The organism is Guptibacillus hwajinpoensis, from assembly GCF_020171785.1.
Taxonomy (GTDB): domain Bacteria; phylum Bacillota; class Bacilli; order Bacillales; family Guptibacillaceae; genus Guptibacillus; species Guptibacillus sedimenti.
In genome coordinates, this window is record NZ_JAIVAE010000004.1 from 169,521 (window position 1) to 227,191 (window position 57,671).

General features: G+C 41.4%; 40 protein-coding genes, 1 pseudogene and 1 riboswitch (2 of these 42 cut by a window edge). Of the genes and pseudogenes, 37 read left to right on the top strand and 4 right to left on the bottom strand.

Annotated features, from left to right (window positions below; genetic code table 11):
- From nuoL to spoIID, 7 genes are all read left to right on the top strand, one after another.
- Positions 1-1,659, top strand: the 3' portion of a protein-coding gene (nuoL, locus tag LCL91_RS08110; RefSeq protein WP_224881536.1) for an NADH-quinone oxidoreductase subunit L. The gene continues 186 nt to the left of window position 1, outside the view; 1,659 of the gene's 1,845 nt are visible here — the last part of the coding sequence; its start codon lies beyond the left edge, outside the window; it ends in the stop codon at positions 1,657-1,659.
- The gene (locus LCL91_RS08115; RefSeq protein WP_224881539.1) at positions 1,659-3,149 is read left to right on the top strand and encodes a complex I subunit 4 family protein; all 1,491 of its coding nucleotides are present in this window, start codon (positions 1,659-1,661) and stop codon (positions 3,147-3,149) included. Before nuoL ends, LCL91_RS08115 begins: the two co-directional genes overlap by 1 nt.
- A gap of 3 nt (positions 3,150-3,152) precedes the next feature.
- Positions 3,153-4,679: an NADH-quinone oxidoreductase subunit NuoN gene (gene nuoN, locus LCL91_RS08120; protein ID WP_224881542.1), complete on the top strand. Its 1,527-nt coding sequence runs from the start codon at positions 3,153-3,155 to the stop codon at positions 4,677-4,679.
- A gap of 206 nt (positions 4,680-4,885) precedes the next feature.
- Complete coding sequence (locus LCL91_RS08125; RefSeq protein ID WP_098445370.1) at positions 4,886-5,119, top strand: DUF1146 family protein; 234 nt, start codon at positions 4,886-4,888, stop codon at positions 5,117-5,119.
- 309 nt (positions 5,120-5,428) lie between these two features.
- On the top strand, positions 5,429-6,175 hold the full coding sequence (locus LCL91_RS08130; RefSeq protein WP_224881544.1) for a YwmB family TATA-box binding protein: 747 nt from the start codon (positions 5,429-5,431) through the stop codon (positions 6,173-6,175).
- A 29-nt stretch (positions 6,176-6,204) separates the two neighbouring features.
- A complete protein-coding gene (gene murA, locus LCL91_RS08135) occupies positions 6,205-7,530 on the top strand; it encodes a UDP-N-acetylglucosamine 1-carboxyvinyltransferase (protein WP_224881546.1) in 1,326 nt (441 codons plus the stop codon).
- A gap of 177 nt (positions 7,531-7,707) precedes the next feature.
- Complete coding sequence (spoIID, locus tag LCL91_RS08140) at positions 7,708-8,709, top strand: stage II sporulation protein D (protein ID WP_224881548.1); 1,002 nt, start codon at positions 7,708-7,710, stop codon at positions 8,707-8,709.
- A gap of 48 nt (positions 8,710-8,757) precedes the next feature.
- Here the strand turns inward: spoIID and LCL91_RS08145 are convergent, their stop codons facing one another.
- Positions 8,758-10,245, bottom strand: a complete 1,488-nt coding sequence (locus tag LCL91_RS08145) for a glycosyltransferase (RefSeq protein ID WP_224881550.1) — start codon at positions 10,243-10,245, stop codon at positions 8,758-8,760.
- Between the two features lie 324 nt (positions 10,246-10,569).
- Between LCL91_RS08145 and LCL91_RS08150 the strand changes: the two genes are divergently transcribed.
- The 8 genes from LCL91_RS08150 (at position 10,570) to LCL91_RS08185 (ending at position 16,806) form a co-directional block, all read left to right on the top strand.
- The gene (locus tag LCL91_RS08150; RefSeq protein ID WP_224881552.1) at positions 10,570-11,472 is read left to right on the top strand and encodes a M23 family metallopeptidase; all 903 of its coding nucleotides are present in this window, start codon (positions 10,570-10,572) and stop codon (positions 11,470-11,472) included.
- Between the two features lie 450 nt (positions 11,473-11,922).
- On the top strand, positions 11,923-12,222 hold the full coding sequence (locus LCL91_RS08155) for a DUF4212 domain-containing protein (protein WP_098445364.1): 300 nt from the start codon (positions 11,923-11,925) through the stop codon (positions 12,220-12,222).
- 12 nt (positions 12,223-12,234) lie between these two features.
- Positions 12,235-13,896, top strand: a complete 1,662-nt coding sequence (locus tag LCL91_RS08160) for a sodium:solute symporter family protein (protein WP_098445363.1) — start codon at positions 12,235-12,237, stop codon at positions 13,894-13,896.
- Positions 13,897-14,225: 329 nt separating this feature from the next.
- Positions 14,226-14,498, top strand: coding sequence for a sporulation transcriptional regulator SpoIIID (gene spoIIID, locus LCL91_RS08165; RefSeq protein ID WP_048311390.1), 273 nt, complete (start codon positions 14,226-14,228; stop codon positions 14,496-14,498).
- Between the two features lie 139 nt (positions 14,499-14,637).
- Positions 14,638-15,639, top strand: coding sequence for a rod shape-determining protein (locus tag LCL91_RS08170; protein ID WP_098445362.1), 1,002 nt, complete (start codon positions 14,638-14,640; stop codon positions 15,637-15,639).
- 36 nt (positions 15,640-15,675) lie between these two features.
- Entirely contained in the window at positions 15,676-15,960 is a 285-nt protein-coding gene (locus LCL91_RS08175; RefSeq protein WP_224881554.1) for a DNA-directed RNA polymerase subunit beta, read from the top strand.
- Positions 15,961-15,978: 18 nt separating this feature from the next.
- The gene (gene fabZ, locus LCL91_RS08180) at positions 15,979-16,401 is read left to right on the top strand and encodes a 3-hydroxyacyl-ACP dehydratase FabZ (RefSeq protein ID WP_224881556.1); all 423 of its coding nucleotides are present in this window, start codon (positions 15,979-15,981) and stop codon (positions 16,399-16,401) included.
- Between the two features lie 231 nt (positions 16,402-16,632).
- The gene (locus LCL91_RS08185) at positions 16,633-16,806 is read left to right on the top strand and encodes a hypothetical protein (RefSeq protein WP_165998598.1); all 174 of its coding nucleotides are present in this window, start codon (positions 16,633-16,635) and stop codon (positions 16,804-16,806) included.
- A 35-nt stretch (positions 16,807-16,841) separates the two neighbouring features.
- Here the strand turns inward: LCL91_RS08185 and LCL91_RS08190 are convergent, their stop codons facing one another.
- On the bottom strand, positions 16,842-17,183 hold the full coding sequence (locus LCL91_RS08190; protein ID WP_224881558.1) for a helix-turn-helix domain-containing protein: 342 nt from the start codon (positions 17,181-17,183) through the stop codon (positions 16,842-16,844).
- A gap of 309 nt (positions 17,184-17,492) precedes the next feature.
- Here LCL91_RS08190 and LCL91_RS08195 point away from each other — a divergent pair, with 309 nt between their 5' ends.
- Together LCL91_RS08195 and LCL91_RS08200 are read left to right on the top strand one after the other, a co-directional pair.
- The gene (locus LCL91_RS08195; protein WP_098445358.1) at positions 17,493-17,615 is read left to right on the top strand and encodes an anti-repressor SinI family protein; all 123 of its coding nucleotides are present in this window, start codon (positions 17,493-17,495) and stop codon (positions 17,613-17,615) included.
- Between the two features lie 12 nt (positions 17,616-17,627).
- Positions 17,628-17,891, top strand: coding sequence for a hypothetical protein (locus tag LCL91_RS08200; RefSeq protein ID WP_224881560.1), 264 nt, complete (start codon positions 17,628-17,630; stop codon positions 17,889-17,891).
- Between the two features lie 123 nt (positions 17,892-18,014).
- On the opposite strand, the gene LCL91_RS08205 is transcribed toward LCL91_RS08200, so the two are convergent.
- Both LCL91_RS08205 and LCL91_RS08210 read right to left on the bottom strand, forming a co-directional pair.
- The gene (locus LCL91_RS08205) at positions 18,015-18,350 is read right to left on the bottom strand and encodes a helix-turn-helix domain-containing protein (RefSeq protein WP_159786228.1); all 336 of its coding nucleotides are present in this window, start codon (positions 18,348-18,350) and stop codon (positions 18,015-18,017) included.
- A gap of 112 nt (positions 18,351-18,462) precedes the next feature.
- The gene (locus LCL91_RS08210; protein ID WP_098445355.1) at positions 18,463-18,582 is read right to left on the bottom strand and encodes an anti-repressor SinI family protein; all 120 of its coding nucleotides are present in this window, start codon (positions 18,580-18,582) and stop codon (positions 18,463-18,465) included.
- Positions 18,583-18,604: 22 nt separating this feature from the next.
- Positions 18,605-18,702: riboswitch (cyclic di-GMP riboswitch) on the bottom strand.
- A 226-nt stretch (positions 18,703-18,928) separates the two neighbouring features.
- Here LCL91_RS08210 and LCL91_RS08215 point away from each other — a divergent pair.
- The 20 genes and pseudogenes from LCL91_RS08215 to LCL91_RS08315 form a co-directional block, all read left to right on the top strand.
- Entirely contained in the window at positions 18,929-19,222 is a 294-nt protein-coding gene (locus tag LCL91_RS08215; protein WP_224881562.1) for a hypothetical protein, read from the top strand.
- A gap of 87 nt (positions 19,223-19,309) precedes the next feature.
- Entirely contained in the window at positions 19,310-20,077 is a 768-nt protein-coding gene (locus LCL91_RS08220; RefSeq protein WP_425589668.1) for an SDR family oxidoreductase, read from the top strand.
- 75 nt (positions 20,078-20,152) lie between these two features.
- A complete protein-coding gene (gene gloA2, locus LCL91_RS08225) occupies positions 20,153-20,539 on the top strand; it encodes an SMU1112c/YaeR family gloxylase I-like metalloprotein (RefSeq protein WP_224881567.1) in 387 nt (128 codons plus the stop codon).
- Positions 20,540-20,705: 166 nt separating this feature from the next.
- Entirely contained in the window at positions 20,706-26,225 is a 5,520-nt protein-coding gene (locus tag LCL91_RS08230; protein WP_224881569.1) for an alpha amylase N-terminal ig-like domain-containing protein, read from the top strand.
- 385 nt (positions 26,226-26,610) lie between these two features.
- Positions 26,611-27,864 carry a sugar ABC transporter substrate-binding protein gene (locus tag LCL91_RS08235; RefSeq protein WP_224881572.1) on the top strand — a complete coding sequence of 418 codons (1,254 nt, stop codon included), beginning with the start codon at positions 26,611-26,613 and terminating at the stop codon, positions 27,862-27,864.
- Positions 27,865-27,926: 62 nt separating this feature from the next.
- Positions 27,927-28,826, top strand: coding sequence for a carbohydrate ABC transporter permease (locus tag LCL91_RS08240; protein ID WP_224881574.1), 900 nt, complete (start codon positions 27,927-27,929; stop codon positions 28,824-28,826).
- A 22-nt stretch (positions 28,827-28,848) separates the two neighbouring features.
- Complete coding sequence (locus tag LCL91_RS08245; RefSeq protein ID WP_224881745.1) at positions 28,849-29,691, top strand: carbohydrate ABC transporter permease; 843 nt, start codon at positions 28,849-28,851, stop codon at positions 29,689-29,691.
- A 41-nt stretch (positions 29,692-29,732) separates the two neighbouring features.
- Positions 29,733-31,073: a glycoside hydrolase family 30 protein gene (locus LCL91_RS08250; protein WP_224881576.1), complete on the top strand. Its 1,341-nt coding sequence runs from the start codon at positions 29,733-29,735 to the stop codon at positions 31,071-31,073.
- Positions 31,074-31,372: 299 nt separating this feature from the next.
- Positions 31,373-32,341: a LacI family DNA-binding transcriptional regulator gene (locus LCL91_RS08255; RefSeq protein WP_224881578.1), complete on the top strand. Its 969-nt coding sequence runs from the start codon at positions 31,373-31,375 to the stop codon at positions 32,339-32,341.
- Positions 32,342-32,444: 103 nt separating this feature from the next.
- Positions 32,445-36,698: a cell wall-binding repeat-containing protein gene (locus tag LCL91_RS08260; protein ID WP_224881581.1), complete on the top strand. Its 4,254-nt coding sequence runs from the start codon at positions 32,445-32,447 to the stop codon at positions 36,696-36,698.
- A gap of 354 nt (positions 36,699-37,052) precedes the next feature.
- A complete protein-coding gene (locus LCL91_RS08265) occupies positions 37,053-37,673 on the top strand; it encodes a transposase (protein ID WP_224881584.1) in 621 nt (206 codons plus the stop codon).
- Positions 37,674-37,715: 42 nt separating this feature from the next.
- Positions 37,716-38,573 (top strand): annotated as a pseudogene (locus tag LCL91_RS08270) (DNA-processing protein DprA).
- Between the two features lie 536 nt (positions 38,574-39,109).
- Positions 39,110-43,090 carry a cell wall-binding repeat-containing protein gene (locus LCL91_RS08275; protein ID WP_224881586.1) on the top strand — a complete coding sequence of 1,327 codons (3,981 nt, stop codon included), beginning with the start codon at positions 39,110-39,112 and terminating at the stop codon, positions 43,088-43,090.
- A gap of 105 nt (positions 43,091-43,195) precedes the next feature.
- Entirely contained in the window at positions 43,196-45,658 is a 2,463-nt protein-coding gene (locus tag LCL91_RS08280; protein WP_224881588.1) for a cell wall-binding repeat-containing protein, read from the top strand.
- A 193-nt stretch (positions 45,659-45,851) separates the two neighbouring features.
- A complete protein-coding gene (locus LCL91_RS08285) occupies positions 45,852-47,600 on the top strand; it encodes a cell wall-binding repeat-containing protein (RefSeq protein ID WP_224881590.1) in 1,749 nt (582 codons plus the stop codon).
- Between the two features lie 138 nt (positions 47,601-47,738).
- Positions 47,739-50,483: a cell wall-binding repeat-containing protein gene (locus tag LCL91_RS08290; RefSeq protein WP_224881592.1), complete on the top strand. Its 2,745-nt coding sequence runs from the start codon at positions 47,739-47,741 to the stop codon at positions 50,481-50,483.
- Positions 50,484-50,722: 239 nt separating this feature from the next.
- Positions 50,723-52,366, top strand: coding sequence for a peptidoglycan-binding protein (locus LCL91_RS08295; RefSeq protein WP_305077959.1), 1,644 nt, complete (start codon positions 50,723-50,725; stop codon positions 52,364-52,366).
- A 350-nt stretch (positions 52,367-52,716) separates the two neighbouring features.
- Positions 52,717-54,081, top strand: coding sequence for a cell wall-binding repeat-containing protein (locus tag LCL91_RS08305; protein WP_224881594.1), 1,365 nt, complete (start codon positions 52,717-52,719; stop codon positions 54,079-54,081).
- 211 nt (positions 54,082-54,292) lie between these two features.
- Entirely contained in the window at positions 54,293-56,155 is a 1,863-nt protein-coding gene (locus LCL91_RS08310; protein WP_224881596.1) for an LTA synthase family protein, read from the top strand.
- Positions 56,156-56,317: 162 nt separating this feature from the next.
- Positions 56,318-57,671, top strand: the 5' portion of a protein-coding gene (locus LCL91_RS08315) for a cell wall-binding repeat-containing protein (RefSeq protein WP_224881598.1). It continues 77 nt past the right edge of the window; the window shows 1,354 of its 1,431 coding nt (coding positions 1-1,354); its start codon is at positions 56,318-56,320; the stop codon falls past the right edge of the window.

The following is a 57,671-nucleotide window of genomic DNA, read 5'->3' on the forward strand; positions in this document are numbered from 1 at the left end:
TGGCTATCGATCGATACCGTAATGATTACGGTGGGATTTGAAGTAAATCCATTAAATACGTTAATGCTTGTGATCGTGACGCTTGTCAGTTTTCTCGTACATATGTATTCCATCACTTATATGGCGAATGACGAGCGCATTGCCACATTTTTTGGGTACCTCGGTCTCTTTACGTTTGCAATGACGGGGCTAGTTCTTTCACCAAACCTTCTGCAGCTCTACATTTTTTGGGAGCTTGTAGGGGTTTGCTCCTTCCTTCTTGTTGGGTTTTATTTCTACAAACCTGAAGCAAAGGCAGCCGCTAAAAAGGCTTTTATCGTAACGAGAATAGGCGATATCGGTTTGCTCGTTGCGATTTTCTTATTGTTTTGGCAAACGGGTAGCTTTGAGCTCGATGTTATTTTTGCAGCTGTGCAAGCAGGTGACATCGCGCCATCGATGATTACACTTATCGCTATTCTAATTTTTGTTGGAGCGGTTGGAAAGTCAGGACAGTTCCCGCTTCATACGTGGCTTCCGGATGCAATGGAAGGCCCGACGCCAGTCTCAGCATTGATCCATGCGGCTACGATGGTAGCAGCTGGTGTCTATCTTGTTGCCGTGATGTATCCGCTCTTCTCAAGCTCTGAAACGGCAATGACGACTGTAGCCATCACTGGAGGATTTACGGCGATTTTTGCAGCCACAATCGCTCTCGTGCAGCGAGACATTAAACGGATTCTCGCTTATTCGACGATTAGCCAGCTCGGTTATATGATGCTTGCATTAGGTGCAGCAGGTTACACAGCAGGTATTTTTCACTTAACGACGCACGCTTTTTTTAAAGCGCTTCTGTTTCTTGCGGCAGGAAGTGTCATTCATGCCGTTCATGAGCAGAACATTTTTAAAATGGGTGGGCTTAGAAAGCAGCTTCCGATGACAGCAGCATTATTCTTAATCGGCTGCTTGTCGATTTCAGGATTTCCGCTTTTCGCAGGTTTTTTTAGTAAAGATGAAATTCTCGTTTCAACCTTTGCCGACGGCCGATACGTTTTATTTTCGATTGCGCTATTAACGGCTTTTCTCACTGCATTTTACATGTTCCGTCTGTACTTTCTCGTCTTTTCTGGTGACCGTTCGAGTGAAGCGAAGGAGTCTTCAAGAGTGATGTTGCTTCCAATGCTCGTACTCGGGGTGCTTTCGATCGTTGCAGGTTATATGCAGACAGCCTGGTTCGGTTCGTTTCTTGGCGACTGGTTAGAAACGAGTCCATATCCAGTGGCAGTCGTTCATCACGCTGCGCCAATGTGGATTCCAATCAGTGCAATTCTTTTCTCTCTAGCGGGCATTGGTCTTGCCTGGAAAACGTATGCGAAAAAGCGACCGCATGCAGAAGAGGGTTCAAGTGCCTTACACCGCCTTTTATCAAAAGGATACTTTGTCGATGAGGTTTATGATAAAACCGTGGTAAAAGGAACGCGTGTGTTCGGTTACTTCTGGATATACTTCGACAGGTTTATCATCGAAGGAGGTGCACAGGCGCTCACAGTGCTTGTAAAACGAATCGGAAAAGCGGGATCAGGCGTACAATCCGGTCAGGTGCAAACGTATGGAACGGTAGCCTTCTCAGGTCTTGTCGTTGTCATGCTGTTAATTGCCATATTAGGGGGGTATTTCTAATGGGCTTGCTAACGATCTTAATTCTCTCCCCGCTGCTCGGCGTAATCGTGCTAAGCCTTATGCCATCAAAGAATGAATCGATAAAAATGGTAGGTATTCTTGGAACAGTGCTACCGCTAATGGTAACGATTGTTGTTTTCAGCTTTTATGATCGGACACTTGCAGGCATTCAATTTGCCGAAAGTTATCAGTGGTTTGAATTGATGACGGCAATTAGTCCAAATGAGCCATATCCGGTCACATACGACCTTGGGGTAACCGGTCTGTCGCTATTGTTTTTAATGCTATCAGCGCTGATCACCTTTCTCGCTTCACTCGCTGCCGTTCGGATCAAGGAGGGTGTGAAAGGGTTCTATATTCTCTTTTTACTACTGGAACTCGGGATTCTTGGTGTCTTTTCTAGTGAAAATTTATTTTTGTTTTTCTTATTTTTTGAAGTGACACTTGTGGCCATGTTTTTCCTCGTTGGAAAGTGGGGAGGATTTGAGCGGGAAAAGGCTGCTTTTTCTTTCCTTGTTTATAACGGCATCGGTTCAATTTTGCTTTTAATTGTCATCATTGTGCTATTCGTTGAGATGCGAACGATGAATATTAGTGAACTAACCTTTCTTTTGCAAGAAGCTGATTCTTATGAATTTCTTTCAGGGAATACGCGAATGTGGCTCTTCGTCCTTCTTCTAGTCGCGTTTGGTACAAAGCTTCCGATTGTGCCACTTCATACGTGGATGGTTCGAGTGCATGTCGAAGCTCCGATCGCAGTAGTAATGATTCATGCGGGTGTTTTACTGAAGATTGGTGCTTATGGGCTTATTCGTTTCGGAGCAGGTTTTTTCCCTGATCAGCTAAAAGAAACGGCCGTGATTCTGGCGATTCTTGGCGTTGTTAATTTACTCTATGGAGCTTTTATCGCTCTTGTACAAACGGAGCTGCGCGCCTTACTTGCCTACTCATCGGTTTCCCATATGGGCATTGTGCTCATTGGAGTGGCATCCTTTAACACAGCTGGTCTACAAGGGGCGATCTTTCAAACAATTTCACATGGTTTGATCGCAGCGTTGCTGTTCCTCCTTGTTGGCGTTATCATTGACCGCTTTCACACAACAGAGCTTGCGAATTTAGGAGGAGTAGCAAGTCAGACGCCGCTTTTCGCAGGATTCTTTCTTGCTGCAGGTCTCGCTTCACTCGGGTTACCAGGAATGAGTGGGTTTATTAGTGAATTTCTCGCGTTTCTCGGTTTATTCGAAACGATGCCTGTCATTGGCAGTATCGGTGTAATCGGTCTGATTTTAACCGCGGTTTATATGCTCCGGGCAGTGCTGGCCGTGACGTTCGGAGAAAGAAAACCGATTTTTGATAAACAAAAGGATTTATCAGCGATGGAACTAGTTCCGTCCGCCGTTCTTCTCAGTCTCATTATCTGGATTGGTGTTTACCCTGCAGTATTGTCCAACACACTTCAAATAGCGCGTACGCTCGGGATTGGGGGTTAAGATATGGAGATCAATGAGTTACTAAACTACCAATGGAGCAGCATGATGCCAGAGTTTACAATACTGCTGACGGCTGTGACGCTATCACTACTTGATTTGTTTATGCCAAAGAACAGGGATAGAGCGATTCTCGTCTGGTTTGCCCTCGCAGGCATTGCGTTGGCCATCGTCTTTCTCATTTTTCAGCTTGATGATGGCGTTGTGACGATAATAAACCAAACGTATCGACTCGACTCTTTCGCAAAAGCATTTAAGCTTCTTATGCTCATAGGGACGGGTCTCGTTCTACTGCTAGGGATAAATGCAAATGACCTTGATGAGGTAAAAGGAGAATATCCCTACCTCTTGCTAACAGGTTTACTTGGCGGGATGATGATGGCTTCAAGTGCAGATTTAATTACGCTTTTCGTCGGGTTAGAGCTTCTTAGTCTTTCATCCTACATTCTTGTTGCCATTCGTAAAAAGAACCAGTTAGCGAATGAAGCTGCTTTTAAATACATCGTTAATGGCGGAATTGCGACAGCCATCACACTGTTTGGAATGAGTTACTTATTTGGCCTTACAGGGGAAACAAACATTTATGAAATCCAAGCTTTAATGGGTAGCGACATCGTGACAGAGAATCGGTACATCGCTGTGTTTGCTTTTCTGATGATTTTTGTTGGTCTCAGCTTTAAAATAACAGCCGCTCCATTTCATATGTGGGCGCCGGACGTATACCAGGGGGCTGTAACGCCGATCACTGCCTATCTTAGTATCGTTTCAAAAATTGCAGGGTTTGCGATTATGCTCAGACTCCTCATGGTTCCATTTGTGTTTGCACCTGGAACTGGAAAAGTGATTACACCAGATGGGGTAAGCTACGAGACGCTACTTGTCTCGGTTCGTCCTTATCTTGTATTACTTGCTGTTCTTACAATTCTGATTGGAAATGTCATTGCGCTAAGGCAGTTGAATGCGAAAAGGCTGTTCGCCTATTCGAGTATTGCGCACGCCGGCTACCTTCTCGTTCCGTTAGCTGCTTTATCTGAGCTCGTCTTTGATGCCGTCTGGTTTTATCTTGCCGCTTATTTGTTAATGAATCTTGGGGCGTTTGCCGTGATTCATGCCCTAGGTGATGAAACGAAAGAGGTAACAGTCAATTCTTTTGCCGGTTTATTTAAACGTTCTCCTTATGTCACGATTGCGATGACGATCTACCTTTTATCGCTCGCTGGCATCCCGTTAACGGCAGGCTTCATCGGCAAGTTTGAAATTTTCATGAGCGCACTAGGCACCGAACCAAAGCGATTCGTTCTGGCGCTCGCCATGTTAACCGGAACAATCCTCTCCTATGTTTATTATTTTGGTTTATTCATTCAAATGTATTTCCGTCCATCAGTAACGAAAAAGCCAGTCGCTGCCTCAAATGGGCTTGTCGCTGTACTCGCAATCACCGCAGCAGGAACCGTTATACTTGGCGTCTTTCCTTCCGTTGCATTAACCTTTATTCACGATCACTTTCAATTCCTTGAAATCTTTAATCCCTAAAAACAGCAGAGGAATCTGCTGTTTTTCCATGTATCAAACGAAGAAAAAGCAAAATGTGGCGAAAACGCCTTATTTGTGTGAGAAAAAACCGCTGATTAGGGGTAAAGTAGGATATTCATTTGTATTGAAATCTCTTATAATAGGCTATTAGATGGAAAAATATACGTTTGTCGAATGGTGCACTTGCAGATAGGGGGGTAGATAAGATGACAGAAGCACTGGCGCAACAATCGATTTTAACGATTGTGATTAACCTGGTTTTCATTATGATTACCTGGTGGGCGTTACAAACCGTTCGGTTCGATGTCTTTTTCAAAAAACCGAACAGTCCACAGGCGAAAGTCCTCATGATCTTGCTAACCCTAAGCATCGGTTCCCTCGCAAGCAGTTTCTTCCTAGATTACTACAACTGGTCACTCCGTCTACAATATTTCTTTTAAAAAATGAAAAGCGTAAACCCCCGTTTAGTCCCGACAAGCGCTGGAGCCTTCCGGAATGAACACGGTCTTTGTGTTCAATCTGGAAGGTGAAGCGATCGAGGGACTGGGGGTTGAAGCTAGACAACGAAAAGCGAATGCGCCCGTTTAAACCCGAGGGTTTAAGCGGGCCAGCTAGAAAAATTCAAAAACAGTTCATATACAGAAGCTTCGTACGGAATTTGTCGGGATCTGACTACAACTTCCATGTATGCCTTCCCCTCCCATGGTCAAACTGAAAGATAAGAAGACCAGAGCGGGGAGAGGGTTAAGATGAGGCTTCTAATCGGATTACTGTCCATTTTACTTCTAGCGAGCTTTTCGAATGGTACATCAGTCTCAATTGAAGATGAAACGGAAGTAAAGACTGCCGAGATGGCGAATGTTCTACTAACCCATCATTATTCTATTCAAAAGTGGTCTCTTTACACACGAGAAAAAGTTAGTTTCATTCCAAAGTCGTTAGGGTACAAAGGTATTATGTCCGAGATTTCCAAAAGAGCACCAGGTTTTCAATGGGGTGATTTGGAAAAAAAAGACGGTAATGTAAAAGTAAGCGGGACAAGAATCGATTCAGAATTGGGTACAAAAGAAACACTGACACTTGTGTCTTACCCAGAAGAAAATCGCATTAGCTCTTATCTTATTTATAACATGGAAATTAAAGGGTTTTATCAGGAGGAATGGCGAACAACGTACGAACGATTTAAGGCGCAAAAGTCACAACTAGTAACGCAAGAAGCCCCAGTTTTCTCTTGTTTTGTAGGTGAGAAAAATGATACAATGGACATTGTTTTGTACAATGAAGCAGACAAGCTGTTAGGAGCTTTTTCCGCTTCAAAAGTAGAAGAAATCAATGAAGAGACGTTTGTATCTCTTTCCGCATACCATGAAGAGTGGGAAGCAGATCTCGTAACGAACAACCAGAGAATGAACATACAAATAGCATTACGGAATACAGGAATAGGCGGCGGAATAACCGCTACAATTGGCACACCAATAATTACGACTGAATATTAATATACAAATAGGACGCGGAGGGGAATACGTTGGAAAAAATCATCGTCCGAGGTGGCAGGAGATTGTCAGGCTCTGTGAAAGTAGAAGGAGCTAAAAATGCAGTCTTGCCCGTCATCACAGCATCTATTTTAGCAGGTGAAGGCACGAGCACGTTAAATGATGTGCCTGCCCTTTCAGATGTACACACGATTAGTGAGGTATTAAGCTATCTTAATGTTGAGACGCAAATAGAAGGTAACACAATTAAAGTAGACGCAACAAAACCTTTGGAAACAGAGGCACCATTTGAAGCAGTTCGTAAAATGCGAGCTTCGTTTCTTGTGATGGGACCACTTTTGGCCCGCGTGGGTCATGCCCGTATTGCATTACCTGGAGGTTGCGCAATTGGCTCAAGACCGATTGATCAGCATCTTAAAGGCTTTGAAGCAATGGGTGCAGAAGTGACAATCGGAAATGGCTTTATTGAAGCTGGTATTAAAGGAAGACTACAAGGGGCAAAGATTTATCTTGATTTCCCAAGTGTAGGCGCCACTGAAAATATTATGATGGCAGCTGTACTTGCAGAAGGTACAACGGTAATGGAGAACGTTGCTCAAGAACCTGAAATCGTTTGTCTTGCGAACTATCTTAATGCAATGGGTGCAAAAGTACGCGGCGCAGGTACTGGTACGATTCGTATTGAAGGTGTGGAAAAGCTCGTAGGAGCAGAGCACGCTGTAATCCCAGACCGTATTGAAGCAGGAACATTCATGGTAGCTGCTGCAATTACAGGTGGTAACGTATTAATTGAAAATGCTGTTTCGGAACACCTTCGTCCATTGATTGCGAAGATGGAAGAAATGGGCGTTCAAATCACGGAAGAAGGTCAAGGTCTTCGCATTATTGGACCTGAAACGCTAAAGCCAGTTGACTTGAAAACAATGCCTCACCCTGGGTTCCCTACGGATATGCAATCCCAGATGATGGCGCTATTACTTCAAGCTAAGGGTACAAGTGTGATTACGGAAACAGTCTTTGAAAATCGCTTCATGCACGTGGAAGAATTCCGTCGCATGAACGGAAACATCAAGATTGAAGGACGCGCAGCGATCATTGAAGGACCTTCTACACTTCAAGGTGCAGAAGTGTCTGCTACTGATTTACGCGCTGGAGCTGCTTTAATTCTTGCTGGACTTGTCGCTGATGGCTACACTCGCGTTGATGAGCTGAAGCACCTTGACCGTGGTTACGTCAACTTCTCTGGGAAGCTTGCAAGCCTTGGAGCTGATGTTGAACGTGTAACAGTTGATGAGAAAGCAAAGCCTGCAACAGAAGAGTCTGAGGAAGCTGTTAATGTGAAACCTAAATTCGCATAATTGGAATAAAAGAGGAGGCCATGGCCTCCTCTTTTTTATGTACAAAAAGTGGCTGGGCGATCAATTGTTTACATATATATGGTAAAAAAACTCCGTATCGACTTGCCGTTTCTGTTCTAAATGGTTGTCCATCTCCATACGATGATAGGGGTAAGCAATCGAGAAGGAGGCATGTGAATGAAGCGAATTGTTGGCTCACTAATTCTGTTTGCGGCGATTCTAATCCTTCTCCCATCTATTCTGGTTTTACCTTTTGGAGCAACGGAGACGAAACCACAGACTAGTGAAGGGAATCAGATGAAGAAGGAGAAAATAACAGAAGTGGTGAAAGTAGACGTACCGGTCTTTCGATCAGAACAGAAGGAAACGATGAGTATACCGATCGAAGACTATGTGAAAGGCGTGGTCGCTGCTGAAATGCCTTCAGACTTTAATATGGAGGCGTTGAAAGCTCAGGCGCTTACCGCAAGAACGTTTGTCGTAACGAAGCTTAAAAACCCTTCTGCCAATCTTCCTGATCAAGCTGTCGTCACAGATACGATCCAGGATCAGGTATATAAGGATCAAGCACAGTTGAAAAAAGCGTGGGGAGACGAATTTGACGAAAAGTATGCGAGAATTGAAGAAGCGGTTCAAGCAACGACTGGTCAAATTTTAACCTATGAAGGCAATCCAATCTACGCTTCTTTTTTCTCTACAAGTAATGGCTATACAGAGAATTCAGAAGACTATTGGGAAAATAAAGCACCTTATTTAAGGAGTGTTGAAAGTCCGTGGGATGTTGATTCGCCAAAATACGAAGATAAAGCAACGTTCACAGTGGCTGAATTTGAACAGAAACTTGGGGTAGACCTTTCGAACAATTCCATTGGCTCCATTGAAAATTTGACTGAAGGCAAAAGAGTAGCGGAAGTTTCAGTAGGTGGAAAAACATTTACTGGTAGAGAAATAAGAGATCTTCTCGGACTGAGGTCTTCTGACTTTACGTGGGAACGAGTGGGAGACGCAATTAACGTGGTAACAAAAGGGTACGGCCATGGAGTTGGCATGAGCCAATATGGAGCAAATGGAATGGCGGAAGATGGTAAGGCGTATTCTGATATTGTGAAACATTATTATCAAGGTGTCGCGATTAGTGAGATGGAGAACTACGTGACAGATTATACGGCGCAAAGGTAAAAGAAAGACCGCTACTGTGGACAATAGCGGTCTTTTTCTGGAGAGACTTTAGTTAAAGAAGGGAAGCTTAAATTTTTTCTGTTGTTTACCTAGAAGAGCACTCCAATTTGATACAAAGGCTTCTTCTCGGAATTCTTTCTCGACGTCAATTGTTCCAAAATCCATATCCTTTACTTGTACCATTGCTTCTGATAGTGCTTCAATGTTGTTTTTCTCAACGATAAGCCCATTTTCATGATCCTTCACTAAATCTCTCGGACCATATTTAATATCGTAAGCCACAACAGGACACCCGTTATTCAGACTTTCCATAATCACGAGGCCGAATCCTTCATACTGACTCGGGAGGAAAGAAGCTTTTGCTGAAGCAAAAACACCTTCTGGATCATCGGTTAATCCTTTTAACGTTACGTGGTTTTCAAGCTTATATTCTTTAATCTGCTCTTCAAGCTTTTCTTTTACCGGTCCTTCTCCATAAATATCAAGCGTAAAGTCAGATAGCTGTTCTCTCGCCATTTGATACGCTTCAATTAAATGATCAGGTTGTTTCACATCGGTTAACCTGCCGATAAAAACAAATTTATTTTGCTTCTGAACACTTTTGTTTTTAGTGGAAGGAGCAATGGAATGTGGAATAATGCTGATCTTTTCATTGTTAAAGATATGATGAGAGAGATCTTTTTTCTGTTCATGAGTTAACGCAACAATATGGTCGACGTCATCCGCATGCTCGATCAAATACTGATAAGAGGATTTGACGTCATGAATGTCTTCGCTTTGTAGATGTGTATTGTGAAGGATGGCGATTTTCGTTACGTCATTTCCCTTCATCTCACACATTGGTTTATCAAGAAGACGAGCATCATTAATAATGGTAGAACCATCTTCTATCATGTGCTCAAGACAATAGCGGAAGAAGTCTTTTTCTGTTTTAAATTCTAGAATGTCTTGTCCACTAAAGAGATGCAAGCGAATCAACTTACTTTCATTTGAACCATCAAACGTTTTATTTACATAAGCATTGCCAGCATCATCATAATAGATTTCTTCAAGCTTATTTGTCGTTCCTTGCTTGTAGTTAATCTTTCTATGGCATTTCCCAAGGCGATTAAATTCTTTTCTACAGGCCCGTTTACGGTTGTAAGGATCCATAAAGTCGATAAATTTCAAAGAGCCGTCCTCGGTATCATAGTTTTTATATAGAACGTACTCTCCGTTTTCAAAAAAGCGATAGGCTTTATTTTTCTTTACTTCACGATACGTAAGGCCTTCTTCCTCAATTGGTTGCTCTACTTTATCACCTGAATAAGAACGATTGGCCAGATGATCGTAAATATTAATCATTTTTACCGAGCGCGGAACTTTGTTCTGGCTATAGTACTGCTCGTAGACCTCTCCGTAGTATGGATTGTAGTTTGTTGTAATAATTGTATATGACATGTCAGCTTGCTCAACTAGTTTCTTCGTGCGGTCAAGGAGGGACTTTGTTCTGCCTCCGTATTGCTCAGGCAGTGTTGACGTAATTACGTAATTCATTAATGGTTAATCCCCTTTATGATCATTTTGATATTATCAAAATAGATTTTGTTGTCAAAAGCGTATAAAGGTTATATACCCTATTGCCTAAGGAATCATTCTTACAAATAGATAACAAAATAGATACAAGAAACACTTGCATATTGAGTAAAGAACTGGGTAATTAAATCAGTAATATCATGGGTTCATCTATTAAGGGAAACAAAGAAATTTCAAATCCATGCATAAAAGAACCCCCTTTGTCGAAAAATAAATAGAACTTTTTTTCATAAGAGGTATATAAATCTCGCAACCTGACCACAATGTTGCTGAGGTGATGAACAAATGGGAGACGAAAAACAACGATCTCATCCTGTTGAAAAAAGCGCTTCTAAATGGCAGAAGCTAGCAAGAAAACGTTGGATTTATCCAGCAGTCTATCTTGGTTTTGCAGCAATTGTTCTTGCAACTGTATTATGGATGCAAGGCGGGCAAGACAATGCAAAAGATTTAAGTGGAATTGATGAAGAAAGAAGTGCCTTTGACACAAATGACGAGTCTGTTCCAGTTCTTGGTGATTCAGAAGTCTTTAAAGTACCTGCATCCGAAGATAGTGGCGTATTTGTGCAGAAACAATTCTATGACACATCAGCTAGCACGGAAGAACAACAAGCAGCCCTTGTTTTCTATAATAATACCTACTACCAGAACGCAGGAATCGACTATGGTAAAGAAGATGGCGCTAGTTTTGATGTCAAAGCCGCGATGAGTGGTAAGGTTGTGAAAGCAACGAACGACCAGTTACTTGGAAATGTTGTTCATTTAGAACATAACGATGGTGTTGTAACTGTTTATGAATCGCTTGAAGCTCTTGAAATTGAACAAGGCGATACTGTAAAGCAAGGCGAAAAGCTTGGTACAGCTGGAACAAACACGTTTGATACAGACGCAGGTGTTCACGTACACTTTGAAGTACGTAAAGATGATGTGCCGGTTAACCCACTTGATGTGTTAAACCAGCCTTCTTCAGCAGTTGAAGCGCCAGACGCTGGTGACGAAGTTTCAAACCCATCAGCCTCAGAAGGTACTGACGTTGAAAATCAGGACAACAGTACAGAATCCGAAATGGATGCTGAGAAAGACGCCGAAGAAGATGCAAACAGTGCTGACGAGGATCAATCCGACGAGCAAAAAAGCAACGAGCAGAAATCGGACGATCAAAAATCAGATACAAAGGATTCAGAATAACCGAAGTCCCCGAGTGATCGGGGGCTTTTTGTTTGCAATGAAATCGGACACCATTCGACCTTTCCTGGGAAATAGCGCTACCATTCCTTATCGATTGGAGAAACTCGCTTTTTTGTGTCGGCAACACAGGTCTATTGTCATGGGATTATATCCAATTACTGGTTAAATGGTCTCATTGACTTCCTCGTATGGTAGAAACATAATGAGAAGTGTATTTTAGAAAATTCAGATAATTATAGAAGGAAGGAGAGACGACTTATTTTATACGTGTTGCTAGCTTCTGCTATCGTCTGTTTAATTTTTACAATCAAAAAGCGCAAAGGCGTGTATTTACTAGTTCCAGTTGCGGTTATGGGAATCTATTTTGTTATTGAGATTGCTAGAGTTCCGCTAGGTTTTGTCGAAACTATCGAACTTATTTTTAACTTAAAATAGTTAGGAGGTTCACTTATGAAAAAGATTGATAAGAAAATGGCAGATGCTTACTTTCATGCGAGAGTAAGGTTAATTTCAATCTTACTTTTTTTCTGGTTTGCCGTGTCTTTTGGAATGGTACTGTTTGCTGAAACACTTGCGCAATACACGTTTAACGGATTCCCTCTTCATTATTTTATGGGCGCGCAAGGTTCGATTGTTGTCTTTATTATTCTATTATTTGTTAACGCTTACATATCGGACAGAATTGATCAAAAGTATGGGTTAGTCGAAAAGAGAGTGAAAGCAACGAAAGGACAAACCTTACAATCATAAGGGGGATAAGGGATGGATACACAATTTCTAGTTTCACTACTACTTATTGTCGCATCATTTGGTCTATACATTGGGATTGCCGTCTTTAATCGCGCACGTCAAACGTCCGAGTTCTTTGTTGCTGGTCGAGGCGTGCCCGCGATTTACAATGGTATGGCGATCGGAGCGGACTGGATGAGTGCCGCTTCATTCATCGGTCTTGCTGGAACCGTGATGGTTCTTGGCTATGATGGGCTTGCTTATATTATGGGCTGGACAGGAGGGTATTTGCTGTTAACCTTTCTGTTAGCGCCGCAATTGCGGAAATACGGGCGTTACACAGTTCCGGAATTTATTGGCGATCGTTTTCAAAGCAAAACAGCTTTAGTTATCGCAGCCATTGCAACAATCATTATTAGCTTCACCTATTCGATTGGTCAGTTAGCAGGGTCTGGTGTTGTAATTGGAAGATTGTTTGAAGTAGATGCTAAAGTGGGCGTTATGATAGGGGTTGTTATTATCGCCATCTATGCGACATTTGGGGGGATGAAAGGAATTACGTGGACCCAGGTGGCGCAGTACATTATTTTAATTCTAGCCTACTTAATACCCGTTATTTTCATGTCACTTCAAATTACGAATAACCCGATTCCATGGCTAAGCTATGGGAATGTCGTATCAGAACTTGGTGAATTAGATCGAGAGCTCGGAATCTCTGAGTATTTTGCACCGTTTGAATCAGCTTCAAAGTGGCAGTTTATTGCCCTTATGTTTAGTTTAATGGCAGGAACAGCTGGGTTGCCACACGTTATCGTTCGCTTTTATACCGTATCTACGATGAAAGCAGCACGGTGGAGCGGGGCATGGGCGCTACTTTTTATCGGTCTCCTCTATTTATCTGCTCCAGCCTATGCGGCTTTTTCTCGCTTTATTTTGATGAAACAAGTAGCAGGCAGTCCGATCGACTCTTTGCCTGCATGGACGGAGAAATGGGTAAATACCGGACTTCTAACGATGGCTGATACGAGTGGAGATGGCATTCTCCAATGGCAAGAAATTGCGATCAGCAATGACATTGTGGTTATGGCCACCCCTGAAATTGCTGATTTAGGCATTTTTGTGATTGGTCTCGTCGCAGCAGGAGCGATGGCCGCTGCGTTATCGACCGCTGGCGGGTTACTGATTGCAATATCCTCATCGTTTTCTCATGACATTTACTACCGCATCATTAATCCTAGGGCAACGGAGCGGAAGCGGATGTCTGTTGCGCGCTGGTCTATTTTGATTGCGACGATTGTAGCGGGAGTCGTTGCGCTAAATCCACCGGGAGTAATCACGCAAATTGTAGCCTGGGCGTTTGCACTTGCTTCAGGAACGTTCTTTCCAGCACTTATACTCGGGGTGTGGTGGAAGAGAGCGAATGCACCAGGTGTTATTGCAGGGATGATCGTAGGATTATTGGTCACCTTAACGTATATTTTCCTTGCAAAGTACGGAGGCTTTACGATTTTAGGCATTATTGACACTGGAGCAGGAATCTTCGGTGCTACGTCAGCCATTTTAACAAATGTTATCGTTTCGTTAAGTACAAAACCACCTTCTGAGAAGCTTCAAAATGAAGTGATGGATCTCAGATATCCTGAACAGCTTACATTCAGAGATGGAGAGGTATGGAAGGACGATGAGGTTATCTAAAAGAAGAATCTCCGGTTGTAAACTGGAGGTTCTTTTTTCTTGTTTCGTAACATACAAAAAAACCAATATGGTCCAATTAAAAGAATATTTAAATAAAATCCCTTGTCCCTCTTGACTTTTAGGAATATAACCACCTTTGCTTTAATAAAATGTTACAAAACTTAGTAAATGAGGGGCAGAGGTGAGAAGTTGTGGTAAGGCTTCGAAGTATTCTTGCATGCAATACTCCTGACATCATGTAGGTCACCTGATGACTAGAGCTTCGTAGCATGATCACTTTATCAGTCTCATTTCGCATCTCTCACATCCAATTTAGGGAGGCGAGTGGTGTGCACGATTACATCAAAGAGCGAACCATCAAGATTGGAAATTACATCGTGGAGACTAAGAAAACGGTGAGGGTGATCGCAAAGGAATTTGGCGTTTCTAAAAGTACCGTTCACAAGGATTTAACAGAACGACTTCCTGAAATTAATCCGGACCTCGCCAATGAGGTGAAGGGCATTCTCGAGTATCATAAATCGATACGCCATCTCCGCGGCGGCGAAGCAACGAGAATAAAATATAGAAAGGATACTGAAAAAGAAGAAGCTGTCAAATAATGCGCCTAAAAACGACAATTTTTTCTAAATACTTTCTTCCTGTTTCTTTATTTATGGTACAATATACTAATGGATATGTAGTTTAAACATACTAGTACTGAAACTATAGATGAGTGTTAGAATACAGGGAGGATACGTCATGTTTTCACGTGATATTGGGATCGATTTGGGTACGGCGAACGTACTGATTTATGTGAAAGGCAGAGGCATTGTTTTAGATGAACCGTCTGTTGTAGCACTAGATACGGGTACTGGAAGAGCGCTTGCTGTTGGTGAAGAAGCAAGACAAATGGTTGGCCGGACTCCTGGAAACATCGTTGCAACGCGTCCACTTAAAGATGGCGTGATCGCAGACTTCGATATTACAGAAGTGATGCTAAGACATTTCTTGAACAAAATTAATGTAAAAAGCTTTCTATCAAAGCCGCGTATTTTAATTTGTACGCCTACGAACATCACATCTGTTGAGAAGAAAGCGATTAAGGAAGCTGCTGAAAAAAGCGGTGGGAAACAAATTTTTCTTGAAGAAGAACCAAAAGTAGCTGCAATTGGCGCTGGCATGGATATTTTTCAGCCAAGCGGTAATATGGTTGTGGACATTGGCGGTGGAACGACAGATATCGCAGTGCTTTCAATGGGCGATATTGTCACCGCCTCTTCCATTAAAATGGCAGGGGACAAGTTCGATTACGAAATCCTGGATTATATCAAGAAAACGTATAAGCTTCTCATCGGGGAGCGAACAGCAGAACAAATTAAGATCAATGTAGCAACGGTATTTCCAGGCGGCCGGAATGAAGAACTTGATATTCGTGGACGAGACATGGTATCAGGCCTTCCACGGACAATCACTGTAAAATCGGATGAAATTCAGCAGGCCCTTCAAGAGCCAATCTCCCACATGGTGATGGCTGCTAAGAGCGTTCTCGAACGTACACCTCCGGAGCTTTCAGCGGATATTATCGACCGTGGTGTCATTATGACAGGTGGAGGCGCACTACTTCACGGGATCGATCAGCTATTTGCTGAGGAGCTTATGGTTCCGGTTCTCGTAGCTGAAGAGCCAATGAGCTGTGTGGCAAAAGGGACAGGCCTTATGCTTGAACATATTGACAAGATTGCTAAGAAAAAATTAATCTAAATTAGAACCGAAACTATTCGTAAGGGTGTAATCATAATGGCGAACAACCATGAAAAGGTGAACCAGTCCTCTGAAGAAAAAGTCATTCTTAAGAAAGAGGACGCACAAACGAATAAGAATCACGAAGAGCAAGAGCGTAAGCCAAAGGTGCGGTTAATCCCCATTTGGCTACGCCTTCTTCTCGTTGCCCTCTTGCTCATAGCATCCCTTCTTGCAGGCGCGATGATTGGTTATGGTGTTATTGGTGATGGTAGCCCTGGCGATGTGTTTAAAAAAAGCACCTGGGTGAAGATTAGTGATATTGTTAAAAAAGAAGAGTAACAGATAGGAGAATAAGATATGTTAGATAGTCAGGAAATTAAAAAGATTATCCCGCATCGCTACCCTTTCCTTCTTGTTGATCGAATTCTTGAAGTAGAAGAAGAAGTACGCGCGGTCGGTATTAAGAACGTGACAGCAAATGAAGAATTCTTTAATGGCCATTTTCCGGACTACCCGGTTATGCCAGGAGTTTTGATTGTAGAAGCACTTGCTCAAGTAGGGGCAGTGGCGATGCTTAAGAAAGAAGACAACCAGGGGAAGCTTGCTTTCTTTACAGGCATTGATAAATGCCGTTTTAAAAGACAAGTGAAACCAGGTGACCAGCTTCGTCTTGAAGTGGAAATTATCCGCATTAAAGGACCGATTGGTAAAGGAAAAGCAACAGCCACTGTTGATGGTGAAGTTGCTGCTGAAGCTGAAATTATGTTTGCCCTTAAGTAAGGGTAAAAGAACAAATCCTCCCTCCTTGTATCAGTATTTTAATACAAGGAGGGAGGATTCGTTTTTAGAGCCGGAACGGAATTATTGATGGCATGTTAAGCCCATATCCGTATTGTAAAACCATCATAGAGACTATGTAAATTTCAACATTTTCCCTTTTTGACTTGATATGATTGACTCAACCGTTCAATAGCGGTAAAAACTTATCGAGTTCAGGGAGGAATTTTGGAAATGAATAACAAGAAATTCATGCTCAAAATTGCAACTTCGTTAGTAGCTGTTATGTTAATCACAGCGTGTAACAGCGGTGAAAATGATTCAGAGAACGGCAACAACTCTATGAACAATGGAAGTAACACCGAAGAGCCCGCAGCTAACGAAAACTCCGAGAACTCTGCTGAATAAGAACTTTCTCTCCTGTCCATTCTGGACAGGAGTTTCTATTTTTCCGGATCGTTTTTTCCGTGATGCAATTGCCACTTTTTAAACTCTAAATAATCCGCAAAGTCTTCTTTTGTAATGCCTGAGCGCATGGCCTCTTCGATCAATTCTTTCCATTCTGTATCAAGCGCAGGTTCTTCATGATCTTCTTCAAGAATAAATACCTCAATCGGCACTTTAAGTTCCGCTGCGATTTTTTCAAGAAATTGAATCGACGGATTTGCTTGCTGATTTCGTTCGATGGAACTTAGATAAGATTTGGCCACCCCTGCCCGCTTTGCTAATTCTGTCAATGACAATCCCATTCGATTCCGATAAAGTTTAATTTTTTCACCGATCATCCCTTTACCTCGACTTTATCATTATTTAATGAGTTAATTTTATCAAGAACGCTTTGTTCTGTAAACAGAACAATAGTCATAGATTTTATAAATAAACGATAAGAAGAAATATAAAATTGTGAAAAATTAAGAATAATAGAGGATTTATTAGAAAATAGCAAGTTTATTTAAGAATACAGCTTAAAATAAAGAATTTTCACTCTTTTTAATCTTCCAAAATAAGACTATATTAGATGTACATTCTAAATAAAGAACAAAACGTTCTTTATTAGTGTCGGTTATTGCTGAATTTGATAAGGGGGATGGGGAATGAGAACGTATACTGACGAAAAATTGGATCAGGATTGGGTGACCCTTATGTCAATCGCAAGAAATATAGGTTTGTCTAAGGAGGAAGTGAAGCGGTTTTTAATCAATTCCTCAAAAAAGTAAGGAGGAATGATGGTGATTAAGTTAGGTGAGGGGACGTTTGTATCCTATATACTTGGAAAAAGAATCAAAGTGATCGCGATTGATGAACAAATTGCCAAGCTCTACATTAACGATGAGTATAAAGGAAACTGTGATCTGCCTTTTATTCTAGAGAAAATTCACAGTCTCGAATATAAAGACCAGGACATCAAGGGATTGATCGAGGATGAAAAAAAAATGTATGAGGAACTAAGTAAAATCATTAAAAACCAAACCATTTCACCTCATAACGAATGATGGGAAAAGGACCATAAGGGTTAATCAAGCTTCCCCAGTTTACTCGCTACATTTGTACTTGGATGACCTTAGTTGAAAATGAAATAAGAGCCTACCAAAAGGTGTCGGCTCTTGCATGACACTTTATTGATGAGGCCCCTGCTTTGCGCGCCATTTATTAAATTCAAGAAATTCCTTGAATTGATCTTTACTAACACCTGATTCCATCGCTTCTTTCACTAACTTCTTCCATTCAGCGTCTAATTCACTTTGGTGAATCGGATCATCCCCTTGAAGGAGCACTTCGACTGAAACATCCAGTACATTTGAAATTTTATCTAGAAATTGAATAGAGGGATTTGATTGTATATTTCGTTCAATGGAACTTAAATACGATTTCGCGACGTTGGCGCGTTCTGCTAATTCTGAAAGTGATAATCCTTTGCGTAAACGATACTTTTTAACTTCTTCCCCGATCACGTTTATCCCTCCGATGCTTCGACAAAATTCTTTCTATTCATAATTATACCAGTATGTTTTTGTTCCGTAAATAGAACGAAAGCGGCATAATGCGATGCCGCTTTCGTTAAAGTTACTTTCCATTTTGATGAAGAAATGATTTAATTTCGTTAATATCCATGCCAAGTTCTTTTGCTTCAATGATTAGTGCAACCCATTCTTCATCAAGTTTTTCCTCCGTATGTACGCCCATGTAACTCCTCCTTTAACTCATTCCAGGTAGTTCAGCCATCGTAGAAGCTCCAATAACAACTTCCTTAGATCTGTTTACTTTGCGTCTACTTTTTTTCAAAAATAGTTGCCCTTTTCTGGAGGATACGTTGTACGATTAACGAATGCTAACGAAAATAACTACTTTCATCATAGGACATTTAACCTACGAATGGTGTAGAAATTTGTAAAAAATAACAATTGTTTATGACTATTTTTGTAAAAAATCGGCTTGATTTATCCTCATCTGCAGACGGTGGTTTTATGGATACATATTTTTCAAAGAGATGGCCAAAATACCACTATTACAGCTACGAGGAGGAGTTATTTTGAAAAAGTGGATGCTATCACTAGTTACTTGTTTACTTGCGTTGAACATAGCAGCATGCTCCAATGCAAATGAAGAAGAAGGTCCCGTTGAAGATCCAGAAATGCAGGAGAATACGCCTGAGGATGAAGAGAATGTGAATGAAGACGATGGAACAATTGATGAAGAAGATGACGATACGATGAATCAAGATGGGAAGCAAGAAGGCGATCAAGATGAAGATGGCAACATGGAGGAAGGCGATATGGACGACGCCGAGAAGCAGCCGAATGATGAAACGGAAGATCAGCAATAAGAGGCCTATGCAGGTCTCTTTTTATTTTCAAAAAATGGTCTAAAAAACGTAGCAGCGGGAATAGGCAGAAAAAAGGAGGTTATGAACATGAACAAAGTGGCAGTGATTACAGGTGGAGGTTCTGGCATTGGAGCAGCGACAGCTAAGCGAATGGCGAAAGAAGGAATTCGCGTTTGTTTATTTGATTTAAAAGAAAGTCGTGCAGAACAAGTGAAGGATGATATTATTCATGACGGGGGTGAAGCATTCGTACTTGATGTGGATGTTGCCGACGAAGAACGGGTTACATACGGATTAAAGCAAGTTGTGAGCGAATGGGGACGCATTGATATTCTTTTCAATAATGCCGGGATTAACGGAACGCTCAATCCAATTGAAGAAATGAAGGTAGAAGAGTGGGATCAAACGATTGAAACAAACTTGCGAAGTACGTTTTTAATGGTCAAGCACACGATCCCTTATATGAAGGAAAATGGAGGTAGCATGATTATTACAAGCTCCATTAATGGCAATCGCACTTTTTCAAATTTCGGCATGTCTGCCTACAGTACGTCCAAAGCAGGACAAGTGGCTTTTATGAAAATGGCTGCGCTTGAACTGGCTCAGTATCGCATTCGCGTTAACGCGATTTGTCCTGGTGCGATTGAAACAAACATTGATCAGAATACCGATAAAAAAGAAAGTGTGGAAGACATCGAAATCCCGGTCGAATATCCTGAAGGAAGTCATCCTCTTGAGCAAAAGCCAGGCTCGCCACAGCAAGTAGCGGATGTGGTTTATTTTCTAGCTTCCGATGCATCCAGTCATGTGACAGGCACAGCGATGTTTGTAGATGGAGCAGAATCTCTATTATAAAGGAAAGGGCATGAGTGGGAATTTCTTATTGACGTTAGAACACCTCGGAACTATCGTGGAAGAGAGGTGATCAAAATGTTTACAAAAGTCCAACACGTGGCCATTATTTGCTCAGATTACGAACGATCCAAAGAATTTTATACGAATACTCTCGGATTAACAGTGATTGAAGAAACGTATCGAAAAGAACGAAATTCGTACAAACTCGATTTAGCTGTAGGGGAACATACTCAAATTGAATTGTTTTCTTTTCCGAACGCCCCAGAGAGACCGACTTACCCTGAAGCAAGGGGTTTAAGACACGTGGCGTTTGAAGTAACGGATCTTGATGAGGCGGTGCAACACCTTAAGGAAAAAGGCGTTTCATCACTTGAAAACATAAGAGTGGATGAGCTCACACGCAAGCGCTTTACCTTTTTCGCAGATCCAGACGGTCTGCCAATTGAACTTTATGAGATATGAAACAATATTCTAAAAGTAGTTGATTCCTTTTAAAACCTGTGACAAAATAAAGAATGAAAGCGTTTGCTAAATGATGGAATCGTTGGTTTTTTTAAGAAGACAAGCGATTTCCTTGTTTTTATCGTTTTGTGCAAACGGTTTCACATTTTCTTTAAGGGGGAAAAGGATGAAAAGGGGTAATCGAAGAAAACTTTCACTGTCACTGGTCATTATTCTTGTTGTACAACTGCTTGCTGGGGCTATTCCGGGAACAGTGAAGGCAGCTAGTAGTCCTGTTATTGATGGAACGTCAGCAACGTTTATTTTCGAAGGAGATGGAAGTGAGGAATCCGTTCTTGTAGCTGGTGATTTCACAAATTGGCAGGAAGGAGCGCTACCGCTCGAGAAGATAGAGGGTGTCTGGAAGTTAACGGTAGATGATTTATCCGATGGACTTCATCAGTACAAATTTATCGTAGGGGATGAATGGATGAAAGATCCTTTAAATCCAAATGGTAGCGATAACAGTACGTTTACAATTGGTGCGACGACAGATGAACGGATTGTAACCCTTGTCGGTGATTTGCAAGACGAGCTTGGAGCAGCGGGAGAATGGGATCCAGCGTCTGAAGAAACAAAGATGGAAGCAAAAGGAGACGGATTTTATGAATTCTCTGGTGAACTTCCAGCTGGAACTTATGAGTATAAAATAGCGATCAACCAATCGTGGGGAGAGAGCTATGGAGATGGTGCGAACAATCTGAAACTAACATTAGATGAAAAGACGAAAGTGACGTTTTATTATCATGATGAAACCCACGCCATTGCGAACTCAACGACCTATACGCCGGTGACGACAGATAAACAACCACGACTTGTTGGTTCGATTCAACCTGCGATTGATGCAGGGGCTGAATGGAGTCCTGAACAGTCCACTGCGCTGTTTTCTGATGATAATTTTGATAACGTTTATTCCTTTTCGACAAGTGTTCCTAAAGGAAACTATGAGTATAAAGTCGTGCTTGGAGATACGTGGGGAGAAGATTACCCTGCAGATAATGCAACGTTAAACGTGATTGAAAAGGCGGACGTTACGTTCTTTTATAATACAGAAACAAAAGAAGTAAGCACAGATTATACAGCAGAAGGATCAGATGGCGCCATTTCGAAGGCAAGTCTTCTACATAACTCGTGGGAAGAAGCATTTCGCTCTCCGTTTGGTGCCGTGCCAGAAGGAAAGACAGTAACCCTTCGTCTAGCAGCAAAGAAAGATGATTTAACAAAAGCCGATCTTTACATTAAGAATCAAAATACAGGTACAAGCAATCTAATTGCAATGGAAAAAGCCGCTACTTCTGACGGCAAAGATTATTGGGAAGCGACAGTAACACCTGAAGAAAAAGGCCTTTACGGCTATAAATTTATCGTTCGTGATGGTTCGGCTAAAGCGGAATACGGAGAAGATACGAAGCAGGGTGAAGCAGGTAAAGCCGTAGATGCGAATGCAGAACTCTACCAATTAACGGTCTTTGATCCAGGATATAAAACGCCAGACTGGATGAAGGAAGCTGTTGTGTATCAAATTTTCCCTGATCGATTCTACAATGGAAATGAAGGCAATGACGATGCAAAGGAAACGGCGCGTGGTCCTGAACCAATTGAAGATCAGAATTGGGGAGAGCTACCGGATAATCCAAGGCTTTCAGATAGTGCCAACTACGAGGGTGATGGGATTTGGAGCAATGATTTTTTTGGTGGTGACATTAAAGGGATTCAGCAAAAGCTCGATTACATCCAATCACTCGGTGTCAATACGATCTATTTAAATCCAATCGCTAAGGCAGCATCAAACCACAAATATGATGCAACGGACTGGAAAGCGGTTGATCCAATGTTTGGTACCCCAGAAGAATTTAAAGCGTTTACGGATGAACTCGAAAAACGTGATATGCATCTTATTATGGACGGCGTGTTTAATCACGTTGGCGATGACTCCATCTATTTTGACCGCTACGGGAAATATGAAGTAGTTGGTGCCTATGAATACTGGTCTCGCATTTATGACCTTATGAATGAAGACGGTATGAATGAAGAAGAGGCGAAAGTAGAAGCGCGTAAACAGCTCGAGGATGAGGGGCAAACGTTTAATGACGAATACGGTTTCCACAACTGGTTTAATCTTAAAAATGAAAAAGTAACGGACGAAAATGGGAATGAACGTTACGATTACCAGGCATGGTGGGGCTATGATTCCCTTCCTGAAATCAAAAGCGTTGAAGGTGATGCAGTTGATTACGACAGTGAGTTAAATAATGAAAAATTTGCGGACTACATTATGTACGACAAAGATTCTGCATCTAAATCATGGTTAACAAATGGCGCGTCCGGCTGGCGCCTTGACGTAGCGAATGAAGTGGATATGGAATTCTGGCGAGAGTTCCGTGATGAATTAAAGTCTGAAGAAATGGCCGGTGCTGGTGCAACATTAAAAGAAGGGGAAGAGCCGCTTATTCTCGGTGAAATTTGGGATGATGCTTCGAAATACTTCCTTGGCGATCAATATGATTCCGTGATGAATTATCGGTTTGAAGGTGCCATTCTCAATTTCTTGAAAAGCGGAGATGCCGCGAGTGCAGATGAGAAGCTGATGGCGGTACAAGAAGATTATCCTGATGAAGCGTTCCATGCGCTTATGAACTTAATGGGATCTCACGATACGCCGCGTGCCATTTACGTTCTTGGCGGCGGAACGGATACGTATGAGCGAGCAGAATTCGATCCTAATTACGATCATGAGCTTGGCGTGCAGCGTCTAAAGTTAGCGGCCGTGCTGCAAATGGGCTACCCTGGTGCTCCGACGATTTATTATGGCGATGAAGCTGGCGTAACGGGTTCTAAAGATCCTGATGACCGCCGCACGTATCCATGGGGTGATGAGAATACAGACCTGATCGATCACTATCAAGCTGCAGGAGCAATTCGTACTGAAAATGCAGATATACTGGCATATGGAAAGCTCACAACGCTACATGCAGAAGGCGATGTTTATGCATTTGCGCGTACGGATAAAGACGGTGCAGCAATCATTGCAGTGAACCGCGGCACGAAAGCACAAACGATTGATCTAGATGTAAAAGATGTTGTGAAAAATAAAATCTCCTTTACTGATGGACTTGCGAAGGATTACAGCGTATCGGTTAAAGACGGGAAAGTATCTGTCACAATCCCTGCGATGACTGGCCGCATGCTAATTGCGGATCAAGGACAGAATTTTGAACTTCCGAAAGCACCAAGTGATTTAAAAGTCGCTACCGGAGAAGGAAGCGCCACTCTTTCATGGACAGGTGATGCAGCGCAGTACAAGGTGTATCGCTCAACGCTTCAAGGGGCGATGTATGAAGAAGTGGGTGTGACAGACGGCAATGACCTGACCGTCGACGGATTAACAAACGGCCAGTCTTACTATTTTGCCGTAACGGCAGTAGATGAGGATGGAAATGAATCCGTTAAGGTAGAAACAACAGAACCAACGATTCCACACATTGAGTGGAAAGAAGGAAAGTATGAGATCTCATCTGTTACGGCGACCCCAGACCAGGTGCTCGATCTAGCAAACGCCTTTGCGATTGAAGCGGGTGTAAAAATTGACGGCGCTACGGAAACGGACCTTGCACAAGGCTTAATTGGAAAGCTTCAAGTGAAGCAGGGTGACGGTGATTGGCAGGAGTCGAAGGCAACCTATACGGGACAGGATGGCGCATTTAACAAATTTAAAGCTAATTTCCGTCCGATCGAAAAAGGAACCTATGCTTATCGACTTGCTTTTTCAACCGATCGTGGTGCAACGTGGAAAACAACGAACACCGAAGAAGTGACGTTTACGCAAAATGAAGATGATACGAAAGCACCGGCGGATGCAGTGAAATTAGAGGAGCCACTAAAAGAGTCCGGTCAAGTGACGTTGAACTGGAAGCTTGATGGCGCTGACGGTGCTTATCTTTTAGCGGTAGAGCGTGATGGCGAAACAATCGAGCTCATCGAAAATGCAGAGACGACGACTTACACCGATTTTGCTGTACAGAACGGAAAAACGTATACGTATCGCATTGTCGCTTATGATCAAGCTGGCAATCAAACGGCTTCGAATGAAGTGAAGGTTACGCCAGATATTGTCATGGTTGACGTCACGTTTAAAGTTCATGCTCCAGACGATACGCCGCTTAGCGCGAAAGTAACGATGCCAGGTGATCAAAATGGATGGAGTACGAGCGCGTGGGAAATGTCTCGTAACGGAGCGGTATCACCAGACTGGGAGATCCAAAAGTCGTTCCCAGAAGGGACGATTTTAACGTACAAATATGTAAAAGGGGAATCGTGGGATCAAGAGGGTCTTGCTGACCATACACGTAACGATAAGTCAGACGATGACGTGAGTTACTATGGTTACGGAGCGGAAGGCACAGATCTTAAAGTAACGGTAACGAACCAGGGTAGTAATAAAATGGTCGTACAGGATGAAATTCTTCGCTGGATCGACATGCCAGTTGTCGTGACGTCTCCTGAAAATGGTGCGGTTGTGGAAGGTGACACGGTTACGTTTAAAGGTAATGCGATTAAAGAAGGTAACCTGACGATCAATGGTGAAAAAGTGGCAGTAAATGAGGATATGACATTTACGCATGAAGTAACGCTTGAAAATGGCGAGAATGAAATACCGATCACGATTGAACCATCAGAAGAAAATAAAACCGCAATTTTTAACAACGATGGTGGCGCAATTGGTAAGAATACGAAGAAATATACGTGGAAAGTGACTTCGAATGCTGGGGAAGCAGAGGCGAAAGAGCCTGTGCGGTTGTCAGGTTCCGACCGCTATGAAACGGCAGTTGAGATTTCTAAAGAAGGCTGGGAAAAAGCCGACACGGTAATCCTGACAAGAGGAGATGAATTCGCAGATGCGCTTGCTGGTGTCCCTTATGCTTATCAATTAGATGCGCCTATTCTGCTTACAGGTAAGGACAAGTTGACTAGCAGCACGAAAAAAGAAATTCAGCGTCTTTCTCCAGAGAAAGTGATTATTTTAGGAGGGGAAGGCGTCGTCTCAGATTATGTTGTCTATCAACTTCGAGGAATGGGTATCAAAGTCGATCGAATTGGGGGGCATGACCGATTTGAAACGGCCGCAAATATTTCGGCACGTATGGGTGATTTCGAAAAAGCGATCGTTGTAAATGGACTCGATTTTCCTGATGCTTTGTCAGCTGGTGCCTACGCTGCAGAAAAGGGTTATCCGATTCTTTTTACAATGAAAGAAAAGCTTCCGAATGAAACGGAAAAAGTACTAAAATCAAAAGAAAGCACGATTATAGTAGGCGGCACGGGAGTCGTGAGCGAAAAAGTAGCACAACACCTTCCAAAACCAACAAGGTATTCTGGCAAGGATCGTTTTGGTACAGCCGCAAAAGTGGCAACAGAATTAAATCCTTCGAATCACGTTTTCGTAACGACAGGTATGGATTTCGCTGATGCCTTAGCGGGATCAGTCCTTGCTGCAAGACAAGAAGCAACAGTACTTCTAGTACAGCCAGACAAATTGCCTGAAACTACGAAAGAAGCTGTTGGAATGTTAAAAGCAAACGAATTTACAATTCTAGGCGGTACAGGAGCGGTTAGTGAGCAAGTGGTTAAGGAAATGATGGCGAGGTAAAGAGTAGGAGATGAGGGGTCAGGCTCGAGCCTGACCCCTCCATAGTATCTAATATGGTGAACTAAAAAATATGATTAGAAAGCTGATTTCAAAAAAACAGGGTGAATTGTCATTAGATTAAAAGGAATCTTTAAGTCCTTTTTCATAGCAACGATTTTGCAACAGCTACATAAAAAGAAAGTGTTGACAGCGCTATCATATGGTTTGTATACTTACTGTATGTTATCGTTAACATTTTAAGTAAAATCTAGTTTACACCGTTTCTGTTAATGCGAGAGTTTAAGTATGAATTTTACCGTGGTAAAAGGTGAAAGGCAATAAGATATTTTTTTAAAGAAAAATGTTAACGATAACATTTAAATTCATTTTATTAAGGGGGAGAAAGATGAAAAAGCAATATTTGTTCTCTATCATTTTAGTTTTAGTATTGGTTCTTATAACAGCATGTTCTAGCTCCGAAAATTCTTCTAGTAAAAGTAGTGCTGGAGGCGACACAAAAGACGCAAGCTTGGATTTTTGGGTATATGAGCCAGAATCCATTGAAGGTAAGAATAAGTTAAAAGATTTGGCTAAAAAGTATGAAGAAGAAACTGGAACTGAAATTAAGTTAACGTTTATTCCTAAAGATGATTTTAATACGAAGCTAAACGGAACAATTGCAGTAGGTAATAACCCCGATATTTCCTATTTAGATCAACCACTTGTTCCACAGTTTGCCAAAGATGGAGTGCTTTTAAATGTTGATCAATACGTAGAAGGTGAAAATGGTATCAATCGTGATGATTATTTCGATGGTGCATTTAATTCTGTAATAGTAGATGAAAAACTTTATGGTCTTCCCCTAAATCAATCAACAGTTGTATTGTTTTATAATAAAGATTTAGTTGAAGATCCACCTGAGACATTTGAAGAGTGGATTGATATGGCAAAGGAAGTCTACCAAAAAGGAGAAATAGCTGCATTCGAAGGAATTGGAGATGGTGGTTATGCAGCATGGTTATATCCAGCTCTCGTTCATAGTGCAGGTGGTTCAATGGTAAATGATGATGAAACAAAGGCAACATTCGGTGAAGGAAAAGCACTAGAAGCTGCAAAGCTACTAGATGAATTATTGAAATATTCAGATCAATCCGTTCGAGATACGCAAAATGCATTTGGTAACGGTTTGATTGCAACGAAGATCAGTGGCGCATGGGATATTGATAACTATAAAAACAACTTCAGTGATTTGGATTTTGGTGTCTCTCTTATTCCTTATAAAGAAGGAGAAAAATCGCATTCAAATTTGGGTGGGGATGATATCGTCATATATGAAAATACAGAGTATCCAGACGCCTCATGGGATTTTATTAAATATTTAACCAATGATGAAAACGCAATTACAATGTCTGAAATCACCGGTAACTTTCCGGTTAATGTAAATGCTGCGGCTGATTCTAGATACAAAGAAGATGAAAATCTAAGTGTTTTCTCAAAACAAATTGAAACGGCGGTAGCAAGACCTAGAATTACCGAATGGTTAAAAATTAATGATGAAGTTGTTGGTTCATCTTTAGACAAAGTTATTATTTCTGGAGAAGATCCTGTAAAAGTAATGAAAAAGGCACAAGAAGATGCGAATGTCATTATGAGTAAATAAAAAGTAAAAGAGGGGGAGGGTTTCTCCCCCTTTATATTGACAAAGAGTAGAGGTGTGAAGCAATGAGTAGAGAAAAACTAACAAAACTCAAAAATTGGTATGCCAAAGAATCAACCATGGGTTGGGTATTTATTTTACCGTTATTGCTTTATTTCATCGTATTTCAGTTGGCCCCTATGCTTCTTTCATTTGGAATCAGCTTTACCTCATGGAACTTGAGGTCTCCAGCTGAGTTTGTAGGGTTTGAGAATTATAAAAACTTATTGTTTGATTCAGTGAATTATCCTGATTTTTGGCCATCCCTTTGGATAACGCTAAAATATATCGTTTTTAGCTTACCAGGAGGGATTTTTATTGCACTCGTATTAGCAGCGATGTTAAATGCGAATGTAAAAGGTGAAGGTTTTTTTAAGACGGCCTACTATATTCCTAATATAACGGCAATGGTTGCCGTAGCAGCCATGTGGATATTTTTATTAGATCCTAAATATGGATTAGTTAGTCAATTATTTGATATTGATCAAAGTTGGCTAGGAAGTAAATCAACAGCGCTCCCTACTTTAGGGATAATGGCAATATGGTCAGCCCTTGGCTATAATGTGTTAATTCTCTTAACTACTATGAAGGGGATTCCAGACGAATTATATGAGTCAGCCACGATAGATGGGGCTAATGCTTGGCAAAAATTTACGAAGGTAACACTACCTATGATCCAACCTACAATTTTTTTCTTAATCGTAACTGGCTTAATTGCGGCGTTCCAAGTATTTGACCAAATGTACTTGATGACTGGTGGAGGCCCAGATGGCGCAACACAAACCTATATGCTTAGTTTATATAATCATGCTTTTCGATATTTTGAAATGGGTACCGCGTCTGCTATGTCTTACATTTTATTAATAATTATATTAATTATTACATGGGTTAACTTTAAGTTTATACCACAACGATTTGACGATTAGGAGTTGAGCAGGCTTGAAAAAAATGAAGATGGAACGAATTTTCCTATACATAGGTTTGATTCTATTTGCACTCGTATTAGTATTTCCATTTATTTGGCTCCTATCATCGTCATTTAAAGAAAGTAAAGATATCTTTTCAACTACCTTTGAATTGATACCTAAAAAAGAGGATGGTAGCTTTTATTTTACTCTAGAGAATTATAAGAAAGCATTTGAGTATTTAGATTTTCCAATGCTTTTCAAGAATACGTTAATTGTTGCTGTTGTGAATACTGCATTAAACCTTTATTTAAATGGATTGGCTGGATATGCTTTTGCAAGAATGCGCTTTAAAGGAAGAGATGTTATTTTTAAAGTTATTTTAACAGCAATGATGGTACCTGGTACTGTCTTACTCGTTCCGAATATGATTATCGTCAATAAGTTAGGTTTTTATGATAGCTTAGCAGCATTGATTTTACCGTTTTTCATTTCAATTTATAATATTTTCATGATGAGACAGCACTTTATGAGTTTGCCTAGAGAACTTGAAGAAGCGGCTGTTATGGATGGAGCAGGCTGGTTTAAAATTTTCAATAAAATTGCCTTACCGCTTTCAAAACCAATTTTAGTCGTATTAGGTATATTTACGTTTATGTGGAACTATAACAATTTCCTATGGCCGCTCGTTGTTATTAACTCATCTGAAAAATATACTTTGGCCTTGGGGCTGGGTGCATTATTAACATCAGGTGGTCAAAGTGCAGAAAAATATCCCATTATGATTGCAGCAAGCGTTATTGTAGCTTTGCCATTAATTGTTTTATTCTTCATATTCCAAAAGCATATTATGAAAGGTATTACAGCGGGAAGTGTAAAAGGCTAGGAAATTAATTGAATACAAATTAATAAATGAGGAGTTTATAAATGAAAAATATCAAAGTGTATTTAACATCTAGAAATTCAGAAGATCTACTTACGAAAAAACAAGATTTACAGTTCCAGACAGGAAGTCCCTTAGAAAAGAGCGATATTGTCATTGATCCAGAAAAAACATACCAGGAAATTATTGGATTTGGCGGTGCGTTTACAGAAGCTACTGCTTATACATTATCTCAAGTAACAGCTGATAAAAGACAAGAAGTGATTGAAAGCTATTTTAATCAAGATACAGGACTTGGTTATACAATTGGTAGAGTTCATATCCACAGCTGTGATTTCGCATTAGGTAACTACACGTACGTAGAAGATTACGATGAAAATTTAGATACATTTGATATAAGTCGTGATCATAAGTGGGTTATTCCACTCTTAAAGGATGCTGAAAAGGAAAAAGGTGGACAAATTAAATTAGTAGCTTCACCGTGGAGTCCACCTGCTTGGATGAAAACAAATAACGAGATGAACCACGGCGGAAAACTTCTTCAACAATATATGGATACATGGTCAAGATACTATACGAAGTTTATAGCTACTTATGAAAAGGAAGGCTTTCCGATTTGGGCTATCACTGTACAAAATGAACCAGAAGCAGTACAGACGTGGGACTCTTGTATTTACACTGGTGAAGAAGAAAGAGACTTTATCAAGAATTATTTAGGACCACAGATGCATCGTGCTGGTTATGAAAATGTAAAAATACTGATTTGGGATCATAACCGCGATGTCATTGTTGATCGAGCAAAGGCAGTGTTTGAAGATCCAGAAGCATCAAAGTATGTTTGGGGAACAGGATTTCATTGGTATGTCAGTGAAGAGTTTGAAAATGTAGGGAAGGTACATGATCTCTATCCTGATAAGCATTTGTTATTTACTGAAGGCTGCCAAGAAGGGGGAGTGAAATTAGGCGAATGGTTTACAGGTGAACGGTATGGGCGTAATATGATTGGCGATTTGAATAATTGGACTGAAGGCTATATAGATTGGAATATGGTATTAAATGAAGAAGGTGGACCCAATCATGTAAATAATTTATGTGATGCACCTATTATTGCTGATACAAAAACAAATGAAATTCATTATAATAGTTCCTTCTATTATATTGGTCATTTTAGTAAGTTTATTCGCCCTGGGGCTAAACGAATTGGTTTAGAGGTGGCGAATGAGAACCTACAATCAACTGCATTTATGAACAGAGATGATTCCATTTCGATCGTAATTATGAATGAAACAGATCAAATAGAATCATTTACGATTGAGTATAAAAACGAATATTTTTCTACACAATTACCACCACATTCAATTGCAACATATCTTTTTGAAAGTTAGTATCCTAAGAGAAACAACTTCATTGGATATTATAACAATCCGACTATGGGTAACTTTACTAGATTAAAGCTGTTTATATTAGAAGAACAAGATTCATTTTTTTAGAAATAAAGGTAATGTTTTGGAGCGATCCGTTATTAGCGGTCAGTAGTTATCTAATATACAAAGCAAATTTATAATATCTCAGGGATCAGTGGTTGGATTGACACCTTAATAGACTAATACTATATTAGTGATGTTAACGGTAACATATTGTTAGTACTACTAATAATCGTAATTGAAGAATAGAGGTATATTCTATGGCTACTATGAAAGATGTTGCTTTAAAAGCAGGTGTCTCTGTTATGACTGTATCTAGAGTAATAAATTCACCAGATTCAGTAAAAAGTGAAACGAAGAATAAAATATTATCAGCAATGAATGATTTAAAGTTCCACCCGAATTATGCAGCTAAAGCTCTGGTAACCAATAGAACGAGAACAGTTCACTTATTAATTCCTAACCAACTTGAAACGGCAGATCCTTATTTAATGACTCTTATTGCAGGTATTAGTGATGTATTAAGTAAAAATTATTATGCCTTTTTATTGAGAAGAGAATGGGACTCTCATTATAAATGTGATGGCGTTATCGCAATGGGGTTAAATGAAGAAGAAGACCAGCAATTATTAGAGAAAATGAATATTCCATGTGTTTTATTTGGAGATACAAATTTAAGTATTGATTGTATAAATGTAAACGATCAAAAAGGAGGATATGACATGACCAATTATATTCTCCAAAATGGACACGAAAAAATAGGGATAATTGTCATTGATGAAGATAATACTTTTCCCGTGAAAAGGTATAACGGTTATCAACAGGCCCTTCGAGACAATGATATTCCTTTTAATCCTAACTATGTTCGTTATTCTAATAATACTGAAGGTGACGGTTTTACAAAGGCCCTGGAGCTACTTGAGAGTACTGATATTACTGCTTTATTTTGTTTAAGTGATGTATTAGCACTAGGAGCTTTACGTGCTGCCAGAGAGGTAGGGAAAGTAGTCCCAAAAGAGATATCTATTGCAGGTTTTGATGGAGTCTTGTTTGACCAAGTTGCAGAACCACACTTAACAACAATGAAACAGCCTGTCTATGAAATTGGTCAAGCTTTAGCTAGTGAATTACTTACAAGGATAGAAAATCCATTCAAAAAGGTTACTAAAAAATTGTTCGATCCAAAAATTATGATACGTAATTCAACATCAAAATTAAATAAAGATTAATAAACAAGTATAGTTTAAGTCCCTATATGGGGCTTTTATTCATCATAAAATGTTAGCGCTAACATTCCGAATCGCCATTACACTAATGGAGGGAAGTAGAAGTATGCTAAAGAAAATGTTGAAAATAACAAACAGTTTTTTGTTGTCAATGCTTGTCCTACTTGGGAGTTCGCCATTTTACTTAAATGAAATTTCAGCAGAGGAGAACGAGGTGGAAGTTTGGCTAACTACAGCAGATGGATCGAAAAAATTAGAAAAACAAGAAAATATCCCATTACTAATAAATGAAAACTCACCTTCTAGTAAGAATACTATTAATGTGAATGAAGAAAAGAAATATCAAGAAATGGACGGATTTGGTGCCGCAATCTCTGGTGCCTCAGCCCATGTCCTATCAAATTTAGATCCTGAGAGAAGAAAAGCCATACTAAAAGATTTATTTACAGATCAAGGCATTAACTTAAGTTTCTTGAGAATGACAATCGGATCATCTGACTTTTCGTTAGATCGATACACGTATAATGATATGCCGATTGGAGAAACCGATGAAGATTTAAACCATTTTTCTATTGAAAAGGATCAAGAAGTAGTTTCGATATTGCAACAAGTACTAACTCAAAAGGAAAATGTGAAAATTATGGGGAGTCCGTGGAGTCCTCCGGCTTGGATGAAAGTAGGAAATTCGTTAAACGGTGGTACATTAGATCCGATCTATTACAATTCCTATGCAAGTTACCTTGCAAAATATATTAATGCGTTTGAAGAACAAGGGATTCCAATTTACGCGATTACCCCGCAAAATGAACCATTGCATGAAGCGACAGGTAATGACACGCAATACGGTTATCCAAGCATGAAAATGACAGCGGCAGAACAAGTCAAGTTTATAAAAAATAGCTTGGGACCAACTTTTGAAGAGAAAGAAATCGATACAAAAATTATTGCTTATGATCATAACTGGGATAAACCAGAATATCCAGTTGAGGTACTAAATGATGATGAGGCTAGAAAATATATTGCTGGATCTGCTTTCCATGCATATGCTGGAAATCCAAAAGTACAATCTAACGTTCATGATCAATATCCTGAGAAAGGAATTTGGTTCACTGAAATTTCTGGTGGGGAATGGTCTACTAATTTTGGTGATAACCTTGCTTGGAATATGAAGAATATTATCGTGGGGGCGACAAGAAATTGGAGCAAAAGTGTTTTGTTTTGGAACTTAGCACTAAATGAAAATCATGGCCCAACTACCCCTTCTGACGAAGACGGAAAAACGGAAACATCAGGTTGTAAGGATTGTCGCGGAGTAGTAACAATCGATTCAAAAACAGGTGAGATTACTAAAAACGTAGAGTACTATATTCTAGGACATGTTAGTAAGTTTGTAAAACCAGGTGCAAATCGAATCCAATCCTCTGATATTAGTGAGCAAAGTAACATAGAAAATGTTGCATTCATAAACCCTGATGGATCAAAGGTAATGTTAGCAATGAACACAAGTGATAGAGATAAAGAAATCAAAGTTAATTGGGGTGAAAAGTCATTCCTTTATACATTGAAAGCTGGTTCAGCTGCAACTTTTAATTGGTCAGGTGAGCAAACAGGAGACCAAGTCATACCCGCACTTAGTAAGATAGAGGCTGAATCCTACGATAAATCAAATAAAGACCTACGTATTGAAGTTACATCGGATGTGGGTGGTGGGGAGTTCATCACTGGAGTAGCTAAAGGAGATTATATTGCGTTTAATCAGGTTGATTTTTTAGAAGCGATTCATTCGGTTCAGGTGAGGGTAGCTACTGAGAAAGCCTCGAGCTTAGATCTTAGAGTAGGATCACATGAAGGCTATTCAATAGGAAAGGTGCCAATAAATCCGACAGGTAGCGAAAATACTTGGGAAACTATCACTGTTCCAGTAGATATAACAGGGGTAACAGGAACCCAAAAGCTCTATGTTGTTTTTGAAGAACCAGTAAACATGAATTGGTTTCGCTTCTCGACTGATTTTTTTCAAGATTCATTGAATTATATAAAAAATCCTAGTTTAGAAACAGGCTCGTTTGAGTCTTGGTCGGAAACTCATCCTGATGGACAAGAGCTTTCACAAAGTGTTAGTAGTGAAGAAGCTAAAGACGGTAATCATAAAATAGACCACTGGAGTTCAGGAGATTATAAGCAAGCTACCTACCAGACAGTACAAGTACCTAATGGAACGTACAAATTTAGTGTGTGGGTAAGATCAAGTGGAGATCAAAATCAACTCACCCTTCAAGCAAAAGGTCATGGTAGCTCTATGAAAACAAAAGAAATTGGTTCAACAGGAGTTGGAACGTGGACTAAATATACTATCGAAAATATTCATGTCTCTACTGGTGAAATAACAGTAGGAGTATTTTCAGACGCTAACGGAGGAAACTGGGCAAATTTTGATGAGTTTAGCTTACATCGAGTATCAAAAGAGGTGCCTACTCAGGGCACTAATGATCTTTTAGCACCTAACCATGTGGAAGTTACTCAATCAAACCAAGTGGAATTGAGTTGGGATCAAGTGAAAGGTGCCAGAGGATATAGCGTATATCAAGCGACGATTGTAAATGGAAAATCCTCTCCGTATATTGAGAGAACGTTTACTGATGAAACAACGTTTATTGATTCAGGCTTAAAAATGGGCACAACCTACAGCTACAAAATTACTACTGTAGATGATCAAGGTGAATCACTGCCGAGCGAGCCCGTTCATATTAAACCAGAAAAGGTTGATGTGAACCCACCTGCTACCCCAACTGATCTTCGAGGAATAGCACAAGAAGAAAGTATTTTATTGAAGTGGAATAATAATACTGATCTTGATTTTCAAGCTTATCATGTATATCAAAATGGAAAAATGGTCGCATCGATAAGTCCTATCACCGAAACCTCAAAGTCTATATCAAATTTACAAGGTGAAAAGAATTACTCTTTCTCAATAAGTGCAATAGATTTATACGGGAATGAATCAAAACTTTCAGAACCTATTTCACTTTCACCATTATCTAAAGGGAAACCAATAACTATTGAAAATCTAGACTTTGAATCGGGGGATTTATCTCATTGGAATGAATGGCATCCAGCAAATCAAGAAAGTGCCCATAAAGTTGACAATGATTACCCTTTAGAAGGTAACTATAAATTAACACACAACTTAGCTGAGAATTATGAACAGTACACATATAGAACGGTAGAAGTTCCGAATGGGAAATATAAAGTTTCAGTAAGTGTACGGTCAGGGATAGAAAAATTGGAATTACAAGTTAAAAACTATGGTGGGGAAGAGAAAAAACAGTTGATGAAATCTCCATCATGGGATAAATGGACAAAGTTTTCTATTGATCAAATCGAGGTTACAAATGGTCAATTAGAATTTGGAGTTTACTCAAAAACTGGGAATAATACGGGGTGGGCTGCAATTGATGGATTTGAGATAATTTCTTATGAAAAAACACAACCAGGAGAGCCTGTGCGGTTGTCAGGTTCAGACCGCTATGAAACGGCAGTTGAGATTTCTAAAGAAGGCTGGGAAAAAGCCGACACGGTAATCCTGGCAAGAGGTGATGAATTCGCAGATGCGCTTGCTGGTGTCCCTTATGCTTATCAATTAGAAGCGCCTATTCTGCTTACAGGTAAGGACAAGTTGACTAGCAGCACGAAAAAAGAAATTCAGCGTCTTTCTCCAGAGAAAGTGATTATTTTAGGAGGGGAAGGTGTCGTCTCAGATTATGTTGTCTATCAACTTCGAGGAATGGGTGTCAAAGTCGATCGAATTGGGGGGCATGACCGATTTGAAACGGCCGCAAATATTTCGGCACGTATGGGTGATTCCGAAAAAGCGATCGTTGTAAATGGACTCGATTTTCCTGATGCTTTGTCAGCTGGTGCCTACGCTGCAGAAAAGGGTTATCCGATTCTTTTTACAATGAAAGAAAAGCTTCCGAATGAAACGGAAAAAGTACTAAAATCAAAAGAAAGCACGATTGTAGTAGGCGGCACGGGAGTGGTGAGCGATAAAGTAGCGCAACACCTTCCAAAACCAACAAGGTATTCTGGCAAGGATCGTTTTGGTACAGCCGCAAAAGTGGCAACAGAATTAAATCCTTCAAATCACGTTTTCGTAGCAACAGGTATGGATTTCGCTGATGCCTTAGCGGGATCAGTCCTTGCTGCAAGACAAGAAGCAACAGTACTTCTAGTACAGCCAGACAAATTGCCTGAAACTACGAAAGAAGCTGTTGGAATGTTAAAAGCAAACGAATTTACAATTCTAGGCGGTACAGGAGCGGTTAGTGAGCAAGTGGTTAAGGAAATGATGGCGAGGTAAAGAGTAGGAGATGAGGGGGCAGGCTCGAGCCTGACCCCTCCAAAAGACAACACCCCCAAAAGTGTCCACCTCAGGTGGACACTTTTTCAATAGAAAAACATATCTAAAGAGCTGAAAAGCTATGGTGGATATGGATTTGCGGGTGAAAGAGGGGCGAAGGGGGTCTGGTTCGTACCTGACCCCCTTCGCCCGCTCTATTACCTCTCTCTTCAATATCCTTCAAAAACAATTAAAAAATATTTCTGAATAATTTATTAATTAACTATTCCCAAATTCTTGAAAAGTGGTATACTACAAATATCAGCCCCGCTATAGTAGAAATTCCCCATTTTCCTTGCCAAAGGAGTCATTCGAATGCCTCGAAAGAAACGAACCTGGTTTCCTGGTGCAAAGTATCACATTATTTGCCGTGGAAATCGAAAAGCACCGTTGTTTGAAGAACGAATCGATCGTCAAAAGTATTTACAAATTCTAGAACAAGCTCGTCTCGCCTTTCCATTTCGCCTACACGTATACTGTCTCATGACTAACCATGTGCATCTCTCCATCGAAACCTTCGACCATCCCCCTGGTGAAATCATGAAAGTGATCAACTCCAACTATGCTAGATATTTCAACGACAAATATGAGTACACAGGCCACGTTTTTCAAGGTCGCTACAATGCTGAACTGCTTGATTCAATTGACTATGAAATTGATGTTAGTAAATACATTCACCTTAATCCAGTTAAAGCCCGCATGGTTGCTAAGCCAGCGGACTATATGTGGAGCAGTTATCGTGCTTTTATTTCATATTTAAAGAATCCGCACGCTTACCCTGATTACATACTCTCACTGTTTCAAAAACCTTCACGGGAAGCTTATCAGCGCTACGTCGAAAATGAGGAACCATCGTCTCCACCAGATCTTGTGCAGAAGTTGCCAGAATGGAAAGGGAAAAAGATTTATCTGCTCTCTAATTTACCCAGTAAATAAAACGCCTTACTCTAAAATTTATCATGAAAGAGAAGTGAATGAATGGAGCGCTGGATCTGGCTAAGTTCGATTCCGCATATTGGCCCTGTAACGCAAAAGAAATTACTGGGCGCATTCGGAAATCCAGAACGAGTCTATGATGCCTCTCCATCTGAACTAAAGGAAATCGGAATCTCTCCTCGTGCCCGCGAAGCTATTGCTGCTGCGCGTTCTCTTGAAAATTCGAAACGGATTCTTGACCTTGTTCAGAAAAAGGAGATCTGGCTTTTACCCCGAGATGACCCGCTATATCCGAGTTATGCAAAAGATGTTGCTGAATCGCCCGTTCTACTATATGTCAAAGGTCAGATCAAACCGTGCTTACCTTCTGTCGGTATTGTTGGTTCCCGTTCTTGTTCCGATCACGCACGACGTGCTGCGGAAGATTTATCCACCAGACTCTCAAGCCTGAACATACCTGTTATTAGCGGTCTCGCGAAAGGCATCGATCATGCTGCTCACACTGCCTGCCTCGCAAATAGTGGGCATCCGATGGCTTTTATTGCAACTGGGGTTGATGAGTGTTATCCGAAAGAGCACCGCTCGCTCTACGAAGCAGTCATTAATGAAGGCGCTGTCATTTCACGGTATCCACCTGGCACAGCACCTGCACCAAAGTAATTTATTCAGCGAAACGCATTAATCAGTGCATGGTCAAGTCATGTGGTGATTTTAGAAGCTAACGTAAAAAGTGGTGCGATGACGACCGCTCACTTTGCTCGAAAGCATGCAAGAAAAGTCTTTGTCTTTATAAGCAACGACTCTCGATTCAGGGAGGGGACAACCTGTCTACTCAATCAAGGTATACGCCCTTATCATAGCTTTCAATGGATTGAAAAAGAGATTCTTCCTATTCTCTGAAACCACCAAACAATGAAAAATCTTCGCAAGTTTACCGTGATTTGATCCCTCTAGGATCTTCAAGAACATCTTTCCTTAACTAGAGCATGATGGATCCAACCCATCAAGGAAGAGATGTAAGAAAGAAGAAGATAAACCTGCCTCTGAACCACCTGATCGAGCCATCGATTAGGTGGTTTTTTAGTGCTCAGAACTAGTACTTTCGACTTGTACGCTTGTTTTTAAGTTAAGAGTTGCTAAACTAGTAAACCTATTGGCATATATTAAATTCACACAGTCTTTACAATGAGCAGCACTCAATAAAGGTGGATTTTTACAATGAGGAGTGTCCCGTCAGCGTGGACAAATGCAGTGAAAAGAGCGGTTTTGTCTTTAAGGGGGGTCAGGTTCGAGCCTGACCCCTTCTATATAATGTAAGCGCATTCTAAAGTTAGACAATTTACGCTATTTTTACACATTTGGGCCTAAAGTTATTGTATACTGACAATTGGTGGGACTATCACCAAAATTCGACTACATATCCGGGGGGATGAAATTTGAAACGAAGATCAACCAGTCGTTTTATTAGCTTTGCGCTAATATTTTCAATGGTTCTTAGTTTTTTCGCAGCTCCTGTTTCTCAGTATGCGTCAGCAGCTGAAGAGACGTTTCAGGACTTAATTATTTCAGAGTACATTGAAGGGTCTTCCAGCAATAAAGCAATAGAAATTTATAATGGAAGTGGAGCCTCAATTGATTTATCAAATTATACCTTGGAAGCCTATTTTAATGGTAAAACTGATTCAGGAGCTTCAGTTAAATTAGAAGGAACGTTGGGGAATCAAGAAGTTTTCGTTCTAGCAAACTCCAATTCAAACGAAAAAATTCTTGCTCAAGCTGACTCAACGAATAATTCTGTTATTAACTTTAACGGTAATGATGTTCTTGTATTAAAGAAAAATGGAAGTGTGATTGATTCATTTGGACAGATTGGTAATGATACTAGTTTTGCTTCAGATGTAACACTTGTTCGTAAAGATTCAGTTAAATCTGGAGATACAGATGCCACTGATGCCTACGACTTTACAAATGAATGGACGCAATACTCAAAAGACACGACAGACTACCTCGGTGCCCACCTTTCCGACGGCACAGCCCCAGACCCTGAGCCAGAACCAGAACCAGAACTCTCAACCATTACAGATGCTAGAAAAGTAGCAAACAGTACACCAGTAAAAATTAAGGGAACGGCGACTGCAGCCTTTGAAGCCGGTGGCCAAACCAACCTATTTATCCAGGATGATACAGCTGGCATCATCGTTCGTGCTGCAGGCATTTCTGCCAATCTAGGTGATGAAGTTACTGTAGAAGGAACAATGTCTGATTACTATGGAATGCAGCAAGTCATGACAAGTGCTTCTGATGTAATCATCACCACAGAAGACAAAGGCATCCCAACCCCTCAGTCCCTTAAATCGACAGACCTTTCCAAAGAAAATGGTGAACAGCACGAAGCTGAATTTACTCAATTTAAAGATGTTACGGTTCAATCGGTCGACAGCAATGGAAACTTCACAGCGAAAGACGCTTCAGGTGAATTCGTCATTAAGCCTAATGCCAAATCACTTCTTGAAGTCGGCAAAACGTATGAACTTCTTAAAGGCGTAATCGACTACAACTATAGCGAATACAAACTCGTACCTCGTAGCGCCGCTGATGTAATCGAAAAAACTTTCTCGGTAACAGCAAATCCTGCGTCAGGATCTGTTCTTGAAGGCACGATGGTCAAACTGGCGACAGCAGAAGAAGGTGCAACGGTTCATTACACAACAGATGGTAGCGAACCAACTGCTGAAAGCACAGCATATACAACCCCAATTGAACTAACAGAAGATACAACAATCAAAGCCGTTGCAGCAAAAGATGGTCAAACAAGTGAAGTCGCTACGTTCGACTACACAGTTCTAAAATCCGCTGACGGCATTAGCATTCACACTATTCAAGGTGCAGGCCACACTTCTCCTTATGAAGGAAAAGCGGTAACGAAAATTGCTGGGATTGTAACAGCTAAAGACGGCAATAACGCATTCTACATGCAAGAAGAAAACCCGGACGATAACGTCGCTACTTCAGAAGGCATCTACGTTTACAAAAGCGGTGGTGCTGGTGTAAGTGTTGGTGACAAAGTAGAAGTAGACGGTCAGGTAAAAGAGTATCGTGAAGGTGGTTATAGCGATGCAAAAGATCTTCTAACGACTCAAATTACTGCTTCAAGCATCACGATTGCTTCTTCAGGAAACACACTACCAGAAGCAATCGTAATCGGAGAAGACCGCACACCTCCAACTGAAATCGTAGAAGACGATGAAATGAAGACATTTGATCCAAAAACAGATGGACTGGACTTTTACGAAAGTCTTGAAGGGATGCTCATTGAGATTCCAGATGCAACGGTAACAGGTCCAGTGAAATACGATGAGCTTCCTGTTTACGTAAACGCAAGTGAAGATCAACTGTTCACTCGTGCAAACGGCCTTCTTCTGACAGCAGACGATCCAAATCCAGAGCGCCTGCTCATCGACGTTGATGGCATTGATATTGACGTTACGACTGGCGATCGCCTTGACGGATCGGTTACTGGAAACGTGAGCTATGATTACAGCAACTTTAAAATTCGCCCAACCGGGACATTCCCTTCTGTTATTGAAGGAGACACGGAGCGCGAAGTTACAAAAATGGAAACAACTGATGGTGATCTAACGATTGCTTCCTACAACATTGAAAACTACTATCCTGGTGTTGGAGAAGAGAAAACAGGCAAAATTGCTGAATCGATCGTAAAGAACATGAAGACACCAGACATCGTTGGCTTAATCGAAGTACAAGATAACAACGGTCCAACAGATGATGGCACGACAAAGGCAAACGAGTCTTACGAAGCGATTATTCAAGCGATTGAAGAAGCAGGCGGACCAACGTACAAGTTTGCGGATATCGCACCAGCGGACAAAACAGATGGCGGACAGCCTGGCGGAAATATTCGCGTCGGCTTCATCTACAACCCTGATCGCGTTACTTTCCCTGAGAAAAAATCAGGTGATGCAACGACATCGGTAGGCGTGGATGAAAACGGCCTAACCTTGAACCCTGGTCGCATTGATCCAACAAATGAAGCCTTTGACGATTCTCGTAAAGCACTTGCAGCGGAGTTCGAATTTAATGGTGAAAAAGTCGTCGTCGTCGCAAATCATTTTAACTCAAAAGGTGGAGACGGTGCCCTATTTGGCGCGGATCATCCTGTCGTTTTAGGAAGTGAAGTACAGCGCATGAAGCAAGCATCGGTCGTAAACAACTTTGTTAATGAAGTTGTGACGAACATGGATAATGGTAACGTTGTTGTTCTAGGTGACTTGAATGACTTTGAATTTTCAAAGCCAATCGAAACGCTTGAAGGCGATGTTTTAACAAACATGATCAACAAGCTTCCAACAGAGCAACGTTACACGTACAACTATCAAGGTAACGCGCAAGTGCTCGATCATATCCTCGTATCGAACAACCTAGCAAAACGTACGATGATTGATAGCATTAACATTAACTCTGATTTCAGTGAAGCAGATGGACGTGCAAGTGACCACGATCCGGTGCTTGCTAAGATTCAATTCAAAAATAAAGTTGAACGAATTTCTGGTAAAGATCGCTACAAAACAGCTATTGAAGTATCGAAAGCTGGCTGGGAAAAATCTGATACCGTTGTTCTCGCTCGTGGTGATGACTACCCAGATGCATTAGCAGGCGGTCCACTTGCTTATAAATACGATGCGCCAATTCTATTAAATGCGCAGAATAAGTTGAACACAGAAGTGTTAGAAGAGTTACAGCGACTTGAGGCGAAAAAGGTGATTATTCTTGGCGGTTCAGGAGCGATCTCGACTTATGTTGAATATCAGCTTGAAGGCTACGGATTTGATGCTAGTCGTATTTCTGGTAAAGACCGTTTTGAAACAGCCGCAAACATTGCTGCTCGTTTAGACGGTAACCCGGCGAAAGCAGTCATTGCTGACGGATATAACTATCCAGATGCTCTATCTGTTGCTTCCTATGCAGCAGTCAAAGGATATCCGATTCTTCTATCTGGAAAAACAAAACTTCCTGCCGCAACGAAAACAGCACTGCGTGAAGTTGATGAGTCCATTGTTGTTGGTGGTACTGGCGTGATCGGAGCGGAAGTGTTTAATCAGCTTCCTGAACCGAAGCGCTATAGCGGTAAAGATCGTTATGAAACGGCCGCTACGATTGCAACTGAATTAGTTGGTGAAACAGATACAGCTTATATTGCAACAGGAAAAGGCTTTGCAGATGCTTTAACAGGTTCTGTTCTTGCAGCGAAAGATGAAGCAGCGATGCTCCTTGTCGAAACGAATAAAGTGCCTGAATCTACGAAACAAGCGATTGAAGAACTAGAAATCAACCAGTTTCGTATTCTTGGTGGGACAGGCCCGGTTAGCGATGACGTATTAAATCAATTCAAAAATTAAAGATGTCGCTCTCTGTTCGTAGCAGAGAGCGGCAAACCTGGTTTGAATAACTAGTAGTCTAGTTTTTCGATAAATAGAGGGATTGAAAGGGAAGGGATGACACAAATGAATTTAAAAAAACCACTTTTCGGCGTTCTATCAACAGCAGCACTAGCGATGGGAATTGCTGCCGCTGCGCCGTCAACACCAGCAGAAGCTGCGACAGGCGATTTCGATTTAACAATTATGCATACGAATGATACGCATGCCCACTTGGATAATGCACCAAGACGTCTAACGGCTGTTGAAGAGATTCGCGCTGCACGTGCAAACACGATTCTACTTGATGCCGGTGATGTTTTCTCTGGAACGTTATTCTTTAATAAATACAAAGGTCTTGCAGATGTGCAGTTCATGAACATGATGGACTACGATGCCATGGTTCCAGGAAATCACGAATTTGATGAAGGGCCAAAGACGTTCTCAGAATTTGTGAAGCAAACAAAATTCCCGATCGTCAGCTCAAATATCGACTACAGCAAAGACCCGGATCTAAGCCCTCTATACAAAAATGAAATGGCGATGACTGGTGACGACGGCACAATTTATCCTGCTGTGATTCTTGATGTGAATGGTGAAGAAGTGGGCGTATTTGGACTTACGATCGAATCGACAGACGAACTTTCAAGCCCTGGCGACACAATCTCTTTTCTAAATCATCAGGAGCAAGCAGAAAAAATGGTGAAAATGCTCCAAGATAAAGGCGTTAATAAAATTATCGCACTAACTCATCTTGGAAAAACAGTTGAAGTGGAGCTTGCTAAAACAGTCGAAGGCATTGACGTGGTCGTTGGTGGACATAGCCATACGAAAATCGAAGAAGCGGTCGTCGTTGACACATTTGAAGATCCTACACTCGTTGTACAAGCCAATGAATATAGCAAATTCCTCGGTGATTTGGAAGTAACGTTTAACGCGGAGGGCGTTCTGACTGATTGGGATGACGAGCTTCTTGACTTAAGTGACGATGACGAGCTTGAACGCATTTATGAATCTGATCCAGAAGCTGAGGCACTTTTAAATGAATTAAAAGCACCTCTTGATGAATTTGCACAGCAAGTTGTTGGCCATTCAGATGTGTATCTAGATGGAAAGCGTAGCTCAGTTAGAACAGGGGAAACGAATCTTGGTAACTTGATCACAGATGGTATGCTTGCGAAAGCACAAGAACTTACCGATGCAACTATCGCAATAACAAACGGTGGCGGAATCCGTGAATCGATTGACAAAGGCCCAATTACGTTAGGTGAAGTACTAACGACAATGCCGTTTGGTAACAACCTTGTAACACTGGAAATGAGTGGTCAAGAAATTATTGATTCATTAGAGCACGGAGTTAGTGGAGTTGAAACAGCTGAAGGTCGATTCCCTCACGTTTCTGGATTAAAGTTTTCATTTGATGAAAAGCTTCCAGTAGGGGAGCGAATTCTTGATGTGAATGTAAAAACAAAAAATGGCTATGAGGATATTAACCCTGAAGCAATGTATACTGTTGCAACCAATGCATTTATGGCAGGCGGTGGCGATGGCTATACAACAATGGGAGAAGTGTCTGATTCCGGTCGAATCAATCAGTTAAACCTCGTCGACTACGAAGTATTCACTGAGTACCTTGATGAAATCGGAACAGTAAAAGCAAAAGAGGAAGCTCGTATAGTCGAGGCTGAAACAATGCGCTTATCAGGAGAAGATCGTTATGAAACAGCTATTCAGGTATCACAATCTGGTTGGGAGCAATCTGACTATGTAGTTTTAGCTCGCGGTGATCAGTTCCCTGATGCGTTAGCAGGAGCACCTCTTGCTTATAAAATGGATGCCCCGATTCTTCTAACAGGGCAAAAGTCTTTGAATAAAGAAGTAAGAGCAGAAATTCAGCGTCTTGGTGCGAAGAAAGTCTTCATTCTTGGCGGAACGGGTGCTGTTAGCAACTATGTTGAGTATCAAATTGAAGGACTTGATATTGATACAGAGCGAATCAATGGGAAAGATCGTTTTGAGACAGCAGCAAACATTGCAGCGCGCCTGGGTGGCTCACCTGAGCAGGCCGTTGTTGCAAACGGGATGGACTTCCCGGATGCCCTATCTGTTGCTTCTTATGCAGCGCGTAATGGATTCCCGATTCTATTAACGGAAGATGACAAGTTACCGAAAGTAACAGATCGTGCAATCAGTGGCATTGATCACACCATTGTTGCAGGTGGATCAGGCGTCGTAAGTGAGAAAGTAAAAGACATGCTACCAGATGCAACACGCTATGCTGGCAAAGATCGTTTTGCAACGGCAGCAACCATTGCAACTGATTTGAACCCTTCTGCAAAAGTATTTGTCGCAACTGGCATGGACTTTGCGGATGCATTAGCAGGATCCGTACTTGCAGCAAAAGAAAATGCTTCAATTCTACTTGTTCAGCCGAACAAGTTACCTAAAGCAACAGAAGATGCGATTAATGAATTAGATGCAGCGAACTTTACTATCACTGGTGGAACGGGTGCGGTAAGTGACGACGTATTGAAAAAGCTTTCTGAATAAAATGGAATAAAGACCACAAAAGGAGCTGCCAGAGGTAGCTCCTTTTGTGGTTTAAAGCAGCGGGGGTCAGGTACGTACCTGACCCCTTCCATTTGCCCCCCACCCTCACCCCACTCTCTACTTTCTTTCCATTTACCCCCATTTCAATCTATGAATTTGATACAATGCTAAAAGATGGAAAGGGGAGGAACGAATGAAGAAAAGAGTGGTTCAAGTAGTTATCGCTTTACTAATTGTAAGTGGATTTGGAACTGGCGGTGCCGCGGCAGAAGAGCCAAGTACGAAAGCAGAGATTAGTAAACTGTTAACAGAAGAAGCAATTATACAAGACATTCCGCCAGAAATTGCAAAGGCAGTCGCTTTTGAAGAAAGCGCGTGGAACCAGGATCTCATTTCAGAAGATGGTGGGATTGGGGTCATGCAGGTGACAAACGATTCGCGCTTCGACCAGGAGCGGTTGAAAAACGATGTAGCCTACAACATTAGCAGCGGCCTTCAAATTCTTAACGAAAAGTTTGAGGGGAAAAGTGGCAAGCTCCCAACTGTAAATGATAATGAACGAGATGTGCTTGAAAGTTGGTATTTCGCGGTATTAGCCTACAATGGTCAGGTACAGGAAAATAGCCCAATTTATTTAAGTAAAGGTTCTACTGAACGAAACTTAGAGGCGTATCAAGAGCAAGTCTATCAAACGATTGAGAATTCAAACTTGTATAGCGAATTTCATCCTATTCCATTTAATTTTGAGCTAGATGATTTTGAATATGGTAGTGGAAATCAACTTTATTTCAAAAAGGATCATTACGAGCTTCCGGAAAAGGAGCTGCATCAAACGTCTCAACTGTATCAAGAAAATGAGATAGTCTTATCATCAGCAAGATTACGTGAAGCACCAACGACGAGCTCTCCCGTCGTCGAAGAATCGACTGCGAAACCTCGTCCGCTGACGTTACTCAGTTCGAACGTATATGATAACTCAACGAAAGCGGATCCGCTAAACAACCATTATGTTTGGTATAAGGCGGAGACAGACGATGGAGCGATTGGTTATATCTCTTCTATCGAAATGACGCAATTAGGGGAACGCCTCTCTGGGAAAGACCGCTATAAAACGGCAGTGGCGATCTCACAAAAAGGATGGGATCATGCGGAGACTGTTGTTTTAGCAAGAGGTGGAGAGTTCCCTGATGCCCTTGCAGGAACGCCACTTGCTTATCAGCATGACGCCCCAATGCTATTAACAGAGGATAATAAACTCACAGATTCAACGAAAAAAGAGTTAGAAAGATTAGAGCCGAACAAGGTGATCATTTTAGGAAGTTCTGGTGCAATCACAAACAAAGTAAGTGATGAAATCAAAGCTATGGGGATCGAAGTTGAGCGTTTCGGAGGAAAAAATCGCTTTGATACAGCAGCGATTATCGCCGATAATCTTCCAAAGAAGAATGAGACGGCAATTCTAGCATACGGCATGAATTATCCCGATGCCTTATCGATTGCCCCATACGCAGCGAAAAATGGTTATCCGATTTATCTGTCCTTAACGGATAAGCTTCCAAAAGAAACCGCTGCTGAAATCCAAAACTATGATAATGTAATTGTCGTAGGAAGTAGCGGCGTGATCAGTGAAAAAGCTCTCACAGAAATTACAGATTATAAGCGGTATGCAGGGAAAGATCGCTTTGAAACGAACCAGGAAATTATTAAGAACCTTCCTCTTGGAAACGAACAAGCGTATTTTGCGACTGGAAAAGGTTTTGCTGATGCATTAACGGGAGCTGTGCTTGCGGCAAAGAATGACGCGCCTCTTTACCTTTCATGGCCAAACCGACTTCCGACAGGTACAGGAACGCTTTTAGAAAAGAATTCTTATGATCAATTTAATCTCCTTGGTGGGAACAGCGTCATTGATATCGAAAAAGAATTAGCTGACTTGAAGTGAATCATCTAGTAAAAGTGAGAGATGTCGTTTTATACGATGATCTCTCATTTTTTGTAGGTCGAAAGTTCTATCAGGAATCAGGTTTGCGTGCTACTATTAAGGGAATATTCACCATATCGAACACGGGGAGATGAATAAATGAAACGCACGCTATTTTACAAAATTGGACTACTAACGATTCTTGTGTTCTTTATGTTGAACGCTACAACGCTGGCTGCGCCGGCTTCTGATCAAGCAAGAACGGAGAAGCAACCAAATGGATTGGAATTTGAATTAAAAGCAGCTGGGGATGAAATCCGTCACTGGTTTGAAACGGAAGATGGCCAAGTGATTTTAAAAGAAGAGAACAACTACTGGGTTTACGCAATGTTAAAAGACAATAAATTGATTAGCACTGGAGCAAAAGTAGGGATTGATGCTGTACCGGAAGCGGTCGCTAGTCACAGTGAGATGATGAAGCTCCCCAATACAGAAGATAGCAAAAGGTTTACTGAACGGCCTGAGATCAATCAGGTGACGATTCAATCTACGAATCAGGTAGACAAGCATCCCTTGCTTGTTTTACTCGTAAACTTTAAAGATAAGAAAATAAAGTATTCTGAAGCAAGTTGGAATAATACTTTTTTTAGTAGTACAGGAAAATCTGTGAAAAATTATTATGATGAGGTCTCAAACGGAAGACTCCAATTCGAGCCGGCGGCTGAATCCAGTGGCACGTCGAACGGTATCGCTACTGTCTCATTACCGTATAACCATCCGGATCCTGTCGGGAAACAAACAGAGAACGCGTTATATAGTAAGCTCGTCTCGGACGCTTTGAAAGCATCTGATGATACGGTTAATTACAAAACATATGATACGAACAAAGATGGCTACATTAGCACAAATGAGCTCCATATTGTGACAATCGCAGCAGGTGGTGAAGGAAGCTTTTCAGATCCTTCTCCAAGCGTTTGGGGTCACCGCAGTAGCCTGGTCCTGAATGATGTCCCTACGCTAGATGGCGTGAAGGTTGCCTCTTTAGAAGGTAAGGGAGGGTACATGCAGTTTGGTGAAACGCAGGGTGGTCATATGGCGACAATTGGAATTATAGCTCACGAACTAGGACATGACCTTGGATTACCTGATTTATATGATCGAGACAACTCTTCTCTTGGCGTTGGCGTACATAGTTTAATGGGAGAAGGATCATGGGCATATTTGAATGGGGAATACCAGGGACAAACGCCTACTCATTTAGATGCATGGTCAAAAGAAAAACTAGGGTTTAGTATTCCTACTCTCGTTTCTTCGTCAGGAACGTATTCGGTTCAGTCGAACAAAGATGGGGCTTACAAAGCCATTCGCGTGAATACGGAGAAACAAGGCGAATATTTTTTAATCGAGAATCGGCAGTATATCGGGTATGACCGAGGATTGCAGAACCGTACTGTAACTGGTGGACTCGTCATCTGGCACATTGATGAATCTCAGAAATATAGAGGGAACGATAATGAAAAGCATAAGTTAGTTGATCTTGAAGAAGCCAACCAGAAGGAAAGAGGATTTAGTGAGCTAGATAATGGAGATTGGTATTCAAAATACGATCACTATTTCACAGCGAATCAGTATCCGAGTTTTAATGCTTCTTCTTTACCTAATAGCAATCTTTATGATGGATCAAGTTCAAATCTATCTGTAGAAGCCCTGGACCGTAGCATGGATAGCATGAAGATCCAAGTTAGCATCGACACGGATACAACGCCACCAAGCTGGCCTTCCACGAAAAGCCTGCGTACAAGTGAAGTAGAAGCATCGTCATTAAAGCTCGCATGGTCGTCTGCATCAGATAAAGGTGGAATCGACCATTATAAAATTTATCAGGATAATCAAGTCATCCAAACAGTCAGCGATAAGAACAGCATGAAAATAGCAAATCTGACGCCAAATACAACGTATCGATTTTCCGTACAAGCGGTCGATTCGGCAGGCAATGAGTCGAAGGACGGACCAACCGTTACTGTGAAAACGAAATTACAAGATATTTTAAGAGTGAGAGGCTCGGATCGATTTGGGACTGCAAGTGCTGTTAGCGAGCATACGTATGATACGGCAACGACCGTGCTCATTGCGCGAGGGTTAGATTTCCCTGATGCACTAGCCGGCTCGCCACTTGCGTATCAATTAAAGGCGCCGATTCTTCTAGCCGGTAAATCAAGTCTTCCTGACCAAACAGTGGATGAAATCGAGCGTCTTAACGCATCTAAAGCAATCATTCTAGGTGGAAACGGGGCTGTTTCGGAGTCCGTTCGTGACCAGCTAAAGAAACTTGGTCTTGATGTTGAGCGTATTAGTGGAAAAGACCGATTTGAGACGGCTGCCGAAATCGCTAAGCGGATGGATCCTGCTAAAAAAGCCGTTGTGGCATACGGAATGAATTTCCCTGATGCCCTTGCCATCGCACCTTATGCGGCTGAGCATGGTTATCCGATTCTACTCGCAAATACGACGAAACTACCAGAAGTGACAAAGATTGCACTGAAGGGAGTGGATGAAACGATTGTTGTCGGGGGAACTGGCGTCATTAGCAAAGGCGTTGTTGATCAGCTTCAGAACCCCACTCGATATTCAGGTAAGAATCGTTTTGGTACCGCAGCTGATATTGTAAATCGACTTTATATGGAAACGGATATGACGTATTTTGCGAATGGAATGGGATTCGCAGATGCCCTCACCGGTTCAGTAGCGGCTGCAAAAAATCACGCGCCACTATACCTTGTTGAGAAAAATCGTATTCCTGATGAGACGAAGCAGCTCATTAACAATCGCCAGTCAGAATCTTACGTACTACTAGGTGGAAGTGGAGCGATCAGTTTAGATGTTGAAAACCAACTAGCAGAGTGACATCATTTCATATGCAGAAGAAAAGCCTTTCGCTAAAAAAGAAAGGCTTTTTTCTTTTGTTATTTTAACGTCTCTAATTTAGTAATAACGTACTAGCATATGCCAAAAGTTGCTTTTTTACATGTATTTTCATGAATAATAAAATTTTAACAGGAAATCTATTCAAACTTAGCGAATTATAGCCGATATTGTTAAAAGATCTCTATTCATGCGCTGTGATAAAACTAAGGGGGAAATTCATGCAACTTTCTACATGGAAGAAGACGCTTGTAGGTTCGGCATTTTTAACTGGGTTATTTTATGTTCAAACGGAGGATGTGGAAGCGTCTCTCGGTGACCAGGCTTTGCAAAAGGGTATGAACAGCCCTGATGTGAAAGAGTTACAGGATGTTCTTAAAGAAAAAGGTTATTTTACATACCATACGTCCACTGGCTACTTTGGCCCCATTACAGAGCAAGCGGTGAAGGATTTTCAAAAAGCAACTGGTTTAAAAATAACGGGAACGGTATCGGGTGACACATTGAACGCGCTCAAAGGGAGTGTAGCAAAATCAGCTCCAGCCACATCATCTTCAACCCTAACGATAGGGGATCGCGGTCAATCCGTTACTTCGATTCAATCGACGTTAAAGAGCAAAGGTTACTATAATTACAACGTTGATGGGATTTTTGGTCCAATTACAGAAAAAGCGGTGAAACAGTTTCAGAGTGCAAATGGATTAAGCGCCTCTGGAGTTGTCGATCAAGCGACTGAAAATGCCCTCAACGCTGCTGAAGCAAAACAAGAGGCGGACGGTGTTTTAAAGACGGGTTCTCGTGGTTCAGAAGTAACGTCTGTGCAGCAACAGCTGAAAAACAAAGGTTACTATAACTACAATGTTGATGGAATTTATGGTCCGATTACAGAAAAAGCCGTAAAGAAATTTCAGAGTGCAAACGGATTATCACAAACAGGGGTTGTAGACAGCCAAACGAAGACTAAGCTCTCAAGCTCATCTGTAGAAGAGAAAAAGGAGGAAGTTTCAGGGCTTAAGGTTGGCGCTCGTGGAAGTTCGGTTACCTCCCTTCAGCAGAATTTAAAAGATCGCGGCTACTACAATTACAACGTTGATGGAATTTTTGGGTCGATCACAGAAAAAGCCGTTAAAGAGTTTCAAAGTATCGTTGGTCTTCCTGTCACAGGTGTAGCAAATGATGCGACTATTGATGCATTAAAAGCTCGTGGCGGCACGACACAAACGCCTGTCAGCGACCAGGTAACGCAAGGGGACATTCTGAAACTGGGCGTAAAAGGTGAGGGTGTCAAAGAGCTACAATCAAAGCTAACAGCGCTTGGATACTATAAAGGTTCAAAAGACGGTGATTTTGGACCAGCAACAGAGCAGGCGGTAAAGAACTTCCAATCACGCAACAAGCTTACGGTCGATGGGGTAGTTGGACCTGCAACATGGGAAAAGCTCAAACAGGGGACTGCTTATTCCGGAAGTGAAAGCGATAATACCGGAAGCGGGTCTCAATCTTTTAATGCAATGGACTTGATCGCGGATGCTTCAGAATTTATTGGCGTTCCTTATACTTGGGGAGGCAATACGCCTCAGTCTGGGTTTGATTGTAGTGGGTTTCTTGTCTATGTCTTTAAAAAACAGGGCATTTCTCTGCCACGAACGATGGCACAAATGTGGAATGTAACCGATTCGGTTAGCAGCCCGTCCGTTGGGGATATTGTTTATTTTACAACGTACAAGCCTGGCGCATCACATGGCGGAATTTATATCGGAAATAATAAATTTATTCATGCAGGATCATCGACTGGCGTAACCATTAGCGATATGACGTCAAGCTACTGGGCACCGAGGTATTTAGGTGCGAAACGCGCGCATTAAGACACCATTTTTATGAGAAGATCACACAAAGAAGTGTCCGTCTTAGACGTGCACTTCTTTGTGCTGAAATGGATTCGTTTTGATAGGGAAAGGGAATAACAAAAGCAGCTCTCTATAAAACAATCAGTTCCATTTTCTAAGTAGAAATAGTTACTTTATATTCATTGAAGCAAAATAGTTGACGGTGTATGATTAGCTTAGATGTAAACAATGTCTTTCTGTTAAAGAAAGTGAGCGGTTTTAAAGCAACGACATCAATAAATCTCTTCATTAAAAGAGTCACGAAAAAAAGCCCATCGCTTATGGTAGAAGCAAGTTAATGACGTGAAGAATAGGAAGGATTGGATTTGATGAGAAAAACGATTGGAGTGGCCACTTCGTTACTAGTAGCTACGAGTTTACTAGCCAATCCATCAGCATTAGCCTTAAGCAGCAAGAAGGCTGACGCTGACGAAGTGAACATGATTCAAGAAAGAGAATTAAATGATACGTTTAATAGTGCCAACCAGACTTTAAAGTCAAACGATTTTGTCCAAGGCACGTTCGCAAAAAATGATAAGGACTTTTATAAAGTTGAATTAACTGGTGAAAAAGAAAATGATTTAATGATTTCAATCGGACAAGAAGATGGCAAAGCAACTGATATGGAACTGCATGCCAACGTCTATGATTCTGATGGAAATAAGGTGAAGCCTTATGAAATTGGAGAGGGGACTTACTTTCGATCTAGCTATCTATTAAAAGCTGGCACCTATTATATCGAAGCTTCCGACTTGAACAACGTGAACAATGGAAAGGTTTATGAATTAAATGCGGCAGTTGGTGAAATGGAGAAAGGGATTTACCGAATATCCGGCAGCGATCGTTATGAAACGGCAGCTAAAGTAGCCGAGCAAAATCGAGCGGGTGGTCCAGCGGAGAATGTGGTGCTTGTCTCGGGTGAAAATTTTCCTGATGCACTCTCAGGAGCACCGCTTGCTTATGAGCTAGATGCTGAGATGTTGTTAACTCAAAAGGATAAATTACCAGAAGTCACGAAAGATTCATTGAAATCCTTAAAGGCGAAGAAAGTTACGATCGTTGGAGGAGAAGGCGCGGTTTCAAATAAGGTAGTAAAATTCTTAGAAGACGAGCTAGGTCTGAAAGTGGATCGCATCTCCGGGAAAGACCGCTACGGGACGGCTGCCGCAGTTGCAGAAAAGCTATCTTCTGATCAAGTTGCCGTTGTGAATGGAAAAGGGTTCTCAGACGCGCTTTCAGTTGCCGCGTACGCTGCTCGCAGTCATATGCCGATTCTTTTAACGGAAACAAATGAGATTCCAGATGCTACAAAAAAAGCTCTAGAAAAGTATGACCGCAGTCTGGCTGTTGGTGGCAGTGGCGTGATTAGCGAGGATGTTTTTAATGAGCTTCCGGATTCAGAACGCCTTTCCGGCAAGGATCGTTACGGAACTTCTGCTGCTGTAGCTGAATATTTTGATTGGTCGCCTAGCATCATCCATCTTGCAAAAGGTTCGGGGTATGCGGATGCGTTAACAGGTTCCTTGCGGGCAGCTTACTTACAAACTCCTCTCCTGTTGACCCCGGAAACAGAGCTTTCTCCGGCTACCGTAAAGTTTCTTGATCAACAAGAGACCTATAAGTATATGATCCTTGGCGGAAAAGGCGCTGTCTCTGAGTCCGTAGAGCTTGAGCTTGTTACGAAATATTATTAAACAACCTGAGGCAATTCATAAGCCAAACTAACTGCGAGAAGTCCGTTATCGAGACGGGCTTTTTGTTTTGTTCCTAAACGATTCTATGAAAATGGTCGATAGACGTGGAACTGGTAACTTAGCCCTAAGGTTTTCATTTCCTCAACTATTGTTAATCTAGTGTAAACTTTCTGTTACAATATGAAGAAACAGATGCAAAGAAGGAAGATATATGACGAAGTGGATGAAGATAGGTTTATGGGCGTTCGTTATGGTGATCGGCTGGACGTTTAAAAACGCCTATTTTGCTCACCAAATGATTGGCGAAGCCAATATTGGATTAATTTTAGTGGGAGCGGCGGGGCTGACACTCTTTTTAACAAGTATGCTTTTATTCTCAACAAAGAAAAGGGCAGCGCTTATTTCGCTTGGATTATATGGGTTACTTTCACTACTACTCTACGGTGACGTTCTCTATGAACGGTATTATAGTAGTCTTCTATCACTAGAATTAGTAAATCAAGCTGGTCAAACAGCGGATGTTGGAGATTCGATTACCTCGTTAATGCAGTGGAACGATGTCTGGTTTGCTGTTGATGTCGTGCTGCTCGCTGTAGTGGGGCACTGGATGTACATGAAAAAAGCGCACTTCAAAAAGATCGCTGCGGGCTATTCATTTTTACTAGCTGGAATGGTGATTCTAACGTGTGTTTCGATTTTTGCGATGGAAGAACAGTACAGTGATCAATACAAAGTGGCTGTGGCTGGGATCCTTCCAGCCCACCTCTATGATAGTACAATTTACTTTAATGAGGAAAAAATTGCGCCGGCAATTGGGAAAGACAGCAGCGCGAAAGAATTAGAGAAAATCAATGCTTATTTTGCAGAGAAACAAAAAGCGAATCAAGCTTCGCCGTCATTTGGAATCGCCAAAAACAAAAACCTTGTAATCGTGCAAGGAGAATCGCTCAACGATTTTGTGATTGGGCTTGAAGTGAATGGCGAAGAGATTACGCCGAATTTAAATGAGCTCATTAAGAAAAGCCATTATTTTACTAACATTTACACCCAGATCGGAAAAGGCAATACGTCCGATGCGGAATTTATCGTCAATAATTCACTCTTCCCTGCAGAAAACGAGAGCGGCTATACGGCTTATGAAAACGGCGCTTTTCAATCGTTGCCCATTCTTCTAAAGGAAGAAGCGTATCAGACGAGCGTGGCTCATGGAAACGATCCTGAGTTTTGGAATCGGAAAGCCGCTTATCCAGCGCAGGGGTTTGAGGAATTTTATAGCGCTACTTCGCCTGATATCGATCCTACTGATCAATTAGGAATGGGAATTTCGGATGAAAGCATGTATGAGCAGCTAAGCAACATCTATGAAAAAGACGCTGAAAAGGGACCGTTCTACAACTTCTTTGTTACCCTTTCTCAGCACCGACCGTTTAAACTACCGGAGGAACAGCAGATGCTCCGCTTACCAGATAAATTTAACGGAACGCCTGTTGGTGATTATTTACAAAGCGCCTATTACGCGGATCAAGCGCTCGGAAATTTTATCGAGGATTTGAAACAAAAAGGGATTTGGGAAGAGACGTTGTTCGTTTACTACGGCGATCACTATGGGCTATTGGCTGATTCGGCAGATCAATTAGATGAGCTCGTTGATGTGACATTCGATCGCAAAGAGATGTTTAATGTCCCGCTCATTATTCATACACCTGGCCAGGAAGATGGGGTTACGGAAGAGGTTATTGGTGGAATGGTTGATATCGCCCCAACCGTGACCTCACTACTTGGCATTGAGCAGCCTCTTTATCAAGTAGGAGACAACCTGTTAACGAAAGAAAAAGGATTTGTTGGGTTTCGACACGGCTTCCCGACCGGTACGTTCTTTGGGGAGGACTATTCCTTTAGCATGTCACCTACTGGAGAGTTTTCAAAAGGAACTTGTACAAATACCGAGACAGGTGAAAAAGTGGACATCGAGAAATGTCGCGAAGGTTACGAACAGATTAAGAAGCAGATTGACATGTCGGACCAACTTCTTGAAAATGATTTAATTGAAGTGTTGAGAGACGGCAAACAATGATGAAAAGCACCCAGCGGGTGCTTTTTTTGTCGAAAGAAACAAATAGCTCTTTTGGAAAAAATTATATATAATCCTCTTAGTGAAATAAGAGGGACGGTGAGGCCAGGATAGATTGGTGTGGATTTAAAGTGTGTTTAATAAAAAAATGGGGGAACGAGACGATTGAAAAAAGCACTAGGAATTGCAACATCTTTCTTAATGGCTACGAGTTTACTAGCCAGTCCGGCTGTACAAGCAGCATCAAATGATCAGGTTGATTTATCGATTTTACAGAAGCGTTCGCAACACTTAGGGAATCAAAATGAAATCTCTATTCAAGGATACGATGAGTATGGAGGTTTCATGGAAGAGGAACCGAATAATACATTCGGCGAAGCAAATAAAATCAACGTCGATGACTATGTGGTCGGAACGTTTGATAAAGATGACAAAGACTATTATAAACTTGAGATCACTGGTGATGAGAAAGTTGATTTTTATGCCTCGATTTTCTCCGCAAGCGACGAAGAGACTGAGATGAAGCCGCGAGTAACTGTATATGATGCGGCGAAGCAAAAGCTCGTAGCGGATGAAGAGTGGGAGGATGAGTACGGCTCTGGTAACGGCTTTGTACTCGAACCCGGAACTTATTATATGGAAGCAACGGATCTTGCGAATCTCGATAACGGCGAGGAATATATCTTAAACGGCTTTGTTTACGAAGAAGAACCAATGATTGAGCGGATTTCTGGGAAAGACCGCTATTATACAGCAGCGGCGATCGCAGCTCGTCAGCAGTTTGGAGGTTCAGTTGAAAATGTCGTGCTCGCAACGGGTGAAGATTTTCCTGATGCCTTAGCAGCTGCACCATTAGCTTATTATTATAATGCGCCAATCCTCCTAACAGAGAAGAAAAAACTTTCAAAAGTGACAGAAGCTGCGCTAACCTTCCTACAAGTGGAGAATGTAACGATTGTTGGGGGTAAAGGTGCTGTCTCAACGAGCATCGAAAATTACTTAGAAGATGAATTGGATATCGAGGTAGATCGTGTGTCTGGAAAAGACCGCTATGAAACGGCTGCCGCGATCGCGAAAAAGCTACCGCCTTCTGATACAGCGGTTGTCGCTTACGGAAAGAACTTTCCAGACGCTTTATCCATTGCTCCTGTTGCGGCGCAATATATGATGCCAATCCTTCTAACAGATAAAGATAAAATGCCAGAAGTGACGAAAAAAGCGCTAAAGAACGTTGATCATACTTTGGCGATCGGTGGCACTGGCGTGATTGGTTCAAAAGTCTATAATGCGCTGCCAGGGAAAGAGCGTATCTCAGGAAAAGATCGTTACGGAACAGGCATCGCCATAGCCGAACATTTTGACCTTGAAGCTCAGGCCGTAACTCTCGCAACGGGTACAGGGTTTGCGGATGCCCTAGCAGGATCCGTTCTTGCCGCTAATTACGGCGAGCCCCTGTTGCTTACACCTAAGAACAAACTTGATTCGAAAGTGAGAACGTATTTGCAGGACAACGAAACGT

Bases quoted from the DNA above. Each gene is read 5' to 3' on its own strand.
- LCL91_RS08115 (WP_224881539.1), top strand. From the start codon at position 1,659: ATGGGCTTGCTAACGATCTTAATTCTCTCCCCGCTGCTCGGCGTAATC.
- nuoN (WP_224881542.1), top strand. From the start codon at position 3,153: ATGGAGATCAATGAGTTACTAAACTACCAATGGAGCAGCATGATGCCA.
- LCL91_RS08125 (WP_098445370.1), top strand. From the start codon at position 4,886: ATGACAGAAGCACTGGCGCAACAATCGATTTTAACGATTGTGATTAAC.
- LCL91_RS08130 (WP_224881544.1), top strand. From the start codon at position 5,429: ATGAGGCTTCTAATCGGATTACTGTCCATTTTACTTCTAGCGAGCTTT.
- spoIID (WP_224881548.1), top strand. From the start codon at position 7,708: ATGAAGCGAATTGTTGGCTCACTAATTCTGTTTGCGGCGATTCTAATC.
- LCL91_RS08145 (WP_224881550.1), bottom strand. From the start codon at position 10,245: ATGAATTACGTAATTACGTCAACACTGCCTGAGCAATACGGAGGCAGA.
- LCL91_RS08150 (WP_224881552.1), top strand. From the start codon at position 10,570: ATGGGAGACGAAAAACAACGATCTCATCCTGTTGAAAAAAGCGCTTCT.
- LCL91_RS08155 (WP_098445364.1), top strand. From the start codon at position 11,923: ATGAAAAAGATTGATAAGAAAATGGCAGATGCTTACTTTCATGCGAGA.
- LCL91_RS08160 (WP_098445363.1), top strand. From the start codon at position 12,235: ATGGATACACAATTTCTAGTTTCACTACTACTTATTGTCGCATCATTT.
- LCL91_RS08170 (WP_098445362.1), top strand. From the start codon at position 14,638: ATGTTTTCACGTGATATTGGGATCGATTTGGGTACGGCGAACGTACTG.
- LCL91_RS08175 (WP_224881554.1), top strand. From the start codon at position 15,676: ATGGCGAACAACCATGAAAAGGTGAACCAGTCCTCTGAAGAAAAAGTC.
- fabZ (WP_224881556.1), top strand. From the start codon at position 15,979: ATGTTAGATAGTCAGGAAATTAAAAAGATTATCCCGCATCGCTACCCT.
- LCL91_RS08185 (WP_165998598.1), top strand. From the start codon at position 16,633: ATGAATAACAAGAAATTCATGCTCAAAATTGCAACTTCGTTAGTAGCT.
- LCL91_RS08190 (WP_224881558.1), bottom strand. From the start codon at position 17,183: ATGATCGGTGAAAAAATTAAACTTTATCGGAATCGAATGGGATTGTCA.
- LCL91_RS08195 (WP_098445358.1), top strand. From the start codon at position 17,493: ATGAGAACGTATACTGACGAAAAATTGGATCAGGATTGGGTGACCCTT.
- LCL91_RS08210 (WP_098445355.1), bottom strand. From the start codon at position 18,582: ATGGGCGTACATACGGAGGAAAAACTTGATGAAGAATGGGTTGCACTA.
- LCL91_RS08220 (WP_425589668.1), top strand. From the start codon at position 19,310: ATGAACAAAGTGGCAGTGATTACAGGTGGAGGTTCTGGCATTGGAGCA.
- gloA2 (WP_224881567.1), top strand. From the start codon at position 20,153: ATGTTTACAAAAGTCCAACACGTGGCCATTATTTGCTCAGATTACGAA.
- LCL91_RS08230 (WP_224881569.1), top strand. From the start codon at position 20,706: ATGAAAAGGGGTAATCGAAGAAAACTTTCACTGTCACTGGTCATTATT.
- LCL91_RS08235 (WP_224881572.1), top strand. From the start codon at position 26,611: ATGAAAAAGCAATATTTGTTCTCTATCATTTTAGTTTTAGTATTGGTT.
- LCL91_RS08240 (WP_224881574.1), top strand. From the start codon at position 27,927: ATGAGTAGAGAAAAACTAACAAAACTCAAAAATTGGTATGCCAAAGAA.
- LCL91_RS08245 (WP_224881745.1), top strand. From the start codon at position 28,849: ATGAAGATGGAACGAATTTTCCTATACATAGGTTTGATTCTATTTGCA.
- LCL91_RS08250 (WP_224881576.1), top strand. From the start codon at position 29,733: ATGAAAAATATCAAAGTGTATTTAACATCTAGAAATTCAGAAGATCTA.
- LCL91_RS08255 (WP_224881578.1), top strand. From the start codon at position 31,373: ATGGCTACTATGAAAGATGTTGCTTTAAAAGCAGGTGTCTCTGTTATG.
- LCL91_RS08260 (WP_224881581.1), top strand. From the start codon at position 32,445: ATGCTAAAGAAAATGTTGAAAATAACAAACAGTTTTTTGTTGTCAATG.
- LCL91_RS08265 (WP_224881584.1), top strand. From the start codon at position 37,053: ATGCCTCGAAAGAAACGAACCTGGTTTCCTGGTGCAAAGTATCACATT.
- LCL91_RS08280 (WP_224881588.1), top strand. From the start codon at position 43,196: ATGAATTTAAAAAAACCACTTTTCGGCGTTCTATCAACAGCAGCACTA.
- LCL91_RS08285 (WP_224881590.1), top strand. From the start codon at position 45,852: ATGAAGAAAAGAGTGGTTCAAGTAGTTATCGCTTTACTAATTGTAAGT.
- LCL91_RS08290 (WP_224881592.1), top strand. From the start codon at position 47,739: ATGAAACGCACGCTATTTTACAAAATTGGACTACTAACGATTCTTGTG.
- LCL91_RS08295 (WP_305077959.1), top strand. From the start codon at position 50,723: ATGCAACTTTCTACATGGAAGAAGACGCTTGTAGGTTCGGCATTTTTA.
- LCL91_RS08305 (WP_224881594.1), top strand. From the start codon at position 52,717: ATGAGAAAAACGATTGGAGTGGCCACTTCGTTACTAGTAGCTACGAGT.
- LCL91_RS08310 (WP_224881596.1), top strand. From the start codon at position 54,293: ATGACGAAGTGGATGAAGATAGGTTTATGGGCGTTCGTTATGGTGATC.